The organism is Empedobacter sp. 225-1 (assembly GCF_030328185.1).
In the GTDB taxonomy this organism is placed as follows: Bacteria; Bacteroidota; Bacteroidia; order Flavobacteriales; family Weeksellaceae; genus Empedobacter; species Empedobacter stercoris.
Map to the genome: position 1 here is coordinate 1 of NZ_JACALO010000023.1, position 48,216 is coordinate 48,216.

Genomic DNA, 48,216 nt, shown 5'->3' on the forward strand with positions numbered 1-48,216 from the left:
AAAATGATGAAATTTTATTGGAAATTAATTCAAATAAAAAAAACCGCCTCAAATTTTAATATTGAGACGGCTTCTTTCTTTTTGGTTTATAGTAGAATGATTAATTTTGAACTTTATTTTAATCAATGGGTAAAAAATTCTTAATTGCTGGTGCTGGTATAGCTGGATTAACTTTAGCAAAAGTTCTTCAAGACTTAAATTATGATTACGAAATTTTTGAAGCATCATCAGAAGTTCGTGGAATTGGTGCTGGTTTTGGATTAGCTTCTAATGCAATGAAAGCTTTCGAAATTCTTGGATTAGCTGAAGAAGTTGCTCCTTTGGGGCATATGTTAGAAGACTTTGAAATTCAGGATTGGAAAGAAAAAACCATTTTGAAAGCAGATACAGAACGATTAAGAAAAAACTATAACAACGAAAATTTTGCTATTCATCGTGCCGATTTACATCATTTTTTAGTTTCAAAAATTGATTTCAATAAAATTAAAACTTCTAAAAAAGTCAAATTCTTTGAACAAAGTTTTGAAAAAGTTGTCCTTCATTTTGAAGATGGAACTTCTACAGAAGGCGATTATTTAATTGGAGCTGATGGAATAAATTCTACAATTCGTCAACAATTATTAAAACAATCTACGCCTCGTTATGCAGGATATATTTGTTGGCGCGCAATTGTCGAAGACAACACGTATAACTCTAAAAAAAGCATCGAAACATGGGGACCAAATGGTCGTTTTGGTTTGACTCCTTTAATCAACAATCAAATTTATTGGTATGCTTGCGTTAATACAAAATTAAATTCTGAGGTTTACAACTATACTTTAAGAGATATCAAAAATCTGTTTAAGGATTATTCAGGACAAATCAGGAGTACATTGCAAAAAACAAAGTCACAAAATGTAATTACAACACCTATAATGGATATTAAACCAATTAACAATTATGCGTTTAATCGTGTTTTATTGATTGGTGATGCCGCGCATGCAACTACACCAAATATGGGGCAAGGAGCCTGTATGGCTGTAGAAGACGTTTGTGTTTTGTTTGATGAATTGATCAAAAAAGAAACAGATGTATTATTAGCTTTTGAAGATTATAATTTACGTCGATTAAAACGTACACATTATATCATTGACACTTCTCGTTTGGCTGGAAAAATTGCTCAAGTTGATAATAAATTTTTGATGAATCTTCGAAATTTTGCTTTTCGAAATTTACCGCAATCTATTACTCAAAGTCCTTTGGAAGACTTATTAGAAGAAGATTTTATGAAGGTTTAATTAAAAAAATGTCATTCCGACTCGTATATTGAAATTTTTCAGAATGACATTTCTAATTTACTTCAACAGCACATTTTCTTTCAATTCTTTTTTAGATAATTGAAAGTGCTTATTAAATTCAGTTTCAAATGATTCTAAATCCATTGTGATTTCCCAATCACCAAATTCATTTTCGAATAAATCGCCTAAATGTTCTTTTAAATCATCTAACTTTTGTTGAATCAATTCATTATTCAGAATATCCACTTCAACATCATTACTTATCTCTACCTGTTCGTTGATTTTTTTAAGAATTAATGTATTTATAAATTCTTCGTGTGTATTCATAAAATCCTCAATCGTTCCTGTAAATTGTGTCATTTTATTTATTTTTTTCCATTACTTTTCGTGAATAAATATAGAACTATTTTAGAAACAAACAATTAAAAATAAGAATTCATAAAATGAGTTTTAACATAAGAATTAACGTCTTCTATTTATTGAAATCGATCAAATTGAAATAAATTTGAAATAGTATTAAATCAAAAAAAATGAAGAATTTTAAAATATCAAACGGAATTGATATACCTGCAATTGGTTTCGGAACATGGTTATTGGAAGGTGAAAAAGTAACAGAACCTCTAAAAATAGCATTAGAAAAGGGTTATACGCATATAGACACAGCTGCAATCTACAAAAATGAAAAAGAAATAGGAGTTGTTTTACAATCTCAAAACATCGATCGTAAAGAACTATTTATTACATCTAAATGTTGGAATTCTGAGCGTGGATACGAAAAAGCATTGGTAGCATTTGAGCAAACTTTGACCGATTTACAAACAGATTATTTGGATTTGTATTTGATTCATTGGCCTGCAAATGAAACGCAATTTCCTGATAATTGGGCAGCGTTAAACGCTTCTACTTGGCGTGCTTTTGAAGAAATTTATACTTCTGGAAAAGCAAAAGCGATTGGTGTAAGTAATTTTAATATCAACCATTTAGAAGCTTTGTTTGAAACTGCTAAAATCAAACCAATGGTCAATCAAATTGAAATTCATCCAGGGCATTCTCAGCCAGAATTAGTCGATTTTTGTAAACAAAACGATTTATTGGTACAAGCATGGAGCCCGCTTGGATCTGGCCGTATTTTAGAAAATGAATTGATCGTTTCATTAGCCAATAAATACAATGTTTCGGTTGGACAAATTTGTATTAATTATTGTTTAGCAAAAGAAATTTTACCACTTCCTCGTTCCTCTTCAGAAAAAAATATTGAAGCAAATTTGACTTCCAATAATTTTAAATTGAGTGCAGAAGATATTAAAGCAATTGATGAAATGCCTGCTGATGGTTTTTCTGGATTGAACCCTTCTTTGATTGAGTTTTAATCTATTTAATTCAACCATTTTAACAATGATTTTGTGTTTTATTTAGAAAAAGTCAATTCATAAAAAAAACAGATTAGAAAATATCTAATCTGTTTTTTTTGTAAATTATTAATCTCAAAAAATTATTCATTCAATAATCTTGCAGCTTCTTTTGCAAAATAAGTTGAAATTAGGTCTGCTCCTGCTCTTTTAAAACAAGTTAAGGTTTCTAACATAATTTTATCATGATCGATCCAACCTTTTTCTGCTGCTGCTTTTATCATTGCATATTCACCAGAAACTTGAAAAACAGATACCGGAACTTGTAAATTATCTTTCACCATTTTTACGATATCCAAATAAGCCATACCTGGTTTTACCATCAAAATATCAGCTCCTTCCTCTACATCTGCAATTGCTTCGCGCAATGCTTCTTGAGAATTATGAAAATCCATTTGGTAGGTTTTTTTATCTTGAGGGATACTTTGATCTTCTACAGGTGCAGAATCTAATGCTGTACGGAAGGGCCCATAAAAAGATGAAGCATATTTAGCAGCATACGTCATAATTCCAACATTATGAAAACCGTTTTCTTCTAAAGCCATACGCATAGCTCCTATTCGACCATCCATCATATCAGAAGGCGCAACAAAATCAGCACCAGCTTCGGCATGAGATAAAGTCATTTTAACCAATGCTTCCACTGTTTCGTCATTTAAAACTTCACCATTTTTAATAATTCCATCATGTCCATAAATAGAAAATGGATCTAATGCAACGTCAGGCATTACAATCATTTCAGGAACTGCATCTTTAATCGCTTTAATTGTATTTTGCATTAAGCCATTAGGATTCCAAGCTTCTTTTCCAGTGTTATCTTTTAAGTTGTCACTAACTTTACAATATATATTAACAGATTTAATACCTAAATCCCAAATTTCTTTTACTTCCTTTACTGTATTATCAATTGAATGACGATAGATACCAGGCATAGCTTCAATTTCTTCTTTTACACCCTCACCTTCAGCCACAAAAATTGGTAAAATAAAATCGTTTGGAGATAAATGATTTTCACGAATCATACTACGAATAGATTCGTTTTTACGAAGTCTTCTATGTCTGTTATATATAAACATTTTGATAAAATTTTAGCACAAATTTAAAGGTTTATATTCGATTTAGTCCAATGAATAATATCAATTATATTTATAAATGTATAAAAAAACAGAGTTTCTTTTATCATCAATTTGACTTTTAAACTTGCGCAAACGTAGTTAAACAAATATCTTTGCACCATGCGAATAGATATTATCACTGTTTTACCCGAATTATTAGTTAGTCCATTTTCTGCTTCGATTATGAAACGTGCACAAGACAAAGGTTTGGCCGAAATTCATGTTCATGATTTGAGAGAATTTGGAAAAGGTCGTTATCGTCATGTGGACGACTATCCGTATGGAGGAACTTCTGGAATGGTAATTATGTGCGAACCTTTGGATAAAATGATTTCGAAACTAAAAGAGGAACGCGAATATGATGAAATTATCTATTTAACGCCAGATGGCGAAACATTGAATCAAAATATAGCGAATGATTTATCTTTAAAAGGTAATTTGATGATGATTTGTGGGCATTACAAAGGAATCGATCAACGCATTCGTGATATGTATGTGACGCGAGAAATTTCGATTGGTGATTACGTACTTTCTGGAGGAGAATTTGGTGCGATTATTTTAGCCGATTCTATTATTCGTTTATTACCAGGTGTAATTGGTGACGAAACTTCTGCACTTTCAGATTCTTTTCAAGATGATTTATTAGCGCCGCCAATTTATACGCGCCCTGCAGATTATAAAGGTCATAAAGTTCCAGAAATATTATTGTCTGGTAATTTCCCAAAAATAGAAGAATGGCTACACGATAAAGCAGTTGAACGTACGAAAGCTCGTCGTCCAGATTTGTTAGAAAAACGAAATAAATAATACTAAAAAAACTTCAGAAAATTCTGAAGTTTTTTTAGTATATTAATTAATCTAAATCGTTTAAAACAGATTTCAAAATCTCACATCCTTTGATAATATCTTCATCTGAAATATTAATTGGAGGCGTAATTCTTAAATTTTCTATACTATACATCAAAAAGAAAAGAATCAAACCACGATTCATACATTCTTGTTGAACTCTTAAAGTATATTCTGGTGAAAATAATTCTGGTGCTAACATCAAGCCTTTACCATGAATTTTCTTAATTTTAGGATGTTTCAAGTTATCTCTAAACAATTGTTCTTTGCGTTCGATATCATCCATTAAATTTTCTTCTTCCAATACATTTAATAGTTCTAAAGCTGCTGCAGCAATTACTGGATTTCCACCAAAAGTCGTGATATGTCCTAACTGAGGATTTTGTTTTAGAGAACTCATAATTTCATTCGATGTCATAAACGCACCAACAGGTAGTCCGCTTGCCATTCCTTTTCCCATTGCTACAATATCTGGAACGACACCAAAGTGCTCGAAACCAAACAATTTTCCAGTACGACCAAAACCTGGCTGAATTTCGTCCATTATCAACAAAGCACCGACCTCATCACAACGTTTTTTTAATTTAATAAAAAAGTCGTTTTCAGGCAAACGAAAACCAGAAGCACCTCGAATACTTTCAACTATTACACCTGCTGTTTCAGTTGTTATCTTTTGTAAATCTTCTTCATTATTAAAATTTATGAAATAAACTTCAGGTAATAATGGTCGAAACGCTGCTTTTTTACGTTCGTCACCAGACACACTTAACGATCCATGAGTATTCCCATGGTAAGCATTTCGAAAAGACACCAATTGACGTCGTCCTGTATAGCGTTTTGCTAATTTTAACGAAGCTTCGATTGCTTCTGTACCCGAATTAACCAAATATACTTGATCTAAACCTTTTGGTGTTAAATCGACCAAACGTTTACATAATTCTACTGGTTTTTCTTGTGCATATTCTCCATAAACAGCAACATGCATATATTTATTCACTTGATTGATGATCGCCTGATTGATTCGCGGATGGCTATGACCAAGCGTGTTGACAGAAACGCCAGCTACAAAATCAAGATAGGCTCTTCCATCTTTTCCATAGATATAAGAGCCTTTTGCGTAATCAACTTCAAAACCAGAAGCGAAATTTGTTGTTTGCGCTTGGTATTGAAAAAATTCTTCTTTTAATGTTCCCATTTTATTTTAATAATAAAAGTGCAGCTGCTCCTCCTATTGCGTACGATGCAACAGTTAAAGCGTCTGACTTACCTTTTGAAAATTTTCTTATTTTGAATGTAGAAATATCGTTTTTATGAAATTTTAATTCTTTTTCTGTTCCTTTTACAACAGCATATAAAGTATCAGCTTTCCATTGTTTAGCCTCAATCGTATACTCTTTTCCTTGTGTATCAACTTTATAAAAATTATCAGGTTTAATCACATCTGTAATCTTTATTGTAGAAGGATCTATCGCTATTTTATCTTCAGTTGATGTTTTTTGATTTGATTTGAATTCATCCATTTCTGTTTTACTAATTCTTGCTGTTGAACTGTTTACATCTTGATTTGGATCTTGTCTTGCTCTTTTCGATTGAGAGAGTTCTGCTCTAACACGACTTCTTTCTTTTAGATTTGTTGGCTGATTAGCATTTTTTGCCATCTCAGCAGCATATTCTTCAGGATCAAAAGCAGTGTAAGTATAACAACTTGTTAGTAAAACGAGAGATAATATAATAGATGTAGTTTTCATTTATAATTTTAGAGATTAAACGAATAATTTAAGAAAAGATTATTTCGATTTGATAAAAATGTCTTGCCATTTGTTTAAACGCTCAGAAATTCGCCATTTAAAATCGGGTAAATAACGCATTTCTTCAGGAAATTTAGACAAAGGATACATTTTTCCATCTGATTTAATTCGGCAAGCTACCAACTCTACTTCATTTCCAACAACATCAGCTTCAATAATTCCACAATACGAAATATTAACACCATATCGTTCTCTTTCTTTTGTTTTCGGATCAGTATCGTCCATATAAGTTAGAGCTACTGCATTTTCTTCGACGTCGATAAAATCTATTTTATCATCTTGAAAAAGAACGGTTAAATATTTCCCTTTAATTTGATGAAATTCATTTTCTGAAATCGTATCAACTTTTGCAATTACAAATGCATTGTTGAACACTTTCATCGAATCGATTTTCTCTGTTTTAGCATTGGTATATGCTTCGATAAAATCACCAGTTACTTGATTGTCATCCGACCAAAGAATAGGATCTTTATAGAATTGCATTAAACCTTTTGTTTGATTATACACCAATGAGTCAGCTTTTCCGTTCGCATTCGATTTATAAAAACGTGCTTTATGAAAAGCTTTAACTAATGATGTCGAATCAACATCGTGACGTTTTACAGCTAACAAAGTGTCGGCACTAATGTAAAGTGAGTCTTTATCAAACGCTTTTACAGCATAAGCATTTTTTGTTACAAACGCAGAATCTAAATATTTGAATGCTTCTCCATAATCTCCTTTCAAGAATCTTTTTTCTAATGGATCATCTAAAAATACATCACCTTCTCCTTTTCCAAAACCAGTTTTATCGTTAAAATATAGATTTTTTGCAGTTAAGGTTTTATTTTGATAATATACTTTCGAGTTTTCTCTTAGCCAAGCTTCTCCTGTCTGTTTATTAAAATCTCCGTCCGAAGTAATAATGTATTGTGATGGATCGTTTCGACGAGTAATTTTAGAATAATCACGGAAAGTTGTAATTCCAGTTATATCATTCGTCGTCATTTTTCTCGAATAAATGGTATAATCTTTATTCGTAATAAAAACTTCTGAACCAAATGTAGCTGATTTTTCTTTTACATTATACACAACATTCTTTCCTTCTACTAATGTACCGTCAGAACCAATTGTTTTATAATTATCATTCACAATGATATTACCTGTCAATCGTTCGTAAATCATTTTTTCGGAACTAATTTGTTGTGTAGGTGTTTTTACTTCTACTTTTCCAATCCCAGTTGCGATTTCCGTTGTTCGATTATAGTCCATATAATCTGCGGTAATACGAGAAGTTGGATCTGTTAATACAACGTCTGTAAAAGCTTTTGCAACAGTTGTATTCCCATCATATTCCATTTTATGTGCCGTAATTGTTTTGTCTTTACTTACTAAACGTGCATTCGACCATACGACAGCTAAATTTTTATCACGGTATAAAACTGCACTATCAGCAGAAATCACATCACCTTTATATTCGATGACAACATTACCTGATAGAAATTCGTTACCCTCAAATAATTTCGGATTACGTTCTGTTAAATCAGCGTGTTTTAAAACAACTTTTTCTTTTTTCGGTTTTTGTTGCGCAAAAACACTTAACGCCATAAAACATGATAGTAAAAAAGCTACTTTTATTCCTGTTTTATTTATATTGATATAGTTAATTAACAATTACTTCTGGTTTAATTTAATCTTTCGTTCACTTCAAAAAAGTGTTAGCCAAAATTAGTATTATTTTTTTAGTCCAAAAAATTATTTATATAGTTATAAAGCGTCTGATTACTTAAACTTTTCACAAAATTAAAAAAGACCTTTTATCAAATAAAAGGTCTTGGTATATGTCTTTAAAATCAAGTTTATTTTTTATTTCTTGTCCCGTAGAAGTACAATGAATGATTATCAATTTTGATATCAAAAACCTCTTCAATTGTTTGTTTAATTGATTGAATTCTTGGGTCACAAAATTCTAAAACTTCTCCCGTATCAGCCAAAATTATGTGGTCATGATTTTTATCGAAATATGATTTTTCGTAATGTGCTTGTTGATCTCCAAATTGATGTTTACGAACCAATTTAGCATCCATCAACAATTCAATTGTATTGTATAATGTAGCACGGCTTACGCGGTATTTCTTATTTTTCATTTTGATATACAACATATCTATATCAAAATGATCATCTGTAAAATAAATTTCCTCTAAAATAGCATAACGCTCAGGTGTTTTACGATGTCCATGTCCTTCCAAGAAATTCGTAAACACTTGCTTTACTACTTCGTAATTACTTAATTTTACTGATTCGTCTGTCATATAAAAAATTTGTGTAAATATAGGAATTATTTCTAAATGAAAACAACGATAATCCCTACAAATAGTTTCTATTATCTATCTCATTATAACTTAATTTTATAAATACAAATATTATATCAACATCCCTATTCAGAAAGATATATAATCTTTTAAAATTATTTTATCCTTTACACGACAAAGGTTAACTTTGTACACGATGGAACAAAATTATTTAGAAAAACTAAACGAACCGCAGCGATTAGCTGTAGAAGCAACTGAAGGTCCTGTAATGGTTATTGCAGGTGCAGGTTCTGGAAAAACAAGAGTTTTAACCTATCGAATTGCTCATTTATTAAACAAAGGTGTTGATGCGTTTAATATTTTATCATTAACCTTTACCAATAAGGCAGCACGTGAAATGAAAGAACGTATTGGACAAGTTGTAGGAGAATCAAATGCCAAGTCGCTTTGGATGGGTACCTTTCACTCTGTTTTTGCAAGAATTCTTCGTGTAGAAGCACCATTATTAGGTTATCCATCAGATTTTACAATTTACGATCAACAAGATGCTGTTTCGGTAATGACAAAGATTATTAACGAATTGCATTTAGATAAAGATATTTATAAACCAAAACAAGTTTTAGGACGTATTTCACAATACAAAAATAACTTGATTACGGTAAGAGCATATCACAACAATCAAGCATTAATTGAAGCAGATAACGAAGCAATGCGACCTCGAATGGGTGATATTTACAGAGCGTATGTCGACCGATGTTTCAAATCTGGCGCAATGGATTTTGACGATTTATTGTTGCGTACCAACGAAATTTTGACGCGTTTTCCAGAAGTTTTAGCAAAATATCAAGAACGTTTTAAATATATAATGGTGGATGAGTACCAAGATACTAATCATTCGCAATATTTGATTGTAAAAGCATTAGCATCTCGTTATGAAAACCTATGTGTAGTTGGCGATGACGCTCAATCAATTTATGCTTTCCGTGGTGCTAACATTCGAAATATATTATCCTTTAAATCTGATTATCCAGATGCAAAAATGTATCCGTTGGAACAGAATTATCGCTCTACACAAATGATTGTCGAAGCGGCGAATCAAATTATTAAACAGAATCAAGACCAATTAGAGAAAAACGTTTGGACTGCAAACGAAACTGGAGAAAAAATTGCCATTTATAGAGGTCTTTCAGATGCGGATGAAGCTCGTTTTATTGCGACTCAAATCTGGGAAAGACAAATCAATGAGCATTTACAGCCGAAAGATTTTGCTATTTTATATCGTACTAATGCGCAATCTCGTGCTTTAGAAGAAGCTTTACGAAAGAAAGGAATTCAGTACCGTGTTTATGGAGGAACTTCTTTCTATCAGCGTAAAGAGATTAAAGATATGGTTGGCTATATGCGACTATTGATCAATCAGAATGATGAAGAAGCTTTATTACGTACAATTAATTATCCTGCAAGAGGTATTGGTCAAACGACGATTTCTAAACTTTTAGTGGCAGCTGATCAACATCAAATGAGTTTATTTTCATTAATTGAAAATATAGCGATGTATGCGCCAACGATTGGTATTAATGCTGGAACATCCAATAAATTAAATGATTTTGTATTGATGATTAAACGTTTCCAAGTCATGTTAAAATCACATGACGTTTACGAAGTAACAATGGAAATGGCGAAAACAACACAATTATTGAATGCACTAAAAGAAGATTCAACGCCAGAAGGTGTTTCGCGTTTAGAAAACGTGCAAGAATTATTAAACTCTATTCAAGGATATGTTGAAGAACAACAACAATTAGACGAAGGAGATGCATCATTAGGAGGTTTTTTAGAAAACATTGCTTTAGCAACCGATGCAGATAACGAAGAAGACGATGATAACAAAGTAAATTTGATGACTGTTCACTTAGCAAAAGGTTTAGAATTTCCTGTCGTTTTTATTGCTGGACTAGAAGAAAACCTTTTTCCTTCTATGATGAGTGTGAACACGCGTGCTGAATTGGAAGAAGAACGTCGATTATTTTATGTTGCTTTAACACGAGCGGAGAAAGTTGCATATATGACCTATTCCGTTTCTCGTTTTCGATGGGGAAAAATTATTGATTGCGAACCATCTCGTTTCTTAGAAGAAATTGATGATCGTTTCTTAGAATGGAAAAATTTACATATTTCTGCAAGAGCAAGTAACAATAGTGGTTTATCCGCAGATCTTTTTGGTGACGAACCAACACCTCAACCCTATCAACAAAGAGAAAAATCTGTGGCAAGACAAAATCCACGTGCAAGGGTTGAATCTGCACAGCCTCGTGCAAATTTCAAACCTGTAAATCAAACTAAAAGTAGCGGAACTTCACCTGCTAACGCACAAGGTCTACAAATTGGACAAGTCGTTGTTCACGATCGTTTTGGGCGTGGAGTCGTAAAAGATTTACAAGGTGAACCTTCGGATATGAAAGCAATTATACATTTTGATAATGCTGGAGAAAAGAAATTGCTTTTAAATTTCGCTAAGCTAAAAGTAATTCGATAAATACATTGATAATGAAAAGACTACAGATACATGTAGTCTTTTTTATTTGAAAATCAATTATTTAATCAATATTAGTTAAACCAAATATTTAATTGCATTATCTTCAAAATTTAGAATATATTTCTTCGAATTAATAATTTTTTTGAATAAATAAATAGATTAGAGATTATTATTAAGATTTTTTTAGCATTTTAGCATCACAAATAAACACAAGAACAAATTTTTATTCAATGGATGATATTATAAATATCGTAAGTGGCTACGTTTGGTCGTATGCTTTGATTGGACTTTGCGCATTAACTGGAATTTACTTTTCGATTCGTACAGGTTTTCTACAAATTACTTACTTAAAAGATATGGTGCGTTTACTTTTTAGTGGTAATAAATCAGATAAAGGAATTACACCATTTCAAGCCTTTTCATTAGCTATTTCGGGACGTGTTGGTACAGGAAATATTGTAGGTGCAGCAACAGCAATCGCTATGGGAGGCCCGGGAGCAATCTTTTGGATGTGGTTTATTGCATTTTTAGGAAGCGCATCTGCTTTTATCGAATCAACTTTAGGACAAGTTTATAAACAAGAAATAGATGGTGAATACCGTGGAGGACCTTCGTATTACATCGAAAAAGGATTAGGTATAAAATGGTATGCAATTTTATTTGCTATTATTACGATGGTAAGTTGTGGTATTTTGTTACCTGGAGTGCAATCAAACAGTATTTCTTCTGCTTTAAACAATGCTTTTGATATTCCTGCATTTAACGTTATTGGAATACCTATCAATATTATTGGTATTAGTATTATTGGTTTATTAGCATTAATCATTTTTGGAGGTGTAAAGCGTTTAGGACAAGCATCCGAATTTATCGTTCCATTTATGGCTGGTGCTTATATTTTAATGGCTATTGTAATTATTGGGATGAATTTTCATCAAATTCCTTCTGTTCTACGGTTAATTATTTCTTCAGCATTTAATCAAGAATCTCTTTACAGTGGAGTTTTTGGTTCTGCTATAGCTTGGGGAATTAAAAGAGGGATTTATTCAAATGAAGCTGGACAGGGTACTGCTCCTCATGCCGCTGCAGCATCCGAAGTTAATCATCCTGCTCAACAAGGTTTAGTTCAAGCATTCTCTGTTTATATCGATACTTTATTTGTGTGTACAGCCACAGCTTTTATGATCTTATTTACAGGTAAATATAATGTTAATCACCCTGAAAATGCTGGAAGTTATATCACGCAAAATCTTCCTGGTGTAGATTATACAGGTTTTACGCAAGCTGCTGTTTCAAGTCATTTCCCTACATTTGGAAATAGCTTTGTAGCGATAGCTCTTTTCTTTTTTGCCTTTACTACGATTATGGCGTATTATTATTACGCTGAAACAAATATCACTTATATTTTTAAGAAAGGAAATCGTAAAGTTTATGTATGGATTTTGAGAGTTTGTTTTTTAGGTGCAACATATTATGGAACAATTAAAACAGCTGAAACAGCTTGGGCTATTGGTGATATTGGTGTTGGACTAATGGCTTGGGTAAATATTATTGCTATTTTATTGTTAAGTGGAGTTGGACTTAAAGTTTGGAAAGATTACAAAGACAAACGTAAAAAAGGTATTCAAAACCCAGATTTTAATCCATTAGAAATAGGTATTAAAAATGCCACTTTCTGGGAGAATAAAAATAAAACTGAATAAAAAAAAGCCACTTAATTAAGTGGCTTTTTTTGCTATTAAAACTTATAGATTATTGGGCTTGAGTAAACTCTAAGTTTACCAATAATTTTACTTTATCAGATACAACTAATCCTCCTGCTTCTGTAACTTGACTCCATCCTAATCCGAAATCTTTACGATTTATTTCTCCTGTAAATTCGAATCCAGCACGAGTTAAACCATAAGGATCTTTGATTACACCTCCAAAATCTGCATCTAACGTAATAGGTTTTTTCTCTCCACGAATTTCTAAAATTCCTTCAATTTTACCATTTTTAATTCCTGAAGTACTTTTAAATTTTAATTCTGGAAATTGATCTGCTGCAAAAAAATCAACTGATTTTAAATGTCCATCACGATCGGCATTTCTTGTATTTATAGAATCAATTTTTGCATCAAATGCAAATTTTGCTTCTGAAAAATCATCGCTGTTGCTTTCTACATCTGCTTCAAAATGATCAAAATTTCCAGTTACTGTAGAAATCACCATATGTTTTACTTTAAATTGAACCTCTGAATGAGACGGATCTAAATTCCATTTTGTCATAATAAATTGTTTTTATTGTTATTTAAATTGTTAAATTTCTTTAACCTATTTTAAAAGATAACATTCCCAATGAACCATAAATTAAATGATCGTTAAAAATTGTTACCTCTTCTTTTTTGTCTTGCAATGCTAATGCGTAGACAGCTGGTAAATAATGTTCCATCGAAGGAATCGCCATATTATAAGCAGTTCCCTTTTGCACGAAATGGAATAATTCATCATGATTACCTGATTGAACAATATTTTTGAAGTTATCGTTTACCTCATAAGCCCAATCATAGCCGGCGGTTGGTTCGTTCCAATTTAAAGTTCTTAAATTATGAACAACATTTCCACTTCCTACAATTAAAACTCCTTTACTTCGCATAGCATCTAACTCTTTTGCTAATTCGTAATGTTCTTTTGGCGTTTTAAAAACATCTAAACTTAGTTCTATCATCGGAACATCCGCATTTGGATACAAAAATTTAATTACACTCCAAGAACCATGATCAAAACCCCATATGTGATCTAAATCGATTGGTGTCGTTTTAATTAAATTTTTAATCTCATTTGCTAATTCAGGACTTCCTGCTGCTGGGTATTGAACGTCGAATAAAGCTTGAGGAAAACCATAAAAATCGTGAATGGTTTTAGGTTGTTGCATAGCAGTCACCTTCGTTCCTTTTGTTTCCCAATGCGCCGAAATACATAAAATAGCATTTGGTTTTGGGATTGTTTTTCCAATATTTCTCCATCCTTCAACAAATATATTTTCTTCGATGGCGTTCATTGGTGAACCATGACCTAAAAATAATACTGGCATTTTTTCTGTTTTACTAAAACTTGAAGTAACAGATTTTAACGTATTGAAATTCACGATTTTTATAGTTTATTTTTTTAAAATTTATTTTGCTTTTGGTGTAGCAAATTCAAGATTAGATGTTAATGTAACGACATCACCTACAACAGCTTCTGGAAAGTTTCCTCCCACATTAAAATCACTTCTTTTTACATTACCTTTTACTGTAAATCCGTAAGTTTTAACACCATTATTGTTAATGCTTCCGTTGTACACTAATTTTAAAGCAACTGGTTTTGTAACACCATTCAATGTTAAATCTCCAGTCATTTTAAATTGATTTCCTTTAACGCGTGTAATTCCTTTTGAAGAAAACTCTAATTTAGAATTTTTAGCTGTATTAAAGAAATCGGCTGATTTCAAGTGATTGTCACGCGCTTCGATACCTGTGTTGATCGAATTAACATCAGCAATTACATGAAATTTAGCATCACTTAAATCTTCTTTTGTAAAGTTTAAATGAGCATCAAAATTATTAAATTGTCCTTCTACATCAGATATCGTCATGTGAGATACAGAAAACCCTAATTTTGAATGTGCTTTATCATTTGTATAGTTTTGAGCAAATGCAGAGATTGATGCTGCTGATAACAATAAAGTGAATAATAATTTTTTCATTTTGTCTATTTTTGATCTTTTATTAATTATTGATACTGCAAAGGTAACTTAGGTCACATCCGTATTTCATTGACTTAAGATAAGAAATGAGCTATTTCTTGTTACATTTATAAAACGTCTTTTTAAACAGCATCAATTAATATTCCAATATCACTTGAAAATCAAACCAATACAAAATAAATAAGCACTTCTTTCGAAGTGCTTATGCTTTATTTTACTGGACTAAAATACCAATATGTAGAAGTTTTTTTATTTTCAATTTCCAAATATTCTGGAAAAGCTTGAGGTAATAAATGTAACTCTTCTGACTTTTTAAGATCAGTTAAAATTTGACGCAAAGGATATCCTTTTTTGCGATCATGAGGAAAATATCCTTTTTCAATTAAGAAAGGCATCATGTCTTTTGTTTTAACATGTTCAAGGTTATTTTCTACTAAATAAGCTTGTATATCTTCGCTCATCTTTTTGACCACTTCACGGTCAATTTTAATATATTCGTTTTTCTTCATATAATTTTACCAATTACCATTCATATGTGTCAGAATCATTGGACCTTCAGATGTAACCAAAACAGTATGCTCATGTTGCGCAAACACTCCTGGTGCATTTCCAATCATTGTCCAACCATCAGCTTGTTCTATTGCCTCGTAAGAGTTTTCTGAAATAAACGTTTCTAAAGCAATAACCGAATTTTTACGGAAACGACGTTTATCATCTATATCTCTAAAATTCAATAAATCTAAAGGTTCTTCGTGTAAAGAACGTCCTACACCATGACCTGTCAGATTTTCGATCACATGATAATGATGTTTTTTTGCTTCTTTCTCGATTATACCACCAATATCTGCAATTTTAACGCCAGATTTAACCGCACCAATTGCTTTTTGAAGAGCCGAAATTGAAGCATCTACAATTTTTTGATAACCGTTTACATCCTCACCAACAACAATTGACCCACCGTTATCAGCCCAAAAACCACCTAATTCACCAGAGACATCAATATTGATAACATCTCCATCTTTAAGGATTTTATCTGCTCTTGGAATTCCGTGACAAATTTCTTCATTTACACTTAAGCATGTATAACCAGGAAATTGATAAGTCTCAAAAGGTGCCGATTTACAACCGAATTTCTTCATAATGGTAGCTCCAAAATCGTCTAATTCTTTTGTTGACATTCCAGGTTTTACATAATCTTTCATCTCTTTAAGAGTAACGGCTACAGCTTCGCTGACTTTTTTCATTCCGATTAACTCTTCCTCTGTTTCTATAATCATTGCTTAAATTCTATTGATTTCGAAGTCTGAAATCGATTGCAAATTTACGGGTTATTATTACGAATAATCTGATTTTTTTGATAAAAATTTGTGATATATAGATTTTTTTAAACAAAATTCCTTCAACTCTTAAATGCATTTTTTAATGAAAGATTTTTTTGTTTAAAGTGAGTTAATTAGTATTTTATACTAAAAATGCTCCAAAAAAACATCTTAGTTTGGAGCATTTTACGTTTTCAAACGTTTAAAATATTATAATATATAACTAATTACATTTTTGGCATTCCTGGGAATCCTCCTGCTGGCATATTTTTAGACATTGTTTCCATCATCTTTTTACCATTCGCAGAATTCATAAATTTCATCATTTTTCCCATTTCAGAGAATTGTTTCAACAATTGATTCACTTCTTGTAAGGAAGTCCCCGACCCTGCTGCTATTCTTTTTTTACGAGAGTTATCAATAATCGTTGGATTTTGACGTTCTTTTTTCGTCATTGAATGAATAATCGCTTCAACACCTTTGAATGCGTTATCATCAATCTCTACATCCTTCAATGCTTTTCCAGCACCAGGAATCATTCCAACCAAATCTTTCATATTACCCATACGTTTGATTTGTTGAATTTGTTTCAAGAAATCGTCGAAATCAAAACTGTTTTTAGCAATTTTCTTTTGCAAACGTTTAGCTTCCTCTTCATCGAATTGCTCTTGAGCTCGTTCTACTAACGAAACAACGTCTCCCATTCCAAGAATACGATCCGCCATACGTTCTGGATAGAAAACGTCTAACGCTTCCATCTTTTCACCTGTAGAAATAAATTTAATTGGTTTATCGACAACTGTTCTAATCGTTAAAGCAGCTCCACCACGTGTGTCACCATCTAACTTTGTTAAAACAACACCGTTATAATCCAATACATCATTGAAAGCTTTTGCTGTATTTACAGCATCTTGCCCTGTCATAGAATCTACAACAAATAAAGTCTCTGTAGGATTTACTGTTTGATGTACACGACGAATTTCATCCATCATTTGTTCATCAATTGCTAAACGACCTGCTGTATCGACAATAATTACATTGTTTCCGTTTTGTTTTGCTTGTGCAATTGCGGCCTGTGCAATTTCTACAGGATTTTTATTTTCTAAATCAGCATAGACATCAACACCAATTTGCTCTCCTAAAACTTGAAGTTGATTAATTGCAGCAGGACGATAAACGTCACCAGCAACTAATAATACTTTTTTGTTTTTCTTTGTTTTAAGGAAGTTTGCCAATTTACCAGAAAAAGTTGTTTTACCAGAACCTTGCAAACCTGCAATCAAAATAATCGTAGGGTTATCATCTATATTTAATTCTGTTACCTCTCCTCCCATTAATTTAGCTAATTCGTCATGAACGATTTTAACCATTAATTGTCCTGGATTTAACGAAGTAATTACATTTTCTCCTAATGCTTTTTCTTTTACAACATTCGTAAAATCTTTCGCAACTTTGTAGCTAACGTCAGCATCAACAAGCGCTCTACGCACCTCTTTCACAGTTTCAGCAACGTTAATTTCTGTAATTTGTCCTTTTCCTTTTAAGGTATGTAATGCTTTATCTAATTTATCCTGAAGATTTTGAAACATTTTGAGTCAATTTTAGAACGCAAATATAAAAAAATTATATCGAATAATATAAAATAACACAATACACCATACTTCAATAATATTTTAGTTAAATTGCGCCTTCAAAATTTGGTAGAATGAGAAAAGGTTTAGTCTTATTTTTATTCTTTGTTGCTGAGGTGGTTTTCAGTCAAACAAAGGGTAATCAAACTTATTTTTTTTCCATAGCTTATGGACAAGATAATGAGGTTTATGTAACAGATATTTATGAAGCAGACATTAATAGCAAAAGATGTTTTTGGAAAATTAGCGGATAGATATACAAAGTTTCAGAATCATTTATTAGAAAATGGAGAAATTAATTCGTTAAATGATATACAGACAGGTTATGAAAAAAATTATCAGAAAAAGAACAAGCAATAGTTGAACAAAAGTATTTGCTTTCTACTTTAGAAAAACAGCAGTTTGTAACTAAAGTGATCAATTATAAACTTTATAAAAACAGCACTTCTTTACGAAGTGTTTTTTTTGTTAATACAAGTTTATATCCTCAAAAATTCAATACTTTTACCCTTTAAATAATAAAATAAAGAAGTCGATATGAACCAAAATACTGAAAGTCCATTCAAAACTTACTTTGATCAAACCCTTGAAAGATGTGGTTTTGATGATGATTTAAAAGCTGGTATGTTATTCTTTTTAGGAGAAAGTATAATTGCTGCAAATACCAATCAATTGATGAATATGTTTGTAGAAGAAGAAAAAATTCAACAAGAATTCCGTCGATTGTTTACATTGTATGCTTCGTCAAGTGCTGAAATCAATCCATTTGAAGCATTAGACATAGAACCGATCAAACAAATTATTTATACATACAACGAAATTTACGTTAACAAAATTAGAAATAAATCATTTGATTTTGAATCAATTATAAACGATAATTTAAAGTCGACATTTAAGTTAGATTTCATTGAAAAATTTGAAGGTAAAACATATAAGTTAATTACGAATCACAATTTAAACACTTCTTTCTTCAAACAAATTGGTGCATATTTAAATCAATTTGAATTAAGTCATGAAGATATTTATTTGGCAGGAATTACATATTATCAAACTCATCAAAAAATAGATTTTGAAGGAATAAATCTTCTTAATCTTAACATTATAGATAGTTTTTCGCCTTTGTATACGACATTATTTCATTATCCTTTGTTGTACACTTATTATCCTGCAAATCTGAATGCAAATCATTTGTTTAGTTCTATTTTACAATTCCTTTATTTGCACACCAATACAGATATTGCAAAACATATTCATGCTTTTCACAATCATATTTTTTATGAAAATAATCCGAGAAGAATTCGTAAAGGATGGGAATTTGAAGAAGTGGAACGTGGCGTTTTGATTTCGCAAACTTTACACAATGCATTGAATATTCGTAAATCTCCTATTTTTACAACTCGACCAGACTTTTTGGCTTCTGATAATTATTTGATGAAAGAGTTGAAAGATCAAAATATACCATTAGATAATTTTAAAGCATTGATTTCAAAAACTATTGAAGAATATTACGAAACAAATTTAGACGAAGTAGTTAAAGGAAAATTAAATCATGCTGAGTTTTTACAACTTTTAGCGATTATTTTTTACGAAACTGCTGCAAACGCAATGATTATTAAATCATGGAAAAACTAACAGTCAAGCAAGAAAATAGAATCAAATTAGAAGAACATTTTGGCGAACTTTTGCCTCGATTACCTTTCGAAAACGTTTCATTTTACGAATCGAGTAATTCTTGGGAAGGGCAAATTGAATATAATTTGAATTTAAAAACAGGAGAATTAACCTATCATACAATCGAAAATGTAAAACATCAATTGGAAATTTCTGCTGAAATGATGCAACGTATCGAAAGTGAAATTATCTTGATGTTAGAAAATTTATAAACTAATTTTTAAACTCTTTTTCTCGATACAAAATTCTTACAGAATTTCATTCGAATAGAGTGTTAAAACAAATAGAATAAAAAAGCAAATTTATAAGTCAATTAAAATCTCACAAATGTGAGATTTTTTTATCTATTCATCCAATCCATCCAGCTATTTATCTGTGTTTTACTGATAAAAACAGCTTGTTCTGTTTCTGGTTTTGGTTGAAGATAAATTTCTATTTTTTGACTTGAATGTTTGATAATTTCTGTAATTGCATCAATGTGAACAATAAACTTACGATTGATTTTAAAGAACATTGTTTCATCTAATTTATTTATAATATCCTTTATGGTGTCATCGTAAATATAAGTTTGCTCGTCTTTTGTTTTCATAAAAAGATGTTTTCCTGAAGCAAAAAAATAAGCGATTTCGTGTTCCTCTACCGAACGTAATTTGTTTCCGTTTGTGACCAAAAAACGATGCATAATTTCAGAGGGAGAATTTTCTAAAACTGTTATCGATTTTAAAGTTGGTGCAATATCAAAACTTGTCCTGATTGAATTAAATTTTTGCAAAGCGATATGTAACTCCTCTACTTCAAACGGTTTCAGAATATAATCAATCGTAAAATGCTTGAAAACTTTCATTGCATATTCATCATAAGCTGTGATAAAAATAATTGGTGTAAGCAATTCTACTTCCTGAAAAATCTCAAAACTTTTTCCATCACCCAAATGAATATCCATAAAAATCAGATCAACCGAGTGCTCCTTAAAAAATGTTATTGCTTGTTTTCTAGAACGTAATATTATTATCGACGAAACATCAACAATGGTTTGGTCCTCTAACAAATTTTTCAAATAAGTTACAGCTAATAATTCGTCTTCTACAATTGCAATTCTCATGAATGCAAAAGTATAAAAAAACCGTCTAAATTAGAATAAAGACGGTTTTAAAAATGTTATAAATGAGGATTATTGAGCTTAGCTGCCTGTGGAATTTCTATTGTATAACGAACATCATTTTGCTGTAGAATATATTCTTTATCCGAAATATGATGTATAATTTGTTTTTGATCTGCACGACGTAAATCGTACCAACGTTGACCTTCTAAGGCAAATTCTCTGAATCGTTCATCTAAAATAAACTTCATCAATTCTGTAGAATTCATTGTCGAAATCTCGGTTTGTAATTTTGCAAAACCAGTTGAGGTATAACGATTTTGTAAAACTGAAAACAATGTTGCTTTTGCTTGATCTAAATTATTTAATTTCAAAAATGATTCAGCTTTGATAAAATATAATTCAGCTACACGAAAAGATGTTTTAAATTCTAAATTTCCTCCTTTGATAATTTTATATTTTGAACCATTTTTCTCAAAATATAGCGAGAAGCGTAAATCATTTTCTGTATCATAACTACTTAATAATTCTGGCGATGCATACGACATATACTGAACAGCATTGTGTAAAGTATTATCTAAAGCCAAAATAGATTCGACAGATGTATAATGATTAGGAACTTGTTTTGTTGTGTTCAAATCAACTAACTCACCTTTCATTTTTAGTGTTGCATCAGAAAAATCAATTGCTTTTTGCCATTCATTTTTATACAAAGCGATTCTTGCTTCTAAAGCATTTAAAGCTGCATTCGAAAATCTATAATTTAATCCTGCTAATTGCGAATCCATTTTCATCAACTTAGTTGCTTGGGCTAAATCAGACTGAATGTGATTGTAAACTTCTTGAACAGATGACGGCTTAAGCGTTGCTTCTAAATCAACTTTCAAATTTAAAGGAACGCCTTTATCTGTAGATGCTGTAGCTGCATTATAAGGTTTACCGTATAAATTAACCAAATCAAAATAAGCGTAAGCACGTAACGCATAAGCTTCTGCTAGTAATTGATCTTTTTCAGCTGAATCTTCCATTGTTTTTGGTCCTTCATTAATGATTTGATTGGCATAAAAAATCACTGTATAAAAGCTAACCCAAGGGAACTGGATTGAAATTTGATCTGGATTTGTATCCTTCCATTGCGCAATCTCACGATACGAAATAAAGTCATTTGAATATTCGTTCAATGTAACCTCATCCGTACGCAAAGCTGTCAACGATTTATGCGTAGGATATTTTGAGTAGGCATTCGTTAACACCATACGATAATCTTCTACCGTTTTTGGAATTACTTTCCCATCTGGTTCGATATCCAAATAGTTATCGCAACTAACTGCTGTAAAGCTAACTGCAACTATGCTTAATAATAAAAATATTTTTTTCATTTGATTTTAAAATTTAGAACGAAACATTAACACCTACAGTTACAGATTTTGCAATTGGTTGTGCATAAATATTTCCGTAAGTTTCTGGATCGAAATAACCTTTGTAACCATTACTAAATACAAATAAATTACGACCTTCTAAGCTAAAACGAGCATTTTTGAAACCTACAACTTCAGCGTATTTCTTTGGTAAAGTATAACCAACACGTATACTACTAATTCTTAAATAACTAATTTCTTTTGCCCAAATGTCTAATAAATTATAGGCGTTTGCATTGTTTCCTGCAAACCATTTGTTCGCCATCCAAGCATCATTATCGCCCATAATAGGACTTGTAATTCCTGGAAGTGTAGAACCTGCCTCGAAAATATCTTGCGTATAATTACGACCTGGATCCAATTCCATTCCACGATAAGAAGGTGATCTCATCACCGTTTGTTTTAAATTGAAAGCGGCTGAAACTGTCAAATCAAAATTGTGAATTTTGAAATTATTGATAATCCCTCCAGTAAATTTAGGATCGCGATCTCCGATGTATGTAAACAAATTACGTTTTTCTTCGCTTGTTAATTTTGAATCAACAATTTCTCCTGGTAAAAAGTCTGCATATAAATCGTATAAAGCAAAGAAATCTTTTGCTGAAACTTTTTCATCACCTTTCCAGAACATTGGATTTCCATATTCGTCAAATCCAGCTGTTTTTAAAGCAAAAATTGCATTTACAGGTAAACCTTCACGCGATGGAAGTAAACTATTTTCGCGTTGTTGTTCCTTCAGAACTTTACTTTTATTATGGGCAAAATTAATCGTTGTCGACCATTTGAAGTTTTGTTTATCAATATTACGTGTTGTTAAAGCAATTTCAAAACCTTTGTTTGTTAACTCTCCCCAATTCACCATTGTGTACTCAAAACCTGTTTCTAAAGGCGTTTCGCGCATACTAATCATATCTGTTCCTTTACGGTTGTAAACATCAACAGCAAGGTTGATACGATTTTTGAAAAGACCTAAATCTAACCCAACATTTGTATTGGTTGTTTTTTCCCAACGTAACAAATCATTTGGTAAATTAATCGCATTGATAATATCTTCTTTTTCACCTGGTAAAATTGTTGCATCGTTATAATCACCAATAAAAAACGGCGACGTATTACGATCGATATTCCCTTGTAAACCGTAAGAAGCACGTAAACGTAGATTCGAAATAAAATCTATATTCTCCATAAACGATTCTTTTGAAATTAACCAAGAAGCAGAAACTGCCCAAATTGGTAAATATTTGTATTTTTTGTTCACACCAAATAAATTCGTACCATCATAACGAACACTTCCAAAAAGTGTATATTTTCGGTCTAAAGTGTACGAAGCGGTTGCAAATGCTGAAACATATGCATTTTCTTCAGTCGGCATTTCTCTGTACGTTTCGTAACGTTTTTCAGCCGCAAAACTTGAATTTGGGAAAACAATTGGCGTTCCACTTTTCGTCGTTTTGTTGTACCCAAAAGCACGTGTTAAAGTCGTGTCATTTTGAGTGTGACGAATTTCAGTACCAGCCATCAAGTCTATTTCATGACGATTGTTAATTGTGGTATTATATGTACCTTGAAGTTTCCAGTTATATTGAAAAAATTCGTTATCCCAATTTTGTTTAACTCCTCCATCAGGTAAAAAATATAAATACTCACCAGATTTATAATAACGCGTTCCTTCTTTCATTTTACGTGTAAAATAAGTTTCTTGTTCGGCGTATTTTTCTGTTTTGTTACTATCGTACTGAATTCCGAATTGAGATGTTAATTTTAAACCTTTTGCTAATTGATAATTAAGATCTATAATCCCTTTAATCGAACGATTTCTTAACGTATAATTTGTATTCTCCCTCTCTTCGATAAAGTTAAATGGTACCGAACGATCTTCAAATCCATCAATATCGTTGTCATAACGATACGAACCATCTGCATTAAATGGAGATAAATATGGATTCGCATTACGCGAATAATTAATCGGATTTATCGATGCATCTGCATCAGTTACAAAAGATTCTTTATCACTTGATGTCGCAAAAATAGATATCCCTACATCTAGTTTATCGTTTAGTTTATAATTATTTTTTAAGGTAAGATTGTAACGCTCAAAACCTGTTCCGATCGTTGTTCCTTGCTCATCGTAATAACCTAATGAAAAGTAATAATCAGAACGATCATTTCCTCCAGAAATGCTTAAACCATATTGTGTATTAATTGCATTGCGATACAATAATTTCCCCCAATCTGTTGTGTTATTTCGTAAAGAATTAATCTGATTTTGAGTCGTAAGATCTAAAGAACTAAAACCACCATTGCGTAAAGCACCAAGTTGACCATTCTTTTGTAAAATACGCATCACTTCACCTTTGTCTGTTCGATACGTTAAATCGTCTCGACCAGCAAGCATTAATTCTAGATCAACTTTTTGAGATGCATTTAATAAATTTAAACGATCAAAATCTGGACGAGCAGTTACAAATGTATTCGCAGAGAAATTAACCGTCATAGCACCTTTTTTCCCGCGTTTTGTAGTAATCGAAATAACTCCATTTGCAGCTCTTGCACCGTAAATAGCTGTTGCAGCAGCATCTTTAAGAATGGTAATATCTTCGATATCGTTTGGATTTAATCCAGCGATAGAAAAGTTTTGTAATTGATCAATATTATCTTTATCACTAAAATTTGGCACATCATTTCCTTCTAATGGCAAACCATCAATCACCCATAACGGATCTTGAGGACCTGAAAGAGAAGCTGTTCCACGAATTCTAATTTTACTTGGAGATCCAGGTGAACCAGTTTCTGTAGCTACTGCTACACCAGCTATTTGTCCACTTAATAATTGATCAACACTTGCTACACCAGCTTGTTGTATATCATCCATTTTTACAGTTGATATAGCTGATGTTAACTTACGTTTTTCGATTTTTTGGTACCCTGTTACGACAACTTCTTTCAGGTCATTATTCTCAGAAATAAATTCACCAGAAGTTAATTTTAAACTAACATGATACGTCGTTAAATCTGTTGAAAGTTCAATTAATTTAGAATCATAACCTAAATAACTAATTAAAACAGATTTAGTATTTGCAGGAACTTCTAATGAAAAGAAACCTTCTTCATCTGTAACAGTCCCAACTGTTACACTTTCTATAATTCCTTTTTGATCTGTTTTAGTTGAAATTGATTGCGCTTCAATTTTAACAGACGCACCAGCGATTCCAACCAACGATTTTTCGTCTTGAACCGAACCTGTAATCACTCTCTTTTCTTGAGAAAATGCAATACTTGCCGCAAAAAGTGGCAAAAGAATGAGTGTCTTTTTCATGTCTATATCTTACTTTAAAGCCTCTTTAATACGGATGATTAAATCAGCATAATGCGCTTTTGTAGACGCATCTCCATTATTCTTTTTCTTGTTTAACAAAGCTAACACGCGTTGTAATTCTGCTCTTTTATAAGTCGTCACTTCCGACACTCTTTTCATAGAAGAATAGTTGATATTACGTGCCATTTTTTCTTCGTCTAAATAATTACAGATAGTTGGTACTTGTAGGTTTTGGTCAATTGTAAGTCCTACTACAGTTGTTTTCTCAAATAATTTGTTTGTTGAAACAATCAATGCATCAACATAATTTTTTTGAGTCATTCTTTCAAGAATCGTTAAGCTTGATTTTTTATCAAAAGCTGCACTTCTTACTTGATCAAATAAGTTTTCAACGGTATATATTTTTTCGTTTGATTTTAGTTCTTGGTGATTCAATTCATTTTCTAACATACGCAATAAACGATCATCTGTAAATAAATTATAAATCAATCCATATTGCATTTCTCTTGCTAATGTATACGGCGTTTGCTCGTAAGGTCCCATTGGCGAATTTTTGATGGCATATGTTTTCTCTAAAATATCATTGAAGAATAACCACTTTGGTAAGTTAATCACGTTTTCGTTTAGATAATTCACCGCTTTACGTTGCATAGCTGCTGAAACAGGCTCGTATGCTTTTTTATCAATTCCGAAATAAGTATTGTTCAGATAAATTCCACCAACATTTGCTAAAACATGATTTGAATATAAATCCCATTGTCCGATAGTTTGGTAATATAATTTTCCTGTATTGATATAACTTTTTCCATCTTCATACGTCCATTTCAAAATATTTTCTGAAACACGTTTTAGATTTTTCATACCATATTCACTTGCCAAAACAGCATCATTACCTAAATCTTCTGACTGAGAACGTGGATCTATAGTACTTAAATAGCTTTGTTGTTCACCATAAAAATACATGGGATCGTCTTCATGTTTTTCAATCATTTTACGAAGAGCTACTTTTTCAGTTTCTTGATTTGGGAACCAACGATATCCCCATTCGATTGCGTATTTATCATACAATCCAATTTTTGGTGTAATCGCAGTAACGCCGTCTTCTGGTTGTGCTACATAATTATAACGCGCATAATCCATAATAGATGGTGCAGTTCCACCCATTTTATCTGTAAACTCTTTCGATCGTAAAGACTCTACTGGATAAGAAAATGAAGAACCCATATTATGTTTCAGACCAAATGTATGCCCTACTTCATGAGAAGACACAAAACGAATTGCTTCTCCCATGTGTTCGTCACTAAATTTATTTCCTCTTGCTTTTGGATCAATTGGACCAGTTTGAATACGCATCCAATCATGCAAAGAAGTCATTACATTGTGCCACCAAATAATATCAGCCTCTAAAATTTCTCCACTACGCGGATCAACCACTGAAGGTCCCATTGCATTTGATTTTGGTGAAGCTGCATACGTAATTACTGAATAACGAACATCATCAATATCAAAATCTTTGTCATCTGCAGTAGGTTCTTTTGCAATAATTGCATTTTTGAAACCTGCTTGCTCAAAAGCAACTTGCCAATCGTGTACACCTGCAATAATTTTTTGGCGCCATTGTTTTGGTGTTGATGGATCGATGTAATAAATGATGGGTTTCTTAGGTTCAACTAATTCGCCTTTCAAGTACTTTTCTCTGTCCTCATCTTTTGGTTCCAAACGCCATTTTGTAATAAAGCGTTGATCTTCCATTTTGTGTTGAGCATCATTAAAAAACCAGTGTTTTTCTGTGAAATAGCCTACACGATTATCAGCTAACCTGGGTTGCATGGGAGTTGTTGAAAGCAAAACAATATTACTCGTCACACCTAAGGTAACGGCTAAATCTACCCCTCCTTCATTTACGCTTGTTGTTAACTGAGACTTAACTACAATGTTTTCTGGAAACGTTTTTACATTTTCTACATATGATAGATTTGCTTTAACCGAACCTCCTAAACCTACGTTTGATAATACGTCGTTAAAACTTTTTTGATTTCCATCAAAAATTTTGTTCACTTTAATCGCTACTGCTGTCGAGTCGTTATTTTGAGCTTCAATATCAAAAACCTCTATAATAGATTCTGAAAAATTATCTTTTACAGAAGCTGTAATGGCATCATTTTTAGGAGAAGAAACTTGTGGAACTAACGTTTTTACCCAGACTTTTTTTGCTACTTTATCATGATAAAAAGAAATTACCTTATTTTCATAATTCATTCCTTTGTTCAAGCCCGCTTCGTTTACTTCCATCGGAACTTGAGACAATTTATTGACGACTAAAAATTGACGACCAAATAAACTATCTGGAATTTCAAAATAGATGTCAGTCTTAACTTGAATCGTATTGAATAATCCTTTCTTATAGGTTCCTTTCTTTATTAATTCATCGATTTTTTTAACTTTCGTTATAGTCGAATCCTTTTTCTCTATTTTTTCTTTATCCGTTTTTGTATACTCTTTTTTTTGTCCGTAAACAACAGCTGAAGACATTGCCAAACTTAGATATAGCGCTAATTTATAATTCTTTCTTTCCTTATTCTGACTCATTCAAACGTTAAATTATCATTAATTATGGCATAAACTTAATCGCAGTTTTTTGATCATAATAGTTTTTTGGAGTGAGTGGTTGTTTTTTTGGAGTGAGTGGTTATTTTGGTGTGATATAAGGTAAAAAACAAATAAATTCATTGTTTTCTACTTTAGTCGAAAAATTATCAACTTGATAAAAATGATAGATTTTTTGTAAATAATTTAATCCAAACTTTTCATTCTCTAAAACTTTTGATTTTTTCTGAAAAGTATTTTTAACAAGTATTAAATCTGATTTCACTAAAATAGTTATGGTCAAAGGCTGATCTATTGTCGCAATATTGTGTTTTATTGCATTCTCTACAGCAATTTGTAAGGCCAAATACGGAATATTTTTCTCTAAACTTTTTGCATCTTCAAGTTGCAAATCGAAAATCAATTCTTCCGAAAATCTACTTTTATGTAAATCCATATACTGCGCAATAAAATCTAATTCTTTCTTTACTGCTACAATATTTTCCTTTGGCGGAACGATTAAATAACGGTAGATTTTAGAAAGATTCATCGTGAATTTCTTTGCATTCTCTTTGTTAATTCCGATTAACATATAAAGTGAGTTCAGTGAATTAAAGAGAAAATGAGGGTTGATCTGATTCTTTAATTGTTGTAATTGCGTAAAGGTATTGATATTTTTAATCTTTTCGTTTTCGATTAACAACCTATTTTTTTCTTCAATAACAGCCGCTTTTTCACGATAAGCCTTTGACGTTATTTTATTGAACAACAGAAAGATAATTACAATTAAAAAAACAGTTCCTAAAAATATAAAACTGATATAAAATTTAGTTTTCTCGACTTTCTCATCAATTATGTATTTAAGATGATTCACAACAATATATCCATCAAAATTCTTGGTGTGCAAAGGTTTTATAAATCGCTTAATTGTAGTATTCTTTATAAACTCAGATGTTGCATCATTAAGAGTATATTTATCTTGTGGAAAATCAGTATCTAATGTACTTGTTATTGTATCTATTGGAAGAATATCTGTAAATTCAAAAATATTTTTCCCAATAAAAGCTTCATTTGGATGCGTCAAACAAATTCCATCTTTGTTAAAAACATACATATAATTAGAAGAAGTAACATCGACATTGGTAAAGAAGTTATATAAATCATACAAATTAATTGTAGTTCCATAATACATATTTGCACCATTTTGCAATTGAAGTGAATCATAATTTACCCAATACAAAGTATCTTTATAATCAATCAAAAAATTATCTATAAATTGATTTTTAGAATGATCGATTAATTCATATGTATCAAGATCTGGTTGATTAAGAATTTTCGAAAGATGTTGATAATTTATTAATTTTTCGTCTTTTGCTGCAGTATTTACAAACCAATCGTAACGAATTAATTTTCGATTCGAGTTTAATTCATTCAGAACAGAAAAATGATCTGCAACATTTGAATCATTTGTTTTTTGAACCACCCTTTTTAATACCTCTTGGTATTCTTCGATATTCTTAAACTCGAATTCAATCGCTTCATATTTCCGATGAAATCCTTTAATTACAAAATCGTCATTACTTTTTTGACTTTCATTGTTGATTAAAAAACTTAATATAACTAGCGCTATTACGGCTATAACACTTACAATTAATGCTATAACATAAATTGATTTATTGGATAATTGAACTTGGGAAGGGTAAGACAAACCTATTTTTTTTGTAAAATTAAGCGAAGTTAGTTTATCAAAAAAATAAGAGAATAAATATCATAAAAATATAATTATCAACTAATTGACAACATAATATATAGTAAATTTTCTCCCTTGCGGGAGAAAATTTAAGGTTTTCGACCTGTTATCAATCGATACAAGATTGCAATAACGGCTAATACCAATAGAATATGGATAAAACTTCCTACTGCTTCTCCAAATCCGAAATAACCAATTGCCCAAAGAATAAGTAGGATGATAGCAATTGTATAAACAAGATTTCCCATAATTTGTGATTTTTAGATGGTTTTTATCTTTTAACTATCTAAAAACGTTCCAAAAACCATTTACAAACCTTTACTAACTTCTTTTTTTGTAAACAAATGTGAAATTACTTCTAATTTATCCTTGTCGAATAGGCATAAATTATCAATATAAAATGGGGTAAAGTGAAAACTCTGTTGATCTATAATTCCAAACTCTCTTTTATTGGGTTCGTATGCAACAAAACCCGAACGTAAAAAAGGTTTACAAGAAACTTTATACAACACAATATCATTTGTAAATAATCGTCGATTCCGTTTATCCAACACATCTATTCCGATATCAATTGTATCAAAGGGTAAAGATGTTTCATGCCAAGTAAATTCATTGTATCCCTTAAAATAGGTTACTCCATTCATTTCTTTCGCATAACCTTCTATTTTGTTTTTATTTCGTAATCGATAATATCCGATCGTTTTCATTTGGCAAATTTGCAATAAAATATTTTAAAATAGAAACGAACAATATTAAAATAGATGATTACATTTATCATCCGAAAACAACTAACACAATGTATAAGGTTTATCCGCAAAAAAGATATAACGAGACATTAGCTTTACTGAAACAGTTTGCTGCACCTACTGACAAAATCTTAGATTTAGGAATTAAAAATCCTTTTTCTGAAGTAATGCTTGAAAATGGTTTTGATGTAAAAAATACAAATGGTGATGATTTAGATTATTATTATAAAGATTTGCAAAATTATGATGCTAACTTTGTCACAGCTTTAGAAATTTTAGAGCATTTAGTTAATCCGATGGAAGTTTTAAGAAACTTACCTGGTGATAAACTATTAGCATCTATCCCAATGCGTTTATGGTTTTCATCTGCTTATCGTAGTCAAAATGACCCAAGAGATGTACATTACCATGAATTTGAAGATTGGCAATTTGATATATTAATGGAAAAAGCTGGATGGACAGTTATTCATCGTCACAAATGGACACATCCATCAAATAAACTGGGAATTAGACCCTTATTAAGAAGAATTACACCAAGATATTATGCTATTTACGCAGAACGAAAAAAAGACTTTACTTTCTAACTACTCAATTGTTATACCTGCACATAACGAAGAAGATTTTATTGCAATAACATTACAATCTATCGTTAATCAAACAATTTTACCGTATGAAGTAATTGTTGTGAATGATCATTCAACCGATAAAACACAACAAATTGTAGAAGAATTTACAGCCAAGTATCCTTTTATAAAGTTAAGAAATATTCTTTCGAAAGGAGAACATCAACCAGGCAGTAAAGTCATTCAAGCATTTCTAAAAGGTTATGAACAAATTGATCCGAATTACGATATTATTGTTAAATTGGATGCAGATTTAGATATTCCAAATCATTATTTCGAAACAATTTTACACCATTTCAATCAAGATGAAGAAGTTGCTATGGCAGGTGGTTTTGCGTACATCGAAATAAATGGAGAATGGGTTTTAGAAAATCTAACCGATAAGGACCATATTCGCGGTGCATTTAAAGCTTATCGAAAAAAATGTTATGAAAAAATTGGAGGTTTACGTGCCCATATGGGTTGGGACACTGTAGATGAGTTATTGTGTAAATATTATGGTTGGAAAGTTGTGACAGACGAATCATTACATATAAAACATCTAAAACATACTGGTGCAAGTTATAATAAATCAGCACTTTACAAACAAGGAGCAGCTTATTATGCTTTAGGTTATGGTTTTTGGATTACCACAATTGCTGGCACAAAATTGGCGTTGCGTAAAAAGAAACCATCGTATATTCTCTATTATATGAAAGGTTTTTTTGAAGCAAAATCTAATGGAACAAAAAAAATGGTCAATCGTGAACAAGAAAAATTTATTCGAAATTATCGTTGGTCTAAAATGAAACAAAAAATAAAAGGTTAAAACTAAAATGCGCTATTGGTTTACATATCTTCTTATCACTTTGCCTTTGATCAATTTTGCACAAAGCAAACTGATTACTGGTTCGGTCGTGGTTGATGAAGGTAACGAATATATCTCTCCTATTTCTGGAGCTCGTGTCGAAAATATAACATCTGAAAGTAAAACTTATACAAGTTCTTCAGGTTATTATTCAATACAAGCAAATGTGGGTGATACGATTTTGTTTGAAGCTGATTTTTTAGTTCCAAGAAAAATCGTTGTGAATCAAAATATCTACGACAAAGGATTTTTACAAGCTCATTTGGATATTGAAATTATCGAATTATCAGGTGCAACTATCGGTAAAGGACCTTTGCAACCTAAATATCACAAAGACAATAAAACAGATATGTATGATAAAATGGGGCTTGATCAACGATTAAGAGATTTAGAACCTAAAAGAGATATTGCAAAATTCAAACCGATGGATGTTTTAAATCCTGTTCGATTAATTGGTCATATGAATGGTTTTTACCGCGAACAACGTCGTGTTCGTAATTACGAAACAAAACTATCTCTTATTCAAGAGGTTAAAAACTATTACCCAACTGAATTTTACACCAATCAATTGAATATACCTTCTTACAAAATTGAAGAATTTTTATATTATGTTAACGCACGTTATCCACTTCAAGACAAAGTTTTGAGCAGACAATTCGGAACAGTTATGATTGATTTAGAATCTTATGCAAAAGAATATTTGACTGAATTAAATCAATCTAAAAACTAATTATTCACAATACCATATTAAAGTTTCGCCAATAAATGTTAACACGTTAATCGCTATATTTTTTTAGACTTATATTCGTGCAAATAATTAAACGTAATAATACTAAACAATTGAAATCACTATTTACCATTCTAATTTTATTGTTTTCACAGTTCATTTTTGCACAAGAAAAGTGGATACAAGGAAATATTATTATCGATGATTCTGATGATACTGCCGAAGGAATTTATGTGACAAATCTGCGTACAAACCATACTACGATTTCGAATTTCACAGGCACTTTCCTTATTCAAGCACAAGTAAATGACACCTTGAAAATACAATCTGATTGGTATGAAAATCGATTGATTATTTTAAAACCTAATCTATTTAGTAAACCCACTATTGTTGTGCATTTGGCGGTGCAAACCATTCAATTAAACACTGCTTTTATCGGTCAAAAACTAACTGGAATTCTTGAAAAAGATGTCAAAAATGGAAAAAAACAAGATGTAGTTACAAACCTTTACAAAAGTCTTGGTGTAAATCCAGACATCAAGCCAATAAAGGATACTTCTGCTTTAAGAGCGGGTCTATTAGATGGTGATATTTCACTAACTCGTTTGGATATTGGTCGTTTGTACGATGTGTTTACAGGAAAAGCTAAACAACGAAAAGCATTGATAGATTACGAAAGTAAATATGATAAAATCACAAAAATAAAAAATTATTTTGGCGAAGATTATTTTATAAATGATTTAAAAATTCCGAAATTTAAAATCAGAGATTTCATAGATAACGCACTGACAAATACTGAATCTAAAATAGAATTGAATGATGTTAATTATTTTAAACTACTTCAATTATTTAATTCATACAGCAAAATTTACCTCGACTTTTTGTACGGAAAAGTCCCTAACAACACAAAAGTTATTCAAAAAGATACCATAGATGATTAAATAAAAGAGCTTGAAAATCAAGCTCTTTTATGATTTATAAATATCATTTCAAAATTTATTGCTTATCATGTACCTTTGCAAGGATTTCAAAAAATAAAATGTCCAACTACTTTCAATATTTTAAGCAACCAATCTCAACTTACGAACTACCCACTAAGTTTGATTATCCATTTTATTATGAACCTACTGAAATTGCGAAATTAGCATGTCAAGAAGTTCAAGACTATTTAGAAAACCAAACCGATTTTGAACATAATTTTGGTTTAGAAAAAGAAAAAAACCACTCTTCTACTCCAATTGGTAAAATGTTTGGTGTTTTGGTTGTTCGAAATAGTAAAGATGAAATTGGTTATATAGCTGCTGTTTCAGGAAAATTAGCCAATACCAATCAACATAAACTTTTCGTTCCACCAGTTTTTGATATGTTAAACAAAAATGGATTTTTCTTGGAACAAGAAGAACGCTTAAATGAGATAAATCGAATTTTAGAAAAGTTAGAATCAAATGAAAAATTTCTTCAATTGAAAAATGATTTTCATGAATTTGAATTGAATGCAACAGCAAGAATTAATGAAGGAAAACAACTTTTAAAATCAAATAAAAAAGATCGTAAAAAACAACGCGAAAATATTTCTTCAACTTTATCTCAAGATGAAATACAACTTTTTGAAGATGATTTAATCAAACAAAGTTTGCGCGATAAATATGAATTTAGAGTTCTAAACGAACAAATTGAACTTGAACGAAATCAATTTTCAAATCAAATTAAAACATTTGAAGAGGAAATAAACGCATTAAAAGAAGAACGAAAATTAAAATCTAATTCGCTTCAAAATCAATTATTTAACCAATATCAGTTCTTGAATAAGTTTAAGCAAGAAAAAAGTTTATTGGATATCTTTTCTACATCTGTTTTTCAACAACCTCCTGCTGCGGCTGGTGAATGCGCTGCACCGAAATTATTGCAATATGCATTTCAAAATAATTTAGATCCAATTTGTATGGCTGAATTTTGGTGGGGAGATTCGCCTAAATCTGAAGTGAGAAAACATGGTCAATTTTATCCTGCTTGCACGGGTAAATGCGAACCTATTTTGGGACATATGTTAACAGGAATTGATTTGAACGAAAATTTATTATTAAAACAAAATACTACTGTTAAAGAATTAGAAATTTTGTACCAAGACGAAGATATAGCTGTCATTAATAAGCCTGAAGAATTTCTTTCTGTTCCTGGAATAGAAATCAAAGATTCTGTTTATATAAGAATTCAACAACAATTTCCACATGCAACAGGACCGATAATTGTACATCGTTTGGATATGTCTACTTCTGGTATTTTGGTGTTAGCATTAAATAAAGAAAGTCATAAACACTTACAACAACAATTCATAAAACGTAAAGTTACGAAACGATATATTGCACTTTTAGATGGAATTGTTGAGCATCCTTCTGGATATTTAGATTTACCGTTACGTGTAGATCTGGATGATAGACCACGTCAAATGGTGTGCTATGAAAATGGAAAAACTGCACAAACGAAATATGAAGTTATCGAAAGAAAAGCGAACAAAACGTTGATTTATTTTTATCCAATTACAGGACGAACACATCAATTACGCATGCATGCCTCGCACATTTTAGGACTAAACGCTCCAATTATTGGGGATGATTTGTACGGAAAAAAAGCAAATCGATTGCATCTTCATGCCGAGACATTAGAATTTACACATCCTAAAACAAAAGAAGTGATGAAATTCCAAGTGGATCCAAATTTTAATATTTAATTTTGTGAAAGAATATATACAATGGAAAATAAAGAATTGACAATACGAGAAGTGATTTATCGTGATATGGACACCATGATTATGGCTAAATTGCGTAATGGATCTAATATCTCAATAGATGATTTGATTGATATTTCTTCTTATTTAGCTGCAAGTTTGTTTCGTGAACGTTGGAAACAAAAAGGAGAGTTAAGCGAAGGAGAAGTAAATGTTGTTTTAGGAAATATAGGTGATTTTTGTAACGAACATTTTGGCGAATACTTTACACAACAAGATTTTGATAAGATTGTAAAAATCTCTCAATTATTATTACAAAAACCAACTTTTGATAACGATTCACAAGAATTTTTTGATTCGATATTAAAAACAGAATAAAAAAATAATGTACAAAAAAACCACTTCGATTGAAGTGGTTTTTTTATGATTAGATAGATAAGTTTATTGCCATCCACCTCCAACAGCACGATACAACTCGACCATTGATGATAAAGACGTTAACTTCGCATCAACTACATTCAACTCTGCATTCAATCCATTGTCTCTTGCAGTAATTACTTCTAAATAATTTGCCATACCGTAGTTTAACAATTCTTCAGAATAGGTAATTGCTTGATTATATAATTGATATTCTTTCTGTTTATATTCAACTTTCTTAGTCGCCGCATCATACGTATACAATGCATCAGAAACCTCTTTACTTGCGTTCAAGATTTTACTTTTATAATTAATTAAAGCATTTTCTTGATTCGCTAAAGCTACTTCTTTTTGTGTACGTAATCTACGTTGTTGTAAAAGTGGTTGCGTTAAGCCTCCAATAACAGATGCAAATAATGATTGCGCATTAAATAATTTATCAATATCAATTCCTTGTACACCACCTGTTGCTGATATAGTTAAAGAAGGATAAAAACTTGCGTTTGCTATATTTACATTCTCAAAAGCATTCATCAATCCAAACTCTGCAGCTTTGATATCAGGACGATTTTCTAACAATTGCGCTGGCACACCAACTGATAAAGTTTGGTTAACTTGTTGAGAAGCTAAATTTGTACGATTAATTGATTGAGGATTTGTTCCTAACAAAATACTCATCACATTTTCGTTTAATTTAATTCCGTTTTCAACATCAACCAACATAGATTTCACGCTATACAACTGAGCTTCTGTTTGATTAACAGCAACTTCTGTTACACTACCAGCTTCTTTTAAAGCTTTTGTTGTTTCTAAACTTTGTTCGCGGTTGATCAACGTTTTGTCTAAAATTCTTTTTTGCTCATCTAATGCTAATAAATTATAATAAGCATTCGCAATAGATGCTACAATTTGAGTTTTAACCGCTTTGTGTGCTTCTATAGTTTGCAAATAAGTTGCAGCAGATGCACGTTGATTACTTCTGATTTTACCCCAAATATCTGCTTCCCAACTTAAATTACCTGAAAGCTCGTATTGATTTTGACTTCTGTCCGTCATCATTGCACCAAATTGTGTATTTTTAGAACTTTCTGTAAAAGAGTATTTTGGTCCAACAGATAAAGTTGGTAAATAACCCGCTTTACCTTGTTTGGCATACGCCTCAGCTACTGCAATATTTTGCAGAGCCGAACGTATGTCTAAATTATTTTGTAAACCTTGATTAATCAAAGCTTGTAATTGCGAATCTGTAAAAATTTGTTTCCAAGAAACAGTTGCAACATTTGCACTGTCTTTTGCAATAACATCTGTTCTGAAGTTTGCTTCATTTACAACAGCTTCAGGACGGTTATAGTCTTTTGCTACGAAACAAGATTGAACAGCAAACAATCCAGCTGCGATTAAAGTAATATTTAAAATTCTGTACTTTTTCATAATTAGATTGAATTATTATGTTCAATTTCTTCTTGTGGACGATCAAATTTCATTGGCTTAATTTTTTCTTGTAATGTTTGGAAAACAATAAACAAAATAGGAATTACGAAAATACCTAAAACTGTACCAATTAATAATCCGAATGCAGCACCAGTTGCAACTGAACGGTTACCTGCAGAAGAAACTCCTGTCGCAAATACTAATGGCATTAAACCTAAAATAAAGGCAAAAGATGTCATTAAAATTGGACGTAAACGAGCTTTTGCTCCATCAATTGCCGCTTGTACAATTGTCATTCCATGCGCACGTCTTTGTAAAGCGAACTCTACAATCAGAATGGCATTCTTGGCTAATAAACCAACCAACATGACTAAGGCAATTTGGAAATAAATATTATTTTCTAATCCCGCTAACCATTGAGATAAATAAGCTCCCATCACACCACATGGAACAGATAATAAAACTGAAAGTGGTAAAACGTAAGACTCATATTGAGCAGATAAAATAAAGTATACGAAAACAATACATAATGCAAAAATCATTGCAGTTTGATTACCAGAATTAATCTCTTCACGTGTTAAACCTGTAAAGTCAGTTCCATAAGAAGTTGACAATGTTTGTTCTGTTACTTGATTAATTGCTGAAATCGCATCTCCCGTAGAGAAACCTGGATTTACAGCTCCTGTAATGTTAGCAGATGTAAATAAATTGTAACGGTTTACAGAATTAGGACCATATACACGTTTCAATGAAACAAATTGTGATACGGGTGCCATAGCTCCTGTTGATGTTTTCACAAACATTTTATTTAAACTCATTTCATTGATACGATCATCTGGAGAAGACTGAATATACACACGGTATTGTTTACCAAAACGTGTAAAGTCTGCTGCATATAAACCTCCAATGTAACCTTGTAATGTTGAGAAAATTGAACTTACAGAAACTCCTGATTGTTTTGCTCTTTCAATATTAACATCAATTTCATATTGAGGGAAGTTCGTATTGAATGAAGTTTGTGCATACTGAATTTCTGGACGTTGCATTAATGCTCCAATGTATTCTTTTGAAACTTTATCAAAATCAGCAATATCTCCACCTGTTTTATCTAATAATTTTAATTCGAAACCAGAAGACATACCAAAACCTGGAATTGCTGGTGGTTGGAAGAAAATCATCTGTGCATCAGGAATTTGTGCAGCTGCACCAAATAATTGCCCAATAATTGCTTGAATAGATAAATCTGGGGTTGTACGTTCTTCGAATGATTTCAATTTAACGAACATCATACCGTAGTTAGAACCTGCACCTGAAATAATAGAGTTACCCGAAATAATAGTCGCTTTATCAATTCCTGGAATATTTTTAATTTTTTCTTGGAATTGTTTCTCAACTTCATACACACGGTCCATAGAAGCACCTGCAGGTAATTCGATATTACCAATAATGAATCCATTATCCTCAGCAGGAACGAATCCAGTTGGCATCATTTTTCCTATACCATAAATTCCTACAGCACTTGCAATAATAATGATAAAAGAAATCCATTTGTGTTTAACTAAAAACTTGAATGAATTTCCGTATTTATGTGTCATACGATCAAACGCTGCATTAAATGCATCGAAGAAACGTTGAACAAAATTACGTTTTACTTCTCCTTCTTGATGTGGTTTTAAGAATAACGCACATAATGCTGGGGATAATGTCAAGGCATTTACGGCAGAAATTAAAATCGCTACAATTAAGGTTATACCAAACTGTTTGTAGAAAACTCCTGTAGGGCCGGATATAAATGTTACTGGAACGAATACGGCACACATAACTAATGTAATCGATACAATGGCACCAGAAATTTCATCCATCGCATTTTTAGTAGCATCCATCGGAGTTTCGTGGTGTGTTTCCATACGAGCGTGAACGGCTTCCACCACTACAATCGCGTCATCCACCACAATACCTATGGCGAGCGTTAATGCGAATAACGTTAATAAGTTTAACGAGAATCCTGCTACATTAAGGAAGAAGAATGTACCAATAATAGACACAGGAACCGCAATTAACGGAACTAATGTAGAACGGAAATCTTGTAAGAAAATATATACCACGATAAATACTAAGATAAATGCCTCGATCATCGTAGTAACTACTTTCTCGATAGACGCATCTAAGAATGTATTAGTATCCATCAAAATAGTATAACTTATTCCTTCTGGTAATTGAGATTCAGCTTTCTTTAACTCTTCTCTTAAGTTAACAATAATTTCTTGGGCATTCGATCCTGGCGTTTGGTATACAGCAAAAACTGCAGAAGGATCTCCATTCATAGTCGAACGTCCAGCATAAGATTGAGCACCAAATTCTACATTCGCAACATCTTTTAATTTTAAAACTTCTCCATTAGGTAATGATTTAATGATGATATTACGATACTGATCTTCTGTTTTATAACGTCCAGAATAGGTAATCGTATATTGGAAAGATTGTCCAGAATTTTCACCTAAAGATCCAGCAGCAGCTTCAAGAGATTCTTGAGATAATGCTGCAGAAACATCTGAAGGTATCAAGCCATAACTTGCCATACGAGAAGGGTCTAACCAAATACGCATAGAATAAGTCATCGCTCCAAAAACTTCAGCATCACCTACACCATTTACACGTTTTAACGCAGGAATAATATTAATATTCAAGTAATTTTGTAAGTATATTTCGTCATACTTAGGATTAGTTGAATAGAAAGATGTAAACATCAATCCCGAAGTTTGTTGCTTTTGTGTAACAACACCAGAACGAGTTACCTCTGAAGGTAATAAAGGTGTAGCACGTGCAACACGATTTTGAACGTTTACTTGCGCGATATCCCCATCAACTCCAGGTTTGAAAATTACATCAATAGATGCAGATCCATTATTAGAAGCTGTAGATTGAATATAATCCATTCCTTCAACCCCATTTACCTGTTCCTCGATAGGAATAATAACAGACTCCATTACTGTTTTTGCATTCGCTCCAGGATATGAAGCAGAAATTTTCACAGTAGCGGGTGCAATATCTGGATATTGAGTAACTGGTAGCGCTGTAAGCCCCAGAATACCCAATATAAGTATGATAATAGAAATAACCGTAGAAAGTACGGGTCTTTCAATAAAGGTTTTTAACATAATTTTTAGCTGTTAGAATACTGTTTTTGTAGAATTTACGATTGTATCAAAGTTTGCTGGCATTGGTTTTACTGCAGTTTTATCTCTCAATTTACCTACCCCTTGTGCAACAACTTTATCTCCTTTCTTCACTCCTTCTTTTACAACAGCCATATTATTAGCTCTTTCTACAACAGTAATTGGAGTAGCATATGCAGTATCTTTTGTTACTTTATATACATACGTTAATCCTTGTTGCTCGAAAGTTGCAGCTTCTGGCACTACTAAAACATCAACAAATGTTTTTGGAACACGTATACGCCCAGAATTACCATTTGCTAAAATTCTAGCTTCATTGTTAAAAGATACACGGAAATCTATCGTACCAGTAGTAGGATTGATTTGTCCTGTAACAGTTTGAATCTTACCTTTTTCAGGATAAATTTCTCCGTTAGCTAAAACTAAATCTACAGCAGGAATTTTATCTAATTTCTCTTTTAAAGTTGCTCCTTCAGATTTAGAAATAAAATTTAAATACTCTTTTTCATTCATCGAAAAGTAAGCATAAACTTTAGAGGTGTTAGAAACTGTAGTAATTGCTGTTGGATCTGATGGACCTACTAATGTTCCTTGACGGAAGTTAATAGAACCTAATACTCCACTTATTGGAGCACGTACAACAGAATAATCTACATTTGCTTGAGCTCCTTTATAGTTAGCTTGCGCTTGTGTAACACTTGCTTGAGCCTGTCCTACAGCCGCCAAAGCCTGATTATAACTAGCCTGAGCTTTTGCTAAATTTGCTTTTGCTGTTTCTAATTGTACATTACTTATAATATTTTTCTGAACAAGAGGAGTTAATTTATCCACTTCCACTTGCGCAGCATTAACAGATGCTTTAGCCGCATTTACATTTGCTTGTGCAGACTTTACACTTGCTTGCGCTGCTCCAACTCCTGATCTTGCAGCATCAGCGTTCTGAGTTAATACATTTGTTTCTAATCTAAACAAAGGTTGTCCAGCTTGTACATATTGACCTTCATCAACATAAACTTCTGTAATGTATCCTTGAATTTTCGCACGGACCTCGTTATTCACAACTCCTTCAATATTTGTTGGATATTCATCATAACTTGTCACCACTCTTGTTGGTACATCAACAACTGGATAAGGTGTCGGACCTTGTGCTTGTGCTTGTGCATTGTCCTTTTTACCACAAGAACTTAGCGCAATAGCCAAAGCACCAACCATCATAACGTTAACGTTTTTCATATTACTTTTACTTATTTTCTAGTTGAATTTTATTAATTTTTTCTATTGTTTCGCCTAATAAAAACTTGGTCTGATTTAAATGATCTAGATAAATATCAATTACCCTATTTTCGATATTTTTCGAAAGTGAGTCATTTGAAATTTTATGTTCCTTTATACGATCTGTAAAAACAATATCCTGAGAAATCATATCATATAAAAAATCTAACTTCTCTGTCAAATAATTAAAGTTTAATCTAAAATATCTTTTACGAGAATTAATCTTGTTTATATATTCAATATGTTTCATCGATAGCAAGTAATTAATCGAATTAGACAAAGAACTCTTACTAACATTGAAAACCTCTAAAAGTTCTTCAAAAGTAAATCCTTCTTCAGTTGATTCTAAAACCATATATGCCTGCAATTTGGCTGTTAAAGGAGGAAACTTATACGTTTTCTCTAAAAAAGCACTAAAACTACAGAATAAGTCCATGTTACCTGCATGATTATCTATATTCATAATGTGTTTAGTCTATAAAACCGTGCAAATATATATAAGTTAGTTCGGTTAAAACAGAACTAACTGTATTTTTTTAAAAAATTTAACAATAAATTAAAATTTTTAAAAAACAACCTAACTATTTTCCTTCACCAAAAAACAGACCAAATCAATTAGAAATGAACATATTATAAAATGATTGGGTTTATATATAAATTGTTGAGTTTACACTAAATACAAATTAATTGGATTTTGAAATTGGAGTATAAAAAGTTGTTAAATAAATAAAAGCTTCAACTGAGTTGAAGCTTTTATTGTTTATTTTATCGTATTAATATACGCAATAACTTTTTCGTTAAAAATCTGAGGTTGATCAACATTCACAACATGTCCACAATCCTCAATGACAATCAATTCAGAGTTTTTGGTGTGTGATTTTATTAAGTTTTCAATTGATGGTAAAAACATATGATCTTCTGATCCCATAATATAAAGTGTAGGGATATTAAGCTCTACTTCTCTAAACCATTTTAACAACGGATTGATATCTGCTGTTAGTTTGAACCACTTTAGAAATTCTTTTTGATAGAGTTTCTTCGCTTCATTAATAAATAAATTGCGCGATTCTTTGTGTGCACTTCTCGGCATAATGGCAAAAGCGAAAATACGGTACAAAACTAAATACGGAATCATATGTTTGAACATATTACCAACGGTCATTAAAAAGCGACTTTGATAATTCATCTTCATGATTGCTCCACCCATAATCATCGATTTGAAACGTTCTGAATAATCTTCTGCCAACTGTCTAATAACAATTGTTCCCAAAGACATTCCAACAAAATGTGTTTGTTTAATTTTTAAATGATCCAATACATCAATCACATCTTTCGCTACAGATTCGAACGTATAGCGTTTTTCAAAAAGCGATTTAAGGTTATTTTTCGAACGACCATGTCCTCTCAAATCCAAAAGAACAACATTAAAATGCTTACGAAATTCACGAATTTGTTTAAACCAAATAGTTGAACTTCCTCCTGCTCCATGAACAAAAGTGACCCATTCTGCACTTGTGGGATGAGTATATGTAGTGTGTGCTAACAATTTATACGTAATTTAGAACTGCAAAATTAAACTAAAAACTATGCTAAGCATAACACTTTTGATAACTTTAAGATATTTTTAATCTTCATCATCTTCTGTGTCAACGTCTGTTGATGTTTTCTTTAAATAAAAAACATCGTTCATGACTTCTGCTTTTACATAATTCAGCTTTTTTTGCTCTTTGATTCGATCTGTAAACAATGTTCCGATTAAATGATCGTATTCATGTTGAAAAATTACAGCAGTAAAACCTTCTACTGTTTCATCATGAAAATTCCCATCCAAATCAAAATATTCTAATCGAAGAACTAAACTTCTATGTACTTTTCCAAAAATATCTGGAATCGACAAACAACCTTCTCTTCCATAACGAACAATATCCGAATACCACGTAATTTTTGGATTGATGATAAACTCAAAAGGTTCACCCTCTTTATCAAAACGTTGTACCCAAACGGCATTTCTATTTATGCCAATTTGTGGTGCCGCAATCCCAACACCTTTACTTGCCTCGTCTTGCACAGTCGCATACATACGATCCGCCAATAGTTTAATATTTGGATCTTTGGGATCTATGTCAATAGATTGGGCTTTCAACACAGTAAGATCTTCATCAGAAGTTGTTAATAAAACTCGAAATGTTTCGTACGATTTTTTTTCTTTTACTAAAGTAACTTCAGCTCCAGTCAAAGGTTTATAGGTTTTATTCTTCATATTTTTAGATTGAGCAAATAATGCAGTTGAACAAATCAATAAACCAAACGTAATTATTTTTATCATTTTTTTAGAATTAATCGATCCAACGAATATTTTCCTGCACCTGATAAAAATAAAACGAAATAATTAATTAAATAGAATAAACCTAATTCTTTTTTACCAAAATCATCGTCAGCATGTACAATAAAAACAGCTACCAACATGGTAATAATTAATGGAATTGATGCTAAACGTGTAAAAAGTCCAACCAAAACTAAAAATGCACATAATATTTCTGCAAAAACAGTTAATCCTAACGAAATTTCTGGACCTAATCCTATTGGATCTCCAAATTCAAAATTTCCATTGACTAATTTTTGTAATTTTCCAAAACCATGCGTAAACATAAATCCACCAGCAGCCAAACGAATGAATAACAATGATACATCTATAAAAGCAGGTTGACTTCCTAATAATTTAAATTTTGTGCTCATTTAATATTTTTTTTTCAAATATAAGTTCTTGTTTTTACGTTGACATTTAAATAGGTCAAGAAATCAAGATTTTTCTATTAATTTTGAATCAACTTTAATCACTAAGAACTAAATAATACAATATTATGTTAAAAAATATTTCATTAATCGCTTTACTATTTTCGAATTTTGCTTTTGCACAAAAATCTGAATTAGTACAAAATGACGTCTTTGGAAATCCTATTTTCATTGAGGAATCTATGCAAAAAGCACGAATTCGAATGATGCATATCGAAGGATACGATCAAGAATATTATACAAAATCAACCTACAATACAGCAGGAAATCCAACTAAACGTGATTATTTTGATGAAGAAGGAAATGTATCTTTTTCAGAATCTTTTAATTACAACGACACCAACAAATTAGCTTCGAGAGAATTAAAAAATACGGATGAAAGTTTGATTTTTAACTTTGATTACGAATATACGCCCGAAGGTTACATTGTGACAAAAAGTGAAAATGATGTCAATGTTGTAAAAATAGAATACAAATTAGATCAGAATAAAAACATTACTTACGAACACGAATCGAACTTATTGGAGGATAATGATATTTTTATCGAAAAAAATCATTTGTATCAAAATGGTTTTTTAGTTAAAACACAGGTAAAATATAACCAAGGATCTTATACATTAGATTATAAAAACGATGCTAAAGGCAATCCGATTGAAGAAATTTATTTAGATAAAGATAACAAAGCTGTCAATAAATATCTCCGAAAATTTGACGACAACAATAACATGACAGAAGAAGTAACGTTAGATGAAACTGGAAAAGTTAAGCAGATTTCGACAATCAAATACCAATATGATAATCACAAAAATTGGAAAAAAAGAACACAATACGTGAAAAATTTTGATCAACCAATTTCAAACACAACAAGAACAATTCGTTACGAATAACACAAAGAGTCAATAAATTTGGCTCTTTTTTATTTGATTATTTAACTAAATGTTATTAACTTTATTCTAATCAACCATTTATCTCGTTTTATTATGATAAAAAATGTGCAAGAATTTAATCGACTATTTCAATTGTATCAAAAAGATAATCGTTTCAACTTGTACATAAATGATTATCCTAAAAATGAATTTGCAATACAATTTTATAGTGACGAAATCGAAGATTTGAATTTAGAATATGTCGATTCTACAACTAATTCAGTGCGGAAAATTCAAGATTATCGTGCTAAATTAAATGACTATTTTCGTCCTGAAGAATTGATAACGCTTGAAGTTATATCTATTTCAGGCTATTTTAGACGATACGATTTTTATTTCTATACCAACGAAAAAACGTTTATTTTCAACTTTATTCATCGAGATTTTTTGTCTCAATTAATTGATATTCTTTTATCCGAATTGGATTGCAATTTTATTAGCCGTTTAAAAACTGAACTATTAATAAATTTGGAATACGAATAATTTGTAATGTTAATTTAAACGACATCTTATGTCTGTTTAAATTATTTTTTTTGCAAAAAGCTGAATAAAATGAATTTTGATCGGATTAATGAAAAGTTGAGTATTTTAGCTGATGCAGCAAAATATGATGTTTCATGCTCATCGAGTGGAAGTAAACGGAAAAACACAAGCAATGGATTAGGAAATGCTTCTCAATCTGGCATTTGTCATTCTTTTACAGAAGATGGTCGCTGTGTATCATTATTAAAAATTCTGTTGACCAATCACTGTATTTACGATTGTGCATTTTGTGTATCACGAAAAAGTAACGATGTAAAACGAGCTGCTTTTACTGTACAAGAAGTGGTAGATTTAACTATTAACTTTTATAGACGAAATTACATAGAAGGATTATTCTTAAGTTCTGGAATCTTCAAAAATGCTGATTTCACAATGGAACGTTTGCTTTTGATAGCAAAAAAATTACGTTTAGAAGAAAATTTTAATGGCTACATTCATCTTAAAACTATTCCTGGCGCAAGTGACGAGTTATTAAAAGAAGCAGGATTGTATGCTGATAGAATGTCAATTAATTTGGAGATGCCAACTGAAAAAGGTCTTCAATTAGTTGCACCTGAAAAATCGCACGAAGATGTAAAAAAACCTTTGGCCTTTATTCAACAACAAATGACTGAATATAATGCAGAACGAAAATTAATAAAGTCAACCCCAACATTTGTGCCCGCTGGACAATCTACACAAATGGTGATTGGTGCGACACCCGAAAATGATATGGAAATTATGTATACGGCTAATCAATATTACAATAATTTCAAACTTAAACGTGTCTATTATTCAGGATTCATTCCAATCAATCACAATGATAAGATGCTACCTTCTATTGGTACTCAACCACCATTGCTTAGAGAAAATCGACTTTATCAAACAGATTGGTTGATGCGTTTTTATCAGTTTGATGTCAAAGAAATTTTAAATCAACAAAATCCACATCTCGATACGGATATTGATCCAAAATTAAGTTATGCCTTAAGAAATTTACATCTTTATCCGATTGATATTAATACCGCAGATTATCATTTAATTCTACGAATTCCAGGAATTGGTGTTCAATCAGCAAAGAAAATAATTACTGCTCGAAGATTTGGAAAAATTTATGCTTATCAATTAAAAAAATTTGGAATTGCTTATAACCGGGCTAAATTTTTTATGACATGCGCTGATGATCAATACCAACAAAAGGATTTACTTGGATCTCAGATTAAACATCGAATATTGAGTACGAGTAAAAGTAAATACCTTAAAAATCAACCTAATCAATTAAATCTTTTCGACTAATGGAACGCTATGTTTTTGATAATAGTTTCGAAGGATTTTTGACATTAATTTTTGATTATTATGTTCGAAAACCTCAGCAAATAAAAATTGTTTCGCAAAGGGATTTTTTACCATCGATGTTCGACGATGAATATATAGTAATTACAGATGAACAAAAAGCGGAAAGGGTTCATAAAAGCTTAAAAAATAAATTAAATTCAACAAGTTACAAAGCTTTACAAGCCGTTTTTTTGTCAGAAGAAAAAGAAGCGTTTGAAAAACTCTTTCATTATTGTTGTTTAATAATTAATGAATCAACTGCAATACAATTAAATTACGGAAATGAGTTTGTGCTTTATGTAATGAAAATGTATCGTTCAGTTCATCGCGAAAAGCATCATCATGAAGCATTTATCCGTTTTGAAAAGATTAATCAAGATTTATTTTTTGCTAAAACAGAACCCAAATACAATATTTTACCTTTGATTATCCATCATTTTAGAAAAAGGTATGCGGATCAAAATTGGATTATTTACGATAGTATTCGAAAATATGGAATTTACTATGATAAAAATTCAAAACAAGTTCATCAAATACAATTAAATTTCACTCCAAAATCTACAACATTACCTACCGAATACATTGATGTGGATGAAAATTTGTACCAAGAATTATGGAAATCCTATTTTCATTCGACAACGATTGAGGCGAGAAAAAACTCGAAATTACAGATGCAATTGATGCCAAAGCGATTTTGGAAAAATTTAACTGAGTATAATTAAAAAAGGCTACAAATTGTACACTGCCCCCAAAAAGTTAGACACTTTTGGGGGCATTTTTTATGACAAGAAAAGTAAAATATAGTGTAGCATTTAAGTTACGTTGTGTGAAAGAAGTTTTAGAAAAACATCGAACAATACGTTCAATTAGTAAAAAAGAA

General features: G+C 31.4%; 44 protein-coding genes. 18 read left to right on the forward strand and 26 right to left on the reverse strand.

Going from position 1 to position 48,216, the window contains the following annotated elements; genetic code table 11:
- Positions 1-125 precede the first annotated feature (125 nt).
- Positions 126-1,277 carry an FAD-dependent monooxygenase gene (locus HX088_RS08120; protein WP_286483892.1) on the forward strand — a complete coding sequence of 384 codons (1,152 nt, stop codon included), beginning with the start codon at positions 126-128 and terminating at the stop codon, positions 1,275-1,277.
- 57 nt (positions 1,278-1,334) lie between these two features.
- Here the strand turns inward: HX088_RS08120 and HX088_RS08125 are convergent, their stop codons facing one another.
- A complete protein-coding gene (locus HX088_RS08125) occupies positions 1,335-1,637 on the reverse strand; it encodes a hypothetical protein (RefSeq protein WP_225539478.1) in 303 nt (100 codons plus the stop codon).
- Between the two features lie 170 nt (positions 1,638-1,807).
- Between HX088_RS08125 and HX088_RS08130 the strand changes: the two genes are divergently transcribed.
- Complete coding sequence (locus HX088_RS08130; RefSeq protein WP_286483894.1) at positions 1,808-2,647, forward strand: aldo/keto reductase; 840 nt, start codon at positions 1,808-1,810, stop codon at positions 2,645-2,647.
- 122 nt (positions 2,648-2,769) lie between these two features.
- Here HX088_RS08130 and hemB read toward each other — a convergent pair whose 3' ends face one another.
- Entirely contained in the window at positions 2,770-3,762 is a 993-nt protein-coding gene (gene hemB / locus HX088_RS08135) for a porphobilinogen synthase (RefSeq protein WP_171622093.1), read from the reverse strand.
- Between the two features lie 159 nt (positions 3,763-3,921).
- Here hemB and trmD point away from each other — a divergent pair, with 159 nt between their 5' ends.
- A complete protein-coding gene (gene trmD / locus HX088_RS08140) occupies positions 3,922-4,608 on the forward strand; it encodes a tRNA (guanosine(37)-N1)-methyltransferase TrmD (RefSeq protein WP_284583693.1) in 687 nt (228 codons plus the stop codon).
- A 46-nt stretch (positions 4,609-4,654) separates the two neighbouring features.
- Here trmD and HX088_RS08145 read toward each other — a convergent pair whose 3' ends face one another.
- From HX088_RS08145 to HX088_RS08160, 4 genes are all read right to left on the reverse strand, one after another.
- Positions 4,655-5,842: an aspartate aminotransferase family protein gene (locus HX088_RS08145; protein WP_284583694.1), complete on the reverse strand. Its 1,188-nt coding sequence runs from the start codon at positions 5,840-5,842 to the stop codon at positions 4,655-4,657.
- A 1-nt stretch (position 5,843) separates the two neighbouring features.
- Positions 5,844-6,395 carry a hypothetical protein gene (locus HX088_RS08150; protein ID WP_171622090.1) on the reverse strand — a complete coding sequence of 184 codons (552 nt, stop codon included), beginning with the start codon at positions 6,393-6,395 and terminating at the stop codon, positions 5,844-5,846.
- Positions 6,396-6,434: 39 nt separating this feature from the next.
- Entirely contained in the window at positions 6,435-8,108 is a 1,674-nt protein-coding gene (locus HX088_RS08155; protein WP_225532412.1) for an OstA-like protein, read from the reverse strand.
- Between the two features lie 185 nt (positions 8,109-8,293).
- Positions 8,294-8,746, reverse strand: coding sequence for a Fur family transcriptional regulator (locus HX088_RS08160; protein ID WP_286483897.1), 453 nt, complete (start codon positions 8,744-8,746; stop codon positions 8,294-8,296).
- A 196-nt stretch (positions 8,747-8,942) separates the two neighbouring features.
- Here HX088_RS08160 and HX088_RS08165 point away from each other — a divergent pair, with 196 nt between their 5' ends.
- Both HX088_RS08165 and HX088_RS08170 read left to right on the forward strand, forming a co-directional pair.
- Entirely contained in the window at positions 8,943-11,282 is a 2,340-nt protein-coding gene (locus tag HX088_RS08165; protein WP_284583696.1) for an ATP-dependent helicase, read from the forward strand.
- Between the two features lie 230 nt (positions 11,283-11,512).
- On the forward strand, positions 11,513-12,982 hold the full coding sequence (locus tag HX088_RS08170) for an alanine/glycine:cation symporter family protein (RefSeq protein WP_286483898.1): 1,470 nt from the start codon (positions 11,513-11,515) through the stop codon (positions 12,980-12,982).
- Positions 12,983-13,031: 49 nt separating this feature from the next.
- On the opposite strand, the gene HX088_RS08175 is transcribed toward HX088_RS08170, so the two are convergent.
- The 6 genes from HX088_RS08175 to ffh form a co-directional block, all read right to left on the reverse strand.
- The gene (locus HX088_RS08175; RefSeq protein ID WP_188320206.1) at positions 13,032-13,550 is read right to left on the reverse strand and encodes a YceI family protein; all 519 of its coding nucleotides are present in this window, start codon (positions 13,548-13,550) and stop codon (positions 13,032-13,034) included.
- A 37-nt stretch (positions 13,551-13,587) separates the two neighbouring features.
- Complete coding sequence (gene ygiD / locus HX088_RS08180; protein WP_502875135.1) at positions 13,588-14,406, reverse strand: 4,5-DOPA-extradiol-dioxygenase; 819 nt, start codon at positions 14,404-14,406, stop codon at positions 13,588-13,590.
- 27 nt (positions 14,407-14,433) lie between these two features.
- Positions 14,434-15,006 (reverse strand): YceI family protein, encoded by a 573-nt coding sequence (locus HX088_RS08185; RefSeq protein WP_171622084.1) that lies wholly within the window; start codon positions 15,004-15,006, stop codon positions 14,434-14,436.
- Positions 15,007-15,215: 209 nt separating this feature from the next.
- Positions 15,216-15,515 (reverse strand): hypothetical protein, encoded by a 300-nt coding sequence (locus HX088_RS08190; RefSeq protein WP_171622083.1) that lies wholly within the window; start codon positions 15,513-15,515, stop codon positions 15,216-15,218.
- Between the two features lie 6 nt (positions 15,516-15,521).
- The gene (gene map, locus HX088_RS08195) at positions 15,522-16,283 is read right to left on the reverse strand and encodes a type I methionyl aminopeptidase (RefSeq protein WP_171622082.1); all 762 of its coding nucleotides are present in this window, start codon (positions 16,281-16,283) and stop codon (positions 15,522-15,524) included.
- 269 nt (positions 16,284-16,552) lie between these two features.
- The gene (gene ffh / locus HX088_RS08200; protein WP_171622081.1) at positions 16,553-17,914 is read right to left on the reverse strand and encodes a signal recognition particle protein; all 1,362 of its coding nucleotides are present in this window, start codon (positions 17,912-17,914) and stop codon (positions 16,553-16,555) included.
- 246 nt (positions 17,915-18,160) lie between these two features.
- On the opposite strand from ffh, the gene HX088_RS08205 reads away from it, so the two are divergent.
- The 3 genes from HX088_RS08205 to HX088_RS08215 all read left to right on the forward strand — a co-directional run bounded on the left by HX088_RS08205 (position 18,161) and on the right by HX088_RS08215 (position 19,839).
- Positions 18,161-18,316 carry a hypothetical protein gene (locus tag HX088_RS08205; protein ID WP_260543174.1) on the forward strand — a complete coding sequence of 52 codons (156 nt, stop codon included), beginning with the start codon at positions 18,161-18,163 and terminating at the stop codon, positions 18,314-18,316.
- Between the two features lie 177 nt (positions 18,317-18,493).
- On the forward strand, positions 18,494-19,588 hold the full coding sequence (locus tag HX088_RS08210) for a hypothetical protein (RefSeq protein ID WP_286483900.1): 1,095 nt from the start codon (positions 18,494-18,496) through the stop codon (positions 19,586-19,588).
- Positions 19,576-19,839 carry a hypothetical protein gene (locus HX088_RS08215; RefSeq protein WP_260543177.1) on the forward strand — a complete coding sequence of 88 codons (264 nt, stop codon included), beginning with the start codon at positions 19,576-19,578 and terminating at the stop codon, positions 19,837-19,839. Before HX088_RS08210 ends, HX088_RS08215 begins: the two co-directional genes overlap by 13 nt.
- Before the next feature lie 128 nt (positions 19,840-19,967).
- On the opposite strand, the gene HX088_RS08220 is transcribed toward HX088_RS08215, so the two are convergent.
- The 7 genes from HX088_RS08220 to HX088_RS08250 form a co-directional block, all read right to left on the reverse strand.
- Positions 19,968-20,729, reverse strand: a complete 762-nt coding sequence (locus HX088_RS08220) for a LytR/AlgR family response regulator transcription factor (protein WP_260543178.1) — start codon at positions 20,727-20,729, stop codon at positions 19,968-19,970.
- A gap of 56 nt (positions 20,730-20,785) precedes the next feature.
- On the reverse strand, positions 20,786-22,105 hold the full coding sequence (locus HX088_RS08225) for a RagB/SusD family nutrient uptake outer membrane protein (protein ID WP_260543179.1): 1,320 nt from the start codon (positions 22,103-22,105) through the stop codon (positions 20,786-20,788).
- 13 nt (positions 22,106-22,118) lie between these two features.
- Positions 22,119-25,460 (reverse strand): SusC/RagA family TonB-linked outer membrane protein, encoded by a 3,342-nt coding sequence (locus HX088_RS08230; protein ID WP_286483901.1) that lies wholly within the window; start codon positions 25,458-25,460, stop codon positions 22,119-22,121.
- A gap of 9 nt (positions 25,461-25,469) precedes the next feature.
- Complete coding sequence (locus HX088_RS08235) at positions 25,470-28,049, reverse strand: zinc-dependent metalloprotease (RefSeq protein ID WP_502875136.1); 2,580 nt, start codon at positions 28,047-28,049, stop codon at positions 25,470-25,472.
- Between the two features lie 100 nt (positions 28,050-28,149).
- Positions 28,150-29,754, reverse strand: a complete 1,605-nt coding sequence (locus HX088_RS08240) for a sensor histidine kinase (RefSeq protein WP_260543183.1) — start codon at positions 29,752-29,754, stop codon at positions 28,150-28,152.
- Between the two features lie 131 nt (positions 29,755-29,885).
- On the reverse strand, positions 29,886-30,044 hold the full coding sequence (locus HX088_RS08245; protein WP_171622077.1) for a lmo0937 family membrane protein: 159 nt from the start codon (positions 30,042-30,044) through the stop codon (positions 29,886-29,888).
- Between the two features lie 60 nt (positions 30,045-30,104).
- Complete coding sequence (locus HX088_RS08250; protein WP_284583705.1) at positions 30,105-30,503, reverse strand: hypothetical protein; 399 nt, start codon at positions 30,501-30,503, stop codon at positions 30,105-30,107.
- Positions 30,504-30,592: 89 nt separating this feature from the next.
- Between HX088_RS08250 and HX088_RS08255 the strand changes: the two genes are divergently transcribed.
- From HX088_RS08255 to HX088_RS08280, 6 genes are all read left to right on the forward strand, one after another.
- Complete coding sequence (locus HX088_RS08255; protein WP_286483904.1) at positions 30,593-31,126, forward strand: class I SAM-dependent methyltransferase; 534 nt, start codon at positions 30,593-30,595, stop codon at positions 31,124-31,126.
- On the forward strand, positions 31,086-31,973 hold the full coding sequence (locus tag HX088_RS08260) for a glycosyltransferase family 2 protein (protein ID WP_286483905.1): 888 nt from the start codon (positions 31,086-31,088) through the stop codon (positions 31,971-31,973). The genes HX088_RS08255 and HX088_RS08260 overlap by 41 nt, the downstream gene beginning before the upstream one ends.
- A gap of 7 nt (positions 31,974-31,980) precedes the next feature.
- Complete coding sequence (locus HX088_RS08265; protein WP_286483906.1) at positions 31,981-32,742, forward strand: hypothetical protein; 762 nt, start codon at positions 31,981-31,983, stop codon at positions 32,740-32,742.
- A 110-nt stretch (positions 32,743-32,852) separates the two neighbouring features.
- Positions 32,853-33,680, forward strand: a complete 828-nt coding sequence (locus HX088_RS08270) for a hypothetical protein (RefSeq protein WP_225539465.1) — start codon at positions 32,853-32,855, stop codon at positions 33,678-33,680.
- Between the two features lie 98 nt (positions 33,681-33,778).
- On the forward strand, positions 33,779-35,467 hold the full coding sequence (locus tag HX088_RS08275; protein ID WP_286483907.1) for an RluA family pseudouridine synthase: 1,689 nt from the start codon (positions 33,779-33,781) through the stop codon (positions 35,465-35,467).
- A gap of 21 nt (positions 35,468-35,488) precedes the next feature.
- Positions 35,489-35,842 (forward strand): hypothetical protein, encoded by a 354-nt coding sequence (locus HX088_RS08280; protein ID WP_171622071.1) that lies wholly within the window; start codon positions 35,489-35,491, stop codon positions 35,840-35,842.
- 63 nt (positions 35,843-35,905) lie between these two features.
- Here the strand turns inward: HX088_RS08280 and HX088_RS08285 are convergent, their stop codons facing one another.
- From HX088_RS08285 to HX088_RS08315, 7 genes are all read right to left on the reverse strand, one after another.
- Complete coding sequence (locus HX088_RS08285) at positions 35,906-37,312, reverse strand: efflux transporter outer membrane subunit (protein ID WP_286483908.1); 1,407 nt, start codon at positions 37,310-37,312, stop codon at positions 35,906-35,908.
- Positions 37,313-37,314: 2 nt separating this feature from the next.
- A complete protein-coding gene (locus tag HX088_RS08290; RefSeq protein ID WP_286483910.1) occupies positions 37,315-40,470 on the reverse strand; it encodes an efflux RND transporter permease subunit in 3,156 nt (1,051 codons plus the stop codon).
- A 12-nt stretch (positions 40,471-40,482) separates the two neighbouring features.
- A complete protein-coding gene (locus HX088_RS08295) occupies positions 40,483-41,721 on the reverse strand; it encodes an efflux RND transporter periplasmic adaptor subunit (protein WP_286483911.1) in 1,239 nt (412 codons plus the stop codon).
- Between the two features lie 7 nt (positions 41,722-41,728).
- Entirely contained in the window at positions 41,729-42,223 is a 495-nt protein-coding gene (locus HX088_RS08300) for a hypothetical protein (protein ID WP_286483912.1), read from the reverse strand.
- Between the two features lie 297 nt (positions 42,224-42,520).
- On the reverse strand, positions 42,521-43,306 hold the full coding sequence (locus HX088_RS08305) for an alpha/beta fold hydrolase (protein ID WP_171622066.1): 786 nt from the start codon (positions 43,304-43,306) through the stop codon (positions 42,521-42,523).
- Between the two features lie 78 nt (positions 43,307-43,384).
- Positions 43,385-44,086, reverse strand: coding sequence for a peptide deformylase (gene def, locus HX088_RS08310; RefSeq protein ID WP_286483914.1), 702 nt, complete (start codon positions 44,084-44,086; stop codon positions 43,385-43,387).
- Entirely contained in the window at positions 44,083-44,496 is a 414-nt protein-coding gene (locus HX088_RS08315) for a DoxX family protein (RefSeq protein WP_171622064.1), read from the reverse strand. The genes def and HX088_RS08315 overlap by 4 nt, the downstream gene beginning before the upstream one ends.
- Before the next feature lie 125 nt (positions 44,497-44,621).
- Here HX088_RS08315 and HX088_RS08320 point away from each other — a divergent pair, with 125 nt between their 5' ends.
- From HX088_RS08320 to HX088_RS08335, 4 genes are all read left to right on the forward strand, one after another.
- Positions 44,622-45,440, forward strand: a complete 819-nt coding sequence (locus HX088_RS08320) for a hypothetical protein (protein ID WP_286483916.1) — start codon at positions 44,622-44,624, stop codon at positions 45,438-45,440.
- Between the two features lie 93 nt (positions 45,441-45,533).
- Positions 45,534-45,962 carry a hypothetical protein gene (locus HX088_RS08325; protein ID WP_286483918.1) on the forward strand — a complete coding sequence of 143 codons (429 nt, stop codon included), beginning with the start codon at positions 45,534-45,536 and terminating at the stop codon, positions 45,960-45,962.
- Positions 45,963-46,031: 69 nt separating this feature from the next.
- Positions 46,032-47,297: a putative DNA modification/repair radical SAM protein gene (locus tag HX088_RS08330; RefSeq protein WP_286483919.1), complete on the forward strand. Its 1,266-nt coding sequence runs from the start codon at positions 46,032-46,034 to the stop codon at positions 47,295-47,297.
- Positions 47,297-48,058, forward strand: coding sequence for a TIGR03915 family putative DNA repair protein (locus HX088_RS08335; RefSeq protein WP_188320003.1), 762 nt, complete (start codon positions 47,297-47,299; stop codon positions 48,056-48,058). The genes HX088_RS08330 and HX088_RS08335 overlap by 1 nt, the downstream gene beginning before the upstream one ends.
- The last annotated feature ends 158 nt before the right edge of the window (positions 48,059-48,216 follow it).

Excerpts from the sequence above, each read along its gene's own strand:
- HX088_RS08120 (WP_286483892.1), top strand. The coding sequence starts at position 126 with ATGGGTAAAAAATTCTTAATTGCTGGTGCTGGTATAGCTGGATTAACT.
- HX088_RS08125 (WP_225539478.1), bottom strand. The coding sequence starts at position 1,637 with ATGACACAATTTACAGGAACGATTGAGGATTTTATGAATACACACGAA.
- HX088_RS08130 (WP_286483894.1), top strand. The coding sequence starts at position 1,808 with ATGAAGAATTTTAAAATATCAAACGGAATTGATATACCTGCAATTGGT.
- hemB (WP_171622093.1), bottom strand. The coding sequence starts at position 3,762 with ATGTTTATATATAACAGACATAGAAGACTTCGTAAAAACGAATCTATT.
- trmD (WP_284583693.1), top strand. The coding sequence starts at position 3,922 with ATGCGAATAGATATTATCACTGTTTTACCCGAATTATTAGTTAGTCCA.
- HX088_RS08145 (WP_284583694.1), bottom strand. The coding sequence starts at position 5,842 with ATGGGAACATTAAAAGAAGAATTTTTTCAATACCAAGCGCAAACAACA.
- HX088_RS08150 (WP_171622090.1), bottom strand. The coding sequence starts at position 6,395 with ATGAAAACTACATCTATTATATTATCTCTCGTTTTACTAACAAGTTGT.
- HX088_RS08160 (WP_286483897.1), bottom strand. The coding sequence starts at position 8,746 with ATGACAGACGAATCAGTAAAATTAAGTAATTACGAAGTAGTAAAGCAA.
- HX088_RS08165 (WP_284583696.1), top strand. The coding sequence starts at position 8,943 with ATGGAACAAAATTATTTAGAAAAACTAAACGAACCGCAGCGATTAGCT.
- HX088_RS08170 (WP_286483898.1), top strand. The coding sequence starts at position 11,513 with ATGGATGATATTATAAATATCGTAAGTGGCTACGTTTGGTCGTATGCT.
- HX088_RS08185 (WP_171622084.1), bottom strand. The coding sequence starts at position 15,006 with ATGAAAAAATTATTATTCACTTTATTGTTATCAGCAGCATCAATCTCT.
- HX088_RS08190 (WP_171622083.1), bottom strand. The coding sequence starts at position 15,515 with ATGAAGAAAAACGAATATATTAAAATTGACCGTGAAGTGGTCAAAAAG.
- map (WP_171622082.1), bottom strand. The coding sequence starts at position 16,283 with ATGATTATAGAAACAGAGGAAGAGTTAATCGGAATGAAAAAAGTCAGC.
- ffh (WP_171622081.1), bottom strand. The coding sequence starts at position 17,914 with ATGTTTCAAAATCTTCAGGATAAATTAGATAAAGCATTACATACCTTA.
- HX088_RS08205 (WP_260543174.1), top strand. The coding sequence starts at position 18,161 with ATGAAGCAGACATTAATAGCAAAAGATGTTTTTGGAAAATTAGCGGAT.
- HX088_RS08210 (WP_286483900.1), top strand. The coding sequence starts at position 18,494 with ATGAACCAAAATACTGAAAGTCCATTCAAAACTTACTTTGATCAAACC.
- HX088_RS08215 (WP_260543177.1), top strand. The coding sequence starts at position 19,576 with ATGGAAAAACTAACAGTCAAGCAAGAAAATAGAATCAAATTAGAAGAA.
- HX088_RS08220 (WP_260543178.1), bottom strand. The coding sequence starts at position 20,729 with ATGAGAATTGCAATTGTAGAAGACGAATTATTAGCTGTAACTTATTTG.
- HX088_RS08225 (WP_260543179.1), bottom strand. The coding sequence starts at position 22,105 with ATGAAAAAAATATTTTTATTATTAAGCATAGTTGCAGTTAGCTTTACA.
- HX088_RS08230 (WP_286483901.1), bottom strand. The coding sequence starts at position 25,460 with ATGAAAAAGACACTCATTCTTTTGCCACTTTTTGCGGCAAGTATTGCA.
- HX088_RS08235 (WP_502875136.1), bottom strand. The coding sequence starts at position 28,049 with ATGAGTCAGAATAAGGAAAGAAAGAATTATAAATTAGCGCTATATCTA.
- HX088_RS08245 (WP_171622077.1), bottom strand. The coding sequence starts at position 30,044 with ATGGGAAATCTTGTTTATACAATTGCTATCATCCTACTTATTCTTTGG.
- HX088_RS08250 (WP_284583705.1), bottom strand. The coding sequence starts at position 30,503 with ATGAAAACGATCGGATATTATCGATTACGAAATAAAAACAAAATAGAA.
- HX088_RS08255 (WP_286483904.1), top strand. The coding sequence starts at position 30,593 with ATGTATAAGGTTTATCCGCAAAAAAGATATAACGAGACATTAGCTTTA.
- HX088_RS08260 (WP_286483905.1), top strand. The coding sequence starts at position 31,086 with ATGCTATTTACGCAGAACGAAAAAAAGACTTTACTTTCTAACTACTCA.
- HX088_RS08265 (WP_286483906.1), top strand. The coding sequence starts at position 31,981 with ATGCGCTATTGGTTTACATATCTTCTTATCACTTTGCCTTTGATCAAT.
- HX088_RS08275 (WP_286483907.1), top strand. The coding sequence starts at position 33,779 with ATGTCCAACTACTTTCAATATTTTAAGCAACCAATCTCAACTTACGAA.
- HX088_RS08280 (WP_171622071.1), top strand. The coding sequence starts at position 35,489 with ATGGAAAATAAAGAATTGACAATACGAGAAGTGATTTATCGTGATATG.
- HX088_RS08285 (WP_286483908.1), bottom strand. The coding sequence starts at position 37,312 with ATGAAAAAGTACAGAATTTTAAATATTACTTTAATCGCAGCTGGATTG.
- HX088_RS08290 (WP_286483910.1), bottom strand. The coding sequence starts at position 40,470 with ATGTTAAAAACCTTTATTGAAAGACCCGTACTTTCTACGGTTATTTCT.
- HX088_RS08295 (WP_286483911.1), bottom strand. The coding sequence starts at position 41,721 with ATGAAAAACGTTAACGTTATGATGGTTGGTGCTTTGGCTATTGCGCTA.
- HX088_RS08300 (WP_286483912.1), bottom strand. The coding sequence starts at position 42,223 with ATGAATATAGATAATCATGCAGGTAACATGGACTTATTCTGTAGTTTT.
- def (WP_286483914.1), bottom strand. The coding sequence starts at position 44,086 with ATGATAAAAATAATTACGTTTGGTTTATTGATTTGTTCAACTGCATTA.
- HX088_RS08315 (WP_171622064.1), bottom strand. The coding sequence starts at position 44,496 with ATGAGCACAAAATTTAAATTATTAGGAAGTCAACCTGCTTTTATAGAT.
- HX088_RS08320 (WP_286483916.1), top strand. The coding sequence starts at position 44,622 with ATGTTAAAAAATATTTCATTAATCGCTTTACTATTTTCGAATTTTGCT.
- HX088_RS08325 (WP_286483918.1), top strand. The coding sequence starts at position 45,534 with ATGATAAAAAATGTGCAAGAATTTAATCGACTATTTCAATTGTATCAA.
- HX088_RS08330 (WP_286483919.1), top strand. The coding sequence starts at position 46,032 with ATGAATTTTGATCGGATTAATGAAAAGTTGAGTATTTTAGCTGATGCA.
- HX088_RS08335 (WP_188320003.1), top strand. The coding sequence starts at position 47,297 with ATGGAACGCTATGTTTTTGATAATAGTTTCGAAGGATTTTTGACATTA.